Raw genomic sequence first — 57,671 nt, 5'->3', positions numbered from 1 at the left:
GGCGAGGAGGTGGTGGGCCAGGCGGCCAAACGCCAGGCCATCACCAACCCCGAGAATACGGTATATTCGGTCAAACGCTTCATGGGTCGGCGCCACGGCGAGGTCGGTTCGGAGATGAAGCTGGTGCCCTACAAGGTCATCGAAGGGCCCCACGGAGACGCCCGGGTCAAGGTCAACGAAAGCGTTTTTTCGCCGCCGGAGATAGCGGCCAAGATACTGCGCTACCTGAAGGAGGCGGCCGAGGCCTACCTGGGCGAGAAGGTCACCCAGGCGGTGATCACCGTTCCGGCCTACTTCAACGACGCCCAGCGCCAGGCCACCAAGGATGCCGGGCAGGTGGCCGGGCTGGAGGTGCTGCGGATCATCAACGAACCCACCGCGGCCGCGCTGTCCTACGGGCTGGACAAGGGCAAATCCCACAAGATCGCGGTCTACGATCTGGGCGGCGGGACCTTTGATATCTCCATCCTGGAGCTGGGCGAGGGGGTGTTCGAGGTGCGCTCCACCAACGGCGACACCCACCTGGGCGGCGACGACTTCGACCAGAAGATCATCGACTGGATGGCCGAGGAATTCCAGAAAACCAACGGCATCGACCTGCGCAAGGACAAGATGGCCCTGCAGCGCCTGAAGGAGGCGTCCGAGAAGGCCAAGTGCGAGCTGTCCTCCACCATGCAGACCAACATCAACCTGCCATTCATCACCGCCGACGCCTCCGGGGCCAAGCACCTGGATCTGACCCTGACCCGGGCCAAGATGGAACAGCTGGTGGATGACCTGGTGCAGAGGACCATCGGCCCCTGCCGCCGGGCCCTGGACGACGCCGGCCTGAAGCTTACCGAGATCGACGAAGTGGTGATGGTGGGCGGCATGACCCGGATGCCCAAGGTCCAGGAGATGGTCAAGCAGTTCTTCGGCCGGGAGCCGCACCGCGGCGTCAATCCCGACGAGGTGGTGGCCATCGGCGCCGCCATCCAGGCCGGGGTGCTGGTGGGCGAGGTCAAGGATGTCCTGTTACTGGACGTGACCCCGCTGTCGCTGGGCATCGAGACCCTGGGCGGGGTGATGACCCGTCTGATCGAGCGCAACACCACCATCCCCACCCGCAAGAGCCAGGTTTTCTCCACCGCGGCCGACAACCAGCCGGCGGTCTCCATCCACGTGATGCAGGGCGAGCGGGAGATGGCGGTGGACAACCGGACGCTGGCCAGGTTCGACCTGGTGGGCATCCCGCCGGCCCCCCGCGGCATACCGCAGATCGAGGTCACCTTCGACATAGACGCCAACGGCATCCTGCACGTTTCGGCCAAGGACCTGGGGACCGGCAAGGCCCAGAGCATCAAGATCACCGCCTCCTCCGGCCTGAGCAAGGAGGAGATCGACAAGATGGCCAAGGACGCCGAGGCCCACGCCGACGAGGACCGCAAGAAGCGCAGCGATATCGAGGTCCGGAACAATGCCGACGCCATGGTCTACCAGACCGAGAAGACCCTCAAGGAGTACGGCTCGCAGGTCTCTTCCGAGGACCGCAAGGCCATCGACGATGCCATGGGCAAGCTGAGGATAGCCCTGGGCAAGGACAACACCGAGGCCATCAAGGATGCCTCCGACGAGCTGGCGGCGGCCGCCCGGAAGATAGGCGAGGCGGTTTACGCCAAGGCCGGACAGCAGACCCAGGCCGGTCCGGAGGCGGGCGGAGGTCAACAACCCGGACAAGCCGAGGCGCCCAAACCGGAAGGCCCGGAGGAAGCCGATTATAAGGTCGTTGACGAGGATAAGAAATAAAAATTCGTGAACGGCAAAAGGGGAGAAGGTAAATACTTCTCCCCTATTTGTGCTTTTATATGGGGGTAATGGAACACGGATCCGCACGGATATTTCGGATTTCTTTGGGTCATTGCGAGATGACTGGACACACCCCTCGCTCCCCTCTTTCTTAGAGGGGATGGTGCTTGTCTCCCCTATCAAGGGGAGATACAGAGGGGTGTCAAATGATTGATGCCGATAATCAGAGGTTGTCAAATATCTAAATAAAATACCGATAAATTAACTAGTGCGATAATTCAAATCTATGACCCCTACCAAACGCGACTATTACGAAATACTGGGCGTTCCCAAGAGCGCCGACGAGAGCCAGATAAAAACGGCCTACCGGGCCCTGGCCAAGAAGCATCATCCCGACATGAACCGGGAGGATCCCAAGGCGGCCGAGGAGAAGTTCAAGGAACTGTCCGAGGCCTACGAGGTGCTGATGGACAAGCAGAAACGGGCCAACTACGACCAGTTCGGCCACGCCGGAGTGGATCCGTCCTTCGGGGCCGGCGGCTTCGACTTCCGCCGTGACTTCACCCATACCGATGACATCCAGGACATCTTCGGCTCGATGTTCGGCGGAGGCGGGGGCGGTTCCATCTTCGACATGCTGTTCGGCGGCGGGATGGGCGGGGCCACCCGCACCCGGGGCGGCCGCCAGGTGCGGCGGGGAGGCGATCTTAACATCCACCTGAGCCTGACCCTGGAGGAGATCGCCACCGGCGTGGAGAAGACCCTCCAACTGAAGAGATTCGAAAGCTGTTCCGAGTGCCACGGGGAGGGAGCCAAGTCCGGGGCCGATATCAAGGAATGCCCGGCCTGCAAGGGGGCGGGCGAGGTGCGGCAGGTGTCACGCTCCATGTTCGGGCAGTTCATCAACGTGGGGGCCTGCCCGCAGTGCGGCGGCGAGGGCAAGATCATCAGCAATCCCTGCCCCTCCTGCAAGGGCGAGGGCCGGGTCAAGAGAGAGGCCACCATCAAGGTCAAGGTTCCGGCCGGGGTGGCCAACGGCAATTACATCCCCCTGCGGAACCAGGGGAACATCGGCCCCAAGCTGGGCCCGGCCGGGGACATTCTGGTCTACATCGAAGAAAAGGAGCATCCCCTGTTCCACCGCCACGGCGACGACCTGGTGCTGGCCCTGCCCATCTCCTACGCCCAGGCCGCCCTGGGGGCCAAGGTGACGGTGCCGATGCTGTCCGGCAGGGCCGAGCTGTCCATTCCCTCGGGCACCAGATCCGGCAAGATATTCCGGATGCGGGGCAAGGGCCTGCCGCGATTGAATTCCAGCGGCAGCGGCGACCAGCTGATCCGGGTGGAGATATACATTCCCAATAAGCTTTCCTCCGAGGAGAAGAAATTGCTGAAGCAGCTGGGCGAGGTGCAGAACGGCAGGGTGCCCAGCCCCCACAAGGTGGACCTGAGCCAGTTCGAGGAATAATTATTATTCATTAAATGAGTATATGGAAGGATAAGAATATGATAAGGAATAAACAGTTTTTATTTTTAGCATCTATAGCAACATTTATTTTAGTTGGATGCATAGCTAAAAAACCAAAAACTATCAATTCTCCATTAATGGGATATAAGGATATACAATGGGGAGAGTCGCAAAAAGAAGTTATAAGTAAATTTAAAAATGTTGAAGATGTAATATTCAAAAGTAAAGATAGCAACAGTGTGTACTTTACTGGTGGTGAATATTGCGGGAAAATGGTTACATTTTATAATTTTGAGTTTGTGGGTGATAAATTTTATAATCTATTTATAAGTGTTATTGGTGGGAAGTCTGATTATAAGGAGATAAAAGAACTCATACAAACAAAGTGGGGACTTCCGAGTTACTCTTTTGATGAAGAAAGTATAGTATCTGCAACATGGCAATTTTCTGACTCAAGCTACATTTGGTGTAGTCCTGCACATGATGGAACTGTTTCAATAATGTATGTAAATAATAAACTAAAGAAAATAGCTGACGATAATAAAAAAATAAATGACGAGAAAGAAAAAGAGAAGCGCCTAAAATCTTTATAATCATACAATGTTTGAATTCTTCTACGTTCCGCCCTCCTCCATCGAAGCCCGGCAGATAGTGATCTCCGGCGAGGAGGCCCGGCATATCTCCAAAGCCCTGCGCCACAAGAAGGGCGACCAGATCACCGTGGTGGACGGCCAGGGCGGGGAATACGAATGCACCATTGCGGCCATCTCGGACGGCGCGGTGACCGCCAATATCTTCAATCGGCGGCGCAAGACCAACGAGACCATCAAGCAGGTAAGCCTGGCCCAGGCGGTGCCCAAAGGCCAGCGGATGGACTTCGTTATCGAGAAGGGCACCGAGATAGGCCTGCACGCCATCATCCCGCTGATCACCGAGAACTCGGTGGTCAAGCCGGCCGACGACAAGCCGGGCTTCAGCCTGCCGCAGTTGGACGATGACTCCGGGGGCGGCAAGGCCGCCCGCTGGCAGAGGATCGCCATCGCCGCCATGAAGCAGTCCCTGCGCTCGGTGCTGCCGGCCATCGGCGAGCCGACGGATTTTGCCAAGCTGTCGGAAAGCTTTGTCAATTACGACCTGCTATTGATGGCCGATGAGACAGAGAAGAAGATAAACCTGGCCGACGTATTCGCCAAGCTGCCGGAGAACAAGGAGGTCCGCAAGGTGCTGTGCCTGGTGGGGCCGGAGGGCGGGTTTTCCCAAAGAGAGAAAGAGATCATCGCCGAGGCAAGAGGGCACATCATAACTTTGGGCTCAAGACGCCTGCGGGCGGAGACCGCCGGGCTGGTACTGTCCACCGTGGTGTTGGATAGGCTGGGGGAACTGGGGTAAAAATTAAAAAATATGGTGAGAATATGAAAATAAATATATTTTGTCTTTTATTTATAATTAGTCAAATTGTTTATGGACAAACGAAAGTAATTGAGCTAAAACCTATTATTGGGGAAACCCCTGATTTTAGCATCAAAGCTCAAAGAGAATTTGCCATAAAAGATTCTTTGATACGAAAGCTTGAAGAAACAAGGGAATATGAAAAACTAACAAAAAAAGAAAAAGAAATACTTGGTAAATATGAGGCATTTGATAGTATATGGGATATTTTAGGTAATGGGTGTAGCTGGTATTGTGGCGGGGGGCCATACAAAATAATTTCATCTTCTTTTCATAAACCCGAGCATGATATTTTTTACGATGGAACAAATGCGCATGATTTTAGTTATAAAACATCATGGGTCGAAGGTAAACCAGGTTATGGTATCGGTGAGTATTTGGAATATAGTTTCAAGAACGATAGCCCAAGATTAACAAATATCATTATTTTCAATGGCATAATAAAATCTCATCAAACGTGGAAATATAATACACGTGTTAAACTGTTGGAGGTTTTTGTGAATGGATCTTTATACGCAATTTTACACTTACAAGATACAAGAGCTGCACAAAAATTTAAATTGCCCGAACCGCTGGGGCGAAGAAAAGATGGTCAGGACCTTGTAATGAAATTTGTTATCAAAGATATTTATAAGGGTGAAAAATACGATGACACGGCTATCACGGAATTATATTTTGACGGCATTGACGTCCACTAAATAAGCAATCGAAAGAAATCACATGAACTGGATAGACATCATCATCCTGATCCTGCTGGCCCTGGCGGTGGGGATCGGCTTCAAGAAGGGCCTGGTGCAGGAGATCGTGGGCATCATCGCCCTGGTCATCGCCTTCTTCCTGGCGCTTAAAATGCACCTGATCGCGGCGGCCATGTTGACCAGGATGATCTCCGGTTTGCCCAAACACATCGCGCCGATGGTGGGTTTCGTGGCGGTATTTCTGATCGTGTTCCTGGCCATCACCATCGTCGGTTGGATATTATCAAAAATCATCAAAGCCACCCCGCTGGATCTGGCCGACAAGATCGGCGGCATGGTCATCGGGCTGGTAAAGGGCGCGCTGATAATATCGGTGATATTGTTGCTGCTGGCGCTGGCGCCGCTGCCCAGGGAATTCAATAGCAAGCTGGACCGCTCGGGCATGATCCGCTCCATCCGCAAGGTGGCCCCGCTGGTCTATGAGAAATCCAAAGGGCTGTGGCCCAAGGCCCAGAAGTTATACCAGGAATTCGAGAAAGCGCCAACGCCCAAGAAGGTGGAGCAGATAATTTAAAATCAAAGGGCCCCTCCCCTGCCCCTCCCCCGAAGGGAGAGGGAAATATTTGTAGGGGCATTTCATGAAATGCCCAAATGATAATTGTATTAAATTAATGAACACCCATAGTTTAAAAATATTAGAATTCAATTTCGTCCTGGAGGCTCTGGCCCGCAAGACCGGCACGCCCTATGGCCGGGCCGAGGCGCTGGCGATTGTTCCGTCCACCTCCCCGGCGGTGATCGCCGAACAGCAGGCCGTCACCGCCGAGGCCAGGAAGCTGCTGGAGGCCGGCATCGGGCTGGATTTCGGGAACGTTCAGGACATCCGCCCGGCCCTGGGGGCCCTGGCGGCCGAGGGGGCCATCATCGAGCCGCTGGAGCTGCTGCAGCTGGGACGCCATCTGGAGGCGGCCCGCCGGATAAAGTCCACCATCAGCCTGCGCAAGGATGATTACCCGCTTTTAGACGCTCTGGCCTCAGGCTTCCGGGCCTACAAGGTGCTGGAGGACCGGATCGCCAGATCCATCGAGCCGGACGGGCGGGTGGCCGACCGGGCCAGCGACACCCTGTACCACCTGCGGCGCGACCAGGAGGCCCTGCGGGCAAGGATCTACGACAAGCTGGAAAGCATCATGAACGCCTCCTCCGGCTCCATCCAGGAATCGGTGGTCACCATTCGGGAGGGGCGCTATGTGATCCCGGTCAAATCCGACGCCAAGTCGCAGGTCAAGGGCATCGTCCACGACACCTCCTCCTCCGGTGCCACGGTGTTCGTGGAGCCGTTGGTATCCGTTGAACTGAACAACAAGATGCGGCAAGTGATCCTGGCCGAGAAGCGCGAGGTGGAGCGGATCCTGCAGGAATTCTCCAAGGAAATACTGGACGAGATCGAGCCCATCCAGCAGAACCTGGAGCTGATATCGCAGTTCGACCTGCTGGTGGCCAAGGCCCGCCTGGCCTCCGAATGGCATTGCTCCCAGGCCCTGCGTTCCCAGGGAAACTACCTGAAGGTGGCGGCCGCCCGGCATCCGGCCCTGGAAAGTCCGGTGCCGCTGGACATGGAGCTGGGCGACGGCAAGCTGACCATGGTGATCACCGGGCCCAACACCGGCGGCAAGACGGTGGTGCTGAAAACCGTCGGCCTGCTGGTGCTGATGAACCAGTCCGGCCTGCAGATCCCGGCCGGAGAGGGCAGCGCCCTGCCGGTATTCGGCGAGGTGTTCGCAGACATCGGCGACGAGCAGTCCATCTCCCAGTCGCTGTCCACCTTCTCCTCGCACATGCGGCAGATAGGCAACATCGTCCGGGAGGCCGGAGAGCGATCGCTGGTATTGCTGGACGAGATCGGGGCCGGCACCGAGCCCTCCGAGGGATCTTCGCTGGCCATCGCCATCCTGTCGGACCTGACCGACAAGGGCTGCCTGACCCTCTCCACCACCCATTACGGGGCGCTGAAGAGCTTCGTCCAGAGCCGGGAGGGGATGATCAACGCCGCCATGGAATTCGACCGCCAGGCATTGAAGCCCACCTACCGCCTGATGATGGGCCTGCCCGGCGCCAGCTACGGGCTGGAGATAGCTTCGCGGCTGGGCCTGCCGGAGAGCATCGTGGCCGAGGCTCGGACCAGGCTGGACTCCAAGTCCATCAAACTGGAAGAGCTGATCTCCGACATCGAGGATACCAAGCGTCGGATGGAACAGCGGGAGCGGGAGGCGGCCGACGAACTGGACGCCGCCAGGAAAATGTCACAGGAATACGAATCTAAATTGAAGGGGCTCAAGGACGAGCTCAAGGAGCTTAAACAGCAGGCCAAGCAGGAGGCCAAGGATATTCTGGCCCAGGCCCGCAGCGCCTCGGAGATGGCGGTGGCCGGCATCAAGAAAGAACAGGCCTCCAAGGACAGCATCAAGCAGGCCCGGAACATCCTGGCTGAGACCGAATCCAAACTGGATCTGGGGTCCTCCGCCGAGGCCAGGGGAGAGGACGATCATCTGGCGATAAAGGAGCCCTTGAAGATGGGCCAGGCGGTATATGTGCCCTCTGTTCAAAAAGAGGGCGAAGTGGTGGCCCTGCCCGATTCCGGGGGCAAGGTCAAGGTCCAGGTGGGCGGCATCCGGATGACCCTGAAGAGCGGCCAGCTGAGGTCCCTGCAAAGGGGCAGGGAGGAAAAAGCGGGATCGGTAAAAATGTCGCTGGAAGAAGAGAGGCATTTCAACTCCGAGCTGCACCTGCTGGGAATGCGGGCCGAGGAATCGCTGGAACTGGTGGACCGCTATCTGGACGAGGCGGTGATGCTGGGGATAAATTCGGTCAGGATCGTGCACGGCAAGGGCGCCGGGGTGCTGCGCCAGGTGGTCAAGGAGGCGCTGACCAAGGATCCCCGGGTGAGATCCTTCCGTTTGGGTGAATGGAACGAGGGCCAGGACGGGGTGACGGTGGTGGAACTTAAATGAAAAACAGATGTTGTGAAGCTGAGAATCTAGGCGGAAATAAAAAGTTGTCTTAGATCCGTGTTTATCCGTGTCTAAAAATATTAAATCATCCGCATTTATCACGATAGTTAAATACCAAGATAGAAAACCTAATCGAAGGCAGCTATGCCGGTACAGATAAAAGAGGTCGCAACCAAGGCGGACCTGAAAAAATTCATAGAATTTCCCTTCTCCATCTACCAAGGCAACCGGAACTGGATTCCCCCCCTGCTGATGGACGAGTATCACACCCTCCGCCAGGAGAAGAATCCCGCCTTCGAATATTGCGACGCCAAATTCTGGCTGGCCTACAAGGACGGACAACTGGCCGGGCGGATCGCCGGGATAGTCAACCACCGCTACATCGAAAAATGGGGCAACAAGTATGCCCGTTTCGGCTGGGTGGATTTTATCGATGACGCTGAGGTGGTCCGGGCTCTTTTCAGCACCGCCGAGCAGTGGGCCAAAGAACAGGGAATGGCCGGCATCCACGGACCGCTGGGCTTCACCGACATGGACCACGAGGGCATGCTGGTGGAGGGTTTCGACGAGCTGGGCACTCTGGCGGCCATCTACAACCACCCCTATTATCCCCAGCAGCTGGAAAAACTGGGATACGTCAAGGACGTGGATTGGGTGGAGTTCGAGGTCAAGGTTCCCAAAGAGATACCCGAGAAGGCCGACCGCATAGCCAAGATCGTGATGCAGAAAGCCGGGGTCAAAGTTTTAAACGCTAAAAAAGCCAAGGATCTGCTGCCCTATGCCCATGAGATGTTCGAGGTATTGAACAGCGCCTTTGCCCCCATCTATGCCTTCGTTCCCCTGAACGAGAAACAGATCGCCATGTACATCAAGCAGTATTTTTCGTTTATCATGCCGGATTACACCAAGATCCTGCTTGATTCAAACAATAAAGTAGCCGGATTCGTGATCGGCATGCCATCATTGTCAAAAGCCCTGCAAAAGGCCAAGGGACGGCTGTTCCCCTTCGGGTTCATCCATCTGCTCAAAGCGGTCAGCAAAAAGAACAAACAGATCGATCTTTATCTGGGCGCCATAAGGCCCGATCTGCAGGGCAAGGGGGCCGACGCCCTGCTGATGACCGAGATGAGCCGCTCGGCCATCAAGAACGGGGTGGTCTCGGCCGAGACCAACATCGAGCTGGAGGAGAACATCAAGGTGCAGAGCCACTGGAAATACTTCGAATCGCGCCAGCACAAGCGGAGAAGGTGCTATATCAAGAAACTTTTCTAAAAAACGCAAGTGACATTAGATGAAAGATCCGGCAATAAAAAAACTTCAAACCATTCCCGGGGTGGGGCCCAGCATCGCCCGGGACCTGTACCAGCTGGGGATCCGCAAAGTCTCCGACCTCAGGGGCCGGGACCCGGAGAAGCTGTACCTGCAGTCCTGCCACCAGGCCGGAAAACAGATCGACCGCTGCCTGCTCTACGTGTATCGTTGTGCGGTCTATTACGCCTCAGCCGGGAAACACGATCCGAAATTTTTAAAATGGTGGAATTGGAAAGATGGGATTATCGATAATAAAAAAAGAGGATAGCCCGGCCATCATCCGCACCTCCGATCCCGGCTGGCTGGACAGGGCTTTAAAATCCTACCGCGACCGGCTGCCCTTTCATTTCACCGACGATGCCAACCTGGGGATAACCGAAAGCGACCTGGTGTCGGCGGTATCCCTTATCCGACGGGCCGGGCGGACCGGGAAGGTGAGCTGGAAGGAGATCTCCCAGATATTGACCGGGATGGGCCTGTCCGGAGTGGGGATCTGGCTGATAGCCGCTTCCATTGCCTCTCCCGAGCCCACCAGCAAGCTGTGGATATTGCTGGCCGGCGGGGTGGTGCTGATAACCACCGGGGGCCTCAGCATTCTGAAAGCCCTGGGACAGAAATGGCAGGTGCACGCTAAGTACGGCAAGCAGGAGATAATGGTCAGTCCGGGGGATGATAATTGAAATTATAACCAAACATAATTTATGAATTTAGCATTATGTCTTATGGGGATGTAAACCAATCACAATCACTATATATTGAGGAGAGACGATGAATTTATTTGCAGGAAACCTGGCCAAGGAAATGACCGAGGCCGAACTGAAGGAGGTCTTTGAGAAGTTCGGCCAGGTGACATCGGTGGCCTTTGTGATGGACCGATACAGCGGCCAGCCCCGCGGCTTTGCCTTTGTGGAGATGCCGGTGAAATCGGAGGCCCTGGCGGCCATAGACAACCTGAACGGCCGGGTGGCCCTCAAGGGCAAGGCCATATTCGTCAAAGAGGCCCGCCCCCAGGAGAAGGGCCACGGAGGCCATCGTCCCTCGAACCGCAATAAAAGAAGATAACCAGATAATATAAATATTGCAGGTTGATATGAAAACCCTAGTGATCTATTACTCCCGCACCGGCATCACCAAAAAGATCGGCCAGGCCATCGCCGCAAAGATCCCGGCCGACACCGAGGAGATCGTAGACCTCAAGGACCGCAAGGGTCCCTGGGAATACCTCAAGGCCGGGCGCGATGCCATGAAAAGGATCCCGGCCCAGATCGCCGTCGTCAAGAATAATCCCGAATATTACGACCTGGTGGTCATCGGCACCCCGGTGTGGGCCGGCAACATGGCCTGCGCCATCCGAACCTATATCGGCCAGAACAAGGACAAGATAAAAAAGCTGGCCCTGTTCTGCACCATGGGCGGCTCCGGGGACCAGAACACATTCAAGGAGATGGAATCTCTTTCCGGCCAGACCGCCGTGGCCAAATTGACCGTAAAGACCCGCGAGGCCGGAAAGCCGGAGAGCGATGCCCGGCTGGACGAGTTCGTCAGGCAGCTTTTGCCGCAAACCAATCATTAATCTTTTCAAACCATAATGGCGCGCATCCCCGAGGAAATAATCGACGATGTCCGGCAGTCCAACGACGTGGTGGAGGTGCTGGGGCAGTACCTGTCGCTTAAGAAGACCGGCAGCACCTACAAGGCCCTGTGCCCCTTTCACCAGGAGCGAACCCCCTCCTTTGTAGTGACCCCGGCCAAGCAGATCTGGCATTGCTTCGGCTGCGGCAAGGGCGGCAACGTCATTTCGTTCCTGATGGAGCACGACAAGGTGTCGTTCATCGAGGCCTTAAGGACCCTGGCCAAGCGGGCCAACATCACTTTGCCCTCGTCGGATGACTACAAGGAAGGGGCTCACGACCTTTTATACCAGGCCAACGAGTTCGCCGCCAAGTTCTTCCAGGAGCGGCTGGCCTCCGGCATCGGAGCCGCCGCCCGGGAATATCTCAAAAACCGCGGCATCAGCGACCAGTCCGTAGAATTATTCCGGCTGGGATACGCCCCCAACGCCTGGGAGGATCTGATCAAGGCAGCCGGCAAGCAGGGCCTGAGCCTGCAGCTGCTGAAGGAGGCCGGATTGATAATCGCCCGCGACGAGAGCAACGGATACTACGACCGGTTCCGGCACCGGATAATATTTCCCGTATTCTCCCTGAGCGGCCGGGTGATCGGGTTCGGCGGGCGCAGCCTGGAGCAGAATCCCCAGGCCAAATACCTCAACTCTCCGGAGACGCCCATCTATCACAAGGGGCGGGGCTTCTACGGATTCTGCCAGGCCAAGAGTCCGGTGCAGGACGCCGGAAAGGCCATCCTGGTGGAGGGCAATTTCGACCTGATCATCCCCTACCAGCACGGCTTTAAGAACATCCTGGCCACCTCGGGGACGGCCTTAAGCAGCGACCAGGCCAAGCTGCTGTCCCGTTACGCCAGGCAGGCGGTTTTATGCTACGATCCCGATGCCGCCGGGCAGAACGCCACCGACCGGGCCATCCCCCTGCTGCTGGAGGCCGGGATAGACGTCAAGGTGGCGGTGCTGCCCCATGAGATGGACCCGGACCTGGCCGTACGCCGGGAGGGGGAACAGGCCTTCGCCGCCATCATCGAAACGGCCATCACCTTCATCGAGTTCAAGGTGATGCGGGCCCGGCTGATGTCCGACCTGTCCCAGGTGGCCGACAAGAGCGCCTTGGTGAACAATCTTTTGAACCTGCTGGCCCTGGTGTCCGACCCGGTGAAGCGGCGGCTCTATATCAAGGAACTGGCCGAGGCGGCGGGCCTGGATGAATCCTTCGTGCTGGACCTGGCCCGGAAAAAGGACGGGCTCAAACCGGAGGGTAATAACCGGGACGCTCCGCTGAACAACCTGCCGGACTGGGAGGGTGATATCCTTTCCATTCTGCTGCGCCGGCCGGAGAATATCGATACCATTCTGCCGGAGCTGTCGTCACAGGGCCTGGCCTCGCCCAGACTGATCGGACTTTTGAAAAAACTGGGGGCCATCTATCAGGATACCGGTCGCCTGGACGGCGCCGGGCTGATGATGAAATTCGAAGACCGGGAAGAACAGAGCCTGCTGTCGGGGTCACTGATTCACAAGGATATGCCGGATGATTCCCTGGATAGCGCCGACAACGATGCCCAATTGCTGTCTGATTACATGGCCAAACTGAGGAAACAGAACCTCAAACCCCGCCTGAAGGACATTCAGCATGAGATCAAGCAGGCGGAAAAGTCCGGGGACAGCATCCTGGTGGCCAAGCTGCTCCGGCAGTACCAGGAATTATCATCCGGCCATCCGGGAAATAAGGCCGAATAGCAAGAAAATAAATATATTATATAACCAATTATTAGGAGAGGCCATGGAGGACCGCAACATCAAGAAGAAGATCAAGCAGATAATCAGTTTCGGCAAGGGCCAGGGGTTTATCACCTACCAGAAGCTGAACGAAATGCTGCCCGAGGATATCGTCTCTCCTGAGGAACTGGAGAATTTCATCATGATGCTGGCCCAGACCGGTGTGGAGGTGGTCAATTCCGAGGAGGAATGGAACCAGATCAAGGAGGCGCGGGAGAAGGCCAAGGGCAAGGAGGAGGAGGCGGCGGAAGTGCCCGTCGGGCTGCGCTTCGACGATCCGGTGAGGATGTACCTGCATGAGATCGGGCGGGTCCCCCTGCTGGACCGGGAGAAGGAGATCGAGATCGCCAAGAAGATAGAGGAATGCCAGAGGCAGATCCTGAGCCTGTCCTTTTCGGCCCCGGTCAACATGAAGGAGTTCATGCGCCTTTCCAAGCAGTTCGAAAAGCACGAACTGGCCATGGAGGAACTGGTGCAGACCGACATCGACGGCTGGATGCCCCAGTATTCCTCCAGCCGCAAAAGGCAGAAGATCCTGCAATTGCTGAAGAGGATCCACCGGGATTACAAGGATGTTGAGTATCTCTCCGCCCTCAAGAACCAGGAGAAGGCCGGACCCAAGATAAGCCAGCGCCGGGAGAAGATCCTGACCAACCTCCAGGCGTTGAAGCTGAGCAACGAATTGCTTAATTCCATGGTCCACCGCCTGCTGAGCCTGTCCTTCCAGATAAAGACCCACCAGAAGGAGAGGGACCGCGCCCTGGGCCATTGTAAAATGAACGTCCAGGAGCTGGACAAGATGGCCCGGATCCTGAAATCGGGCAAGAAGCTGAATAAAGAGGAAAAGGCCCGGCTGAAGATCCCCAAGGAAAAACTGCTCTGCTACTGGCAGGAGGTCCACGCCGCCCAGAAGCAAATGACCGTCCTGGCCAAGGATGCCAGGACCACCCCGGAACAGGTGATGGAGCTGGCCGACAGCGTCAGAAAGATGCAGTTTCAGCGGGACTACGCCAAAAAGGAGATGGTGGAGGCCAACGTCAGGCTGGTGATCTCCACCGCCAAACGCTACATCAACCGGGGCCTGGAGTTCCTGGACCTGATCCAGGAGGGCAACTCCGGGCTGATGCGGGCGGTGGAGAAGTTCGACTACCACAAGGGCTACAAGTTCTCCACCTACGCCACCTGGTGGATCCGGCAGGCCATCACCCGGGCCATCGCCGACCAGGCCCGCACCATCCGGGTTCCGGTGCACATGATCGAGGCCATCAACAAGGTCTCCAAGGCCTCCCGCAAGCTGGTCCAGGAGTACGGACGGGAGCCCACCAGCCATGAGATCGCCGAGCACATGGAACTGCCGTTCGACAAGGTGCGCTCCATCATCAAAGTGGCCCAGGAGCCGATCTCCCTGGACAAGCCCATCGGGGACGACGAGGACACCGTCTTCGGCGATTTCATCGAGGACGCCTCGGCCAAGTCCCCGGCCCGCACCGCCAACTTTCTGATGCTGCGGGACCAGATCGAGAAGGTGCTGGCCACCCTCTCCAAGCGGGAGGAATCCATCATCCGCCTGAGGTTCGGCCTCAACGACGGCTGCCCAAGGACCCTGGAGGAGGTGGGGGCCATCTTCAACGTCACCCGGGAGAGGGTGCGCCAGATAGAGGTCAAGGCCCTGCGCAAGCTGCGCCATCCCTCCCGCAGCAAGCGTCTGGAGGGCTTCTCCGACGTGATCTAGCCCGAAAATATTTAATACAATCTTAATTGACAGGGGCAGGGTTTTGTGTTATAAATAGGCGGTAGCCAGCGTGGCTGCCGCCTAAAATTTGATCCAATGAATAAGGCAAAATGAAGAAATTACTCATGGCCATAACTGTAATATCAGCAGTCGTCAGTTCCCTGTCAGCGGTCGAGCTTTTTCCCGGAGTGGCCGGAAAGCCGCTGGTAGACTCATTGCGGAAATATTACAAGACGGTCACGGTGCTGAGCTACGACGGCGCCCGGGACAAGATGTACGGCGAGATCGACATCCAGGGCGACAGCCTGACCTGCGTCTATTCGGGCTGGACCATCAGCGGAGGGCCCACCGCCGACCCCACCGCCTGGGCCACCGCCGGCGACATCAACTGCGAGCACACCTGGCCCCAGAGCCTGCTGGACTCCACCAAGACCGAGTCCGACATGCACCATCTGATGCCAACCGAGATGCAGGTCAACAATGACCGCGGCAGCTCTCCCTTTGGCGAGGTTGATGATAACAATTCCTCGGTGTGGTGGAACCGAAATAATGTCAGAACCCAGACCAAGCCGATCTCCAATATAGACGAATGGGCCGAGGCATTGCTGGCCGTGGAGTTCGAACCCCGGGAGGTCCAGCAGGGCAACACCGCCAGGGCCATGTTCTATGTGCTGACCATGTACCAGTTGGGAGATACCTCTGATGCCTGGTGGACCGGACAGAAGTACGACCTGCGGAGCTGGCACGCCGGCGATCCCTCCGACTCCCTCGAGAAGAGCCGTACCTGGAAGATCGCCGCCTACCAGCAGAACAAGCCCAACCCCTTCGTGATCGACAGCTCCCTGGTGGACCGCTGTTACTTCCCGGAATATCTGAACACCAGGGTCTTCTTCGCTTCCGCCTCCGTCACCAAGACCGAGGGCGACGCCCCCTTCAACATAGCGGTCTCCATCACCGCGCCCAGCGCCGGCAGCGCCACCTCGGTGCAGGTCGTCCTGACCGGCGGATCCGGAACCGCGGCCGACATCAACAACTATACCACCCAGACCCTAAGCTTTCCGGCGGGATCTTCGGCCAATCAGAATGCCGCCATTGCCATCACCGATGATGCCCTGGAGGAAGGCACCGAGACCCTGATCTTCAAGCTGCGCAACGTTTCCGGCGGGAGCAGCGCCGCCATCGGGGCCGACAGCGTCTTTACCCTGACCCTGGGCGATAACGACGATGCCACGGCGCCAACCATCACCTCCGGCCCCACTGTCAACGGCATCACCTCCTCCTCGGCCACGGTTAATTGGACCACCAACGAAGCCTCCAATTCCTGGGTCTACTACGGCCCGACCACCACGTACTCCGACACGGCAAAGAACGAGAGCGATGTCACCAGCCATTCGGTGGAACTTTCCGGCCTTGCGGCTTCAACCACCTATCATTACAAAATATCCTCCACCGATCCCATGAACAACGGCCCCACCTATTCCGGGGACAATACCTTTGCCACCACGGCGGCCGGTGGTTATACGGTAGTGATCAGCGAGGTCAATGAACAGCGTTCCTCGTTGCCGTTATATTATAATGAATATGTTGAGTTGTATAATAACACCGCCGCCCCGATCAGCCTAAGCGGTTGGCAATTAAAACAGGACAACACAGCCTATGTGACCACATTAGGATCGGGAGATACCATCCATGCCGGAGGGTATTTTGTAATAGTCCGGTCCTCTGCCGGAAGCTGGTCTAGTTTTTACAGCCTGCCATACGATGTTGTGGGATCTCTGGTACTCAACGGCAGTGAAACATTCAGTCTGCGGGATGCCGGCAATAATCTGATTGATTCCACCATCACTTTTGGGGCATCCTATTGGTGCCAGTACCGTAGCCGTCCGTTTTCCAGCGGGACCCTGTCCGCCAGCTGGTACGGAGACGCCGCCAACGGCACCACTGCCACCTACGGCACTCCCGGCGGGGCCAACCCCAACGATCCTTTGGGCGTGGAGCTGGCCTATTTCACCGCCCTGGGCGAGCCGGGCCAGATCACCCTTAAGTGGGTCACCGCCAGCGAGATCAACAGCTACCAATGGCAGGTCTGGCGGTCGCTGGATTCTTTGAATTATTACCAACTGATGGTTTCCCTGCCGACGGCCGGCAACAGCAACGAGGCACACAACTACGATTGGACCGACAGGAACGTGCTGGCGGGGGTCGATTATTACTACCGTCTGCTGGAGAAGGATGTCAACGGGGACACAGCCGTTTACGGTCCGGTGAGGGCCGCGGCCACTCCGGGTATTTTCGGAAATGATCCGGGCCGATGGGTGAACTGCAGTCCCAATCCCTTTAAAAGCAATATAACTTTCCGATATAATTTGCCTCAGTCCGGCCCGGCAAAACTGGACATCTATAATATATCCGGACAGAGGGTAATGGCTTTCTCTGAAAACAATGGACCGGCCGGACAGAATTATTTCAACTGGAACGGCCGGGGAGAGGACGGGAAGGCCTGTCCGGCAGGAGTGTATTTCTTCCGGCTGGCGGCCGGCGGCAGCGAACAGCACGGCAGGGTCATACTGATAAAATGATAAATGCAATAACTGGGAGGGTTTACCTATGAATAGAAAAAGGTCAATACTTTTCTTTGTGGCTGTATTCCTATGGTGTAGTGCTGCCATGGCGCAGATAGCGCTTCAGTCAGGAAACACTTTTAACGAAAGTTTCAGCATAGGAACTTCAGCTACTGCTAGCTTGCCATCCTATTGGAAAGTTGATACAGTCACGTCCTCCGTTCGTACTGTCAAAACATATTCAGGCGCCCTTGCGGCCACTGTTCGCAGTGCCGGGAACAATATGAGCTCCAGTGCAGCCAACGGCATCTATAACTATGCTGCTGGTGATCCAGCTACCGTAACCGAAAGGGCCGTGGGTTGGTTATCTTCCAGCTCGGCCAGCAAGAGCGGCAATCTTTATGCCTTTTTTACCAACAGTGGCAGCGATTCCATCAAAAGCTTAACGATTACTTACAACGTCGAAAAATACCGCAACGGCTTAAACGCAGCCGGTTTCAGTATCCAGATGTATCACTCTGCCGATGGTAGCAGTTGGACCAGCGCCGGAAGTGATTTTCTGACCAGCTTTACGGCTGATGCCGACAATCAAGGTTATTCAAGCGCTCCCGGCACCATAGTGACGGTTGATAACAAGACCCTGACATTGTCTGTGGCACCGGGCTCTAACCTGTATCTGGCTTGGAATTATTCCGTCACATCCGGCACAACCACATCGAATGCCCAGGCGCTGGGGATAGATAGCGTGTACATCACTCCCAGCGGAAGCGGCGTAGTTACTGCATCCGACGTCAGCATCGGAGCCGGCGCCGAGCCGGCCTCCATCTCCGCTCTCATGGACAGCGACGCCGAAAAGGGGCTTAATTTCGATTTCCGGGTCAAGGATGATTCCACCGGGGATGACGGAATAAATACCCTGATAGACAAGATCGTCATTACCGAAGGGACCGGGAACGATATGGCGGATTGGTCGGGCGTGATTGACGGGGCCAAGTTATTTGACGGCTCGGCCGACTCGGCCTCGGGCACCGTCTATGCCGACAGCATCGTCTTCTCCGGCATCGACCATTCATCAGGCAAGCTGGGCGAAGTGACAGATAACGGCAGCAAGACATATCAATTGAAGCTTTGGCTTAAGAGCGACCTGGGCGCGCTCAAGGCCACCATCGACAACAGCAACCTGGCCTTCAAGGTGGACCGGACCAGCTTCACGGTAGATGCCGCCGGGACGCCATTTGCTTCCGGAAGTGGCACCGCCGTTGAATCCGGCGCGTCCAACAATGCCGTCAGCGTTACTGCCACTATACTCAATATTTATTCCCAGCCGCCGGCTTCAGTTGACGTCAGCGTCGACTTTGGCTTATCGGTTGAGGCCGCCGACGGCAACGGCAACCGCGATCTGGATGCCACCAATAGCACCACTCTGACCCTGTTGGGCGGGACCGGAAATCTGACCTCGGCGGCCGGCCTGACCCAGAACCTGGCCTCGGGCTTAAGGGCCTGGAGCGACCTGCAGTACGATCTGGCCGAGTCCGGCCTGGCCATCGAGGCCTCGGCCTCCGGTTTGGTTCCGGACACCACCATCAGCTTTGGCGCCATTGGCGGGGCGCCCAGCGTTCAGGCCAGCAATATCGTCTTCAGCGAGGTCTCCGAGAACCAGTTGATCATCAGCTGGACCAACGGCAACGGCAGCGCCCGGATAGTCCTGATCCAGCAGGGCAGCCCGGTGGACGCCGATCCGGTGGACGGCAACAGCTATTTTCCCAGTTCCACATATCTGATGGGGCAGGAGGTCGGCACCGGCAACTATACCGTTTACTCCGGCAGCGGGAACTGCGACACCATCCTGGGATTGGCTCCCAACACCACCTATCATTTCGCGGTATACGAATACAACGGTTCGGGCGGTACCGAAAATTACCTGACCGTAAGCCCGGCGGTCGACAGCCAGCTGACCACCGAGCATTTCGATGCCGGGGATTACCGGTCGCTGAAGACCGGGACCTGGACGGACCTTTTGTCATGGGAGACTTACAACGGTACCGTCTGGGGAGCCGCCAGCCAGCCGCCCTGCTCCACCAATAACATAATCATCCGGAGCAGCGACACCATCACCGTCGATGCCGATGGCTCCTGCAAAAACGCCACTTTTCTGGGGGCCAATTACGGGACCAGGCTGGATATCGATAATTACACCCTGGCGGTCCATGGAATGCTCAACGCCGACGGAGTGACCCTGAACGATTATCTGATCCGCTGCAACTCGGGGCGGCTCAAATTCGTGGGCTCAGCCCGGGCCCTGTTCGGCGACAACTGGGGAGCCTACGGCACTAGGTGGCGGATGGAGGTGGCCCTGGCCTCCGGTGACACCGGGACGTCCTCCAAGAACATCAAGGCTGCCGATATCATCATATCATCGGGCGTTTTCAGGGGGGGGGACGTCCGGGCCGACTCGGGCCTGGTTTCCACCGGAACCCTCTCGGTGGCGGCAGGGGCCTCGCTGATAGCCCGGAACATCTCCCGCACCTCGTCCGGCTCGGCCACCTGCCGCAGAATAGCAGTGGGCGGCATATTGGAACTTTACGGATCGAGCATCGCCGGGGACAGCATACTGGTCAACAACGGAGCGGTTTTCAGGAGCAGCTATTATCTGGGGCACGGCGTGGCCGGTGTTCTGCAGTATGCCAACGGGGCCACTCTGGAATATGCCGGGACATCCGCCCAGCATACCCGCCAGGAGCTGCTGGCAGTGATGCCCAACATCAGAATCAACAACTCGAACAACGTTACCATGGATACCACTACTACGGTCGAAAGTTCATTGACTTTGAATAACGGCAACCTGAACACCGGGATCGACTCGCTGATCCTGGGCTCCAGCGCCACCCTGAGCGGGGAGCAGGCCGGCCGCTATGTGATAGGAAAACTGCTGACCTCTAGGCCGGTGGGCACCGGGAGCTCCAGCTTAGGCGGGATCGGGGTGTCGCTCAATTCGGGCGCTGATGATCTGGGGGCGGTCAATGTCCGCCGTATAACCGGACCGGCCGGAGTGGTGGTGGCCAGCATCACCGGTGCTAATGCCGATACAGGTATCACCCGCCGGTGGGATCTGACCTCCGACAATCCGCCCTCCGCCGGCAGAAGCCTGACGCTGTCCTGGGTATCGGACGACGACAACGGACGGGACCTGACCGCCGCCCAGCTGTGGAAGAGCCTGGACGGCGGGAGCACCTGGACGGTGGCTTTTTCTCCGCACGACGTCTCATCCAGCCGGTCCATCACCGAAAGCGTGACCTCGTTCTCGGCCTGGACGGTCAGCGACGCCGCCAATCCCCTGCCGGTCCAGCTGGCTTCATTCACCGGTGCAGTGGAGAACGGGAAGGTGCTTCTTAAATGGATCACATCATATGAATCCGCCACCGATAGCTGGAGGATAGAGAGATCGACCCTCTCGGCAGGCCCCTATCGTTTATCTGGCGAGATCGAATCCTACGGCCAGCCCCACCAGTATCAATGGATCGATAACAGCGCCGGATACAATACTCAATATTATTACCGCCTGGCCCAGATCGATAACGACGGAAAGATCGTTTATTACGGGCCGGTGATGGTGTCCAGCGGAGGCCCCGCTTCTTTGCTATCCAGGCTTATCTCCTGCGGCCCCAGTCCGTTCAGCTCCTCTGCCAGAATATCCTATCAGGTGGGCCCAGGTCCTGCCGAGGTCAATCTGACTGTCTACAATATCGTCGGGCAGGCCGTCCATACCAGAAGACTTGGCCTCAAGAGCTCCGGCTCCCATGAGGCCAGCTGGGACGGGTCCGATGACCATGGCCGCAAACTGCCCACCGGGGTATATTTTGTCAACCTAAAGATCGGCCAGACCGATTTCATGAAGCGACTGACCCTGCTCAGGTGATTTTTATTAAAACCAAAAAGGGACAGGCCTGGGCCTGTCCCTTTTTATTATTGGTTTGCTAAAAATAAATTCTGTATGAGGCGAAATAAATATCGGAATACGAACCAAACTCCGACCTAATCACGCTGCCTCCGCCGAGGATGATCTCCGGAACTTGGCCCAAACCCGTATAAAATCCGCATGACAAGTAGCTGTTCTGGGTAAGGTTATAGTCGAATTGCTGGCTTAAAACAACGGATCTATCGTCAATATTCATGATCGGCTGGGTGCCGGAATTCAGCAGGGGAGTCAGCTGATAATTCAAGCCGACCGTAAAATAATTTTTAGCCATCAGATAGACAACATTCTCGGAGTAAGCCTGTTTTGCGCAATTCTTGATATAGGATGAGGCCTCCAGTTCCCCGAAACCATTGAAATGATATTCCCCGAAGGCATAGATCCTATCGCTTAACCGGTAATCGGCGCCGGCCGATAATCTTAAAGCATCTTCGGAAGCCTCTTCAAAATCGATATACCCGGCCTCCAGCCACAATCCGGCGCCCCCCAGGGACCTGGAGATATCGATCCCGTAGAGCCGGTGCTTTTTGAATTCCATCAGGGTAAAGGCCAGGTCGGTCTTCAATAAATAAACTTTCGGTCGGAGATAGGTGGCGCTGTTTTGCGGCTTAAAATCCTTGCCTGATATATAACCCAGCCCGACCTCTGATAACTGCCCCAATGGGTAATTTATCCTTACGGCATCCACTCCGATCCGATCTTCAGTGTCCAATTCCTGGAAACCATAAGGGGCGATAACGTCGGTGGGGTTAATAAAACGGGCGCTGCCCCAGGCGATGGGCTGGCGGCCCACAAAAATATCGGTCCATCTCAGACTTAAACGAACATAAGCCCGGTCCAGATTATGCCAAAGGGAAAGATTACCGGCCGCGCTTGGAGAATCAGGTATAAGTCTCGATTTAAGATCACTCACTCGGTATTGCCTTGAACTGTAGAATGTTTCTATGCCGGACATCGGACTTTCCCAATGCGGAGAAACAATGTAGGACAGGTTGAACGATAAGTGGTCCTGTGGGATATATGACGCCTTGAACTCCCAGGGATTGGTCAGCGTCCAGCGGTCTCTGCTGCCGCCGGGCGTATGCTGGAAGATCAGAAATGATTTGGCATAACCGCCAAATTCCAATTGCACGGCCAGGCAGGCGGCAGACATCAACAATGATATGGCCAGCATAACTGCCTGATATTTTATGCGGCGGTTCATAAGCAGTCCTATTTTACCAGATCGCTGTCTATCCGGCCGTCCTTGATGGTCACGATCCGCTCGGCCTTGTCCATCACCAGCTTGTCGTGGGTGGAGAAGATGAAGGTCATTTTGGTCTTGTGGTTCAGCTGGTGCATCATCTCCATCAGGGTCTCGGCGGTCTTGGAATCCAGGTTGGCGGTGGGCTCGTCGGCCAGGATGATTGACGGCTTGGCCGCCATGGCCCTGGCCACCGCCACCCGCTGCTGCTGTCCTCCGGAGAGCTTGGGCGGCAGGCGGTCCTGGTATCCCTCCAGCCCCACTTCCTTCAGGATATCCAGCACCCTTTGGTGCCGTTCTTCCTTGGAAACACCTTGGAGCATCATCACGTATTCGATGTTCTCCTCGACAGTCAGCACTGGTATCAGGTTATAGGCCTGGAAGATGAAACCGATGTTGTCCCGGCGGAAATCGGACAGTTCCTTGCCTGACATCTGAGAGATGTCCCGGCCGTTCAGCCGGACCTGCCCTGAGGTGGGGTTGTCCAGCCCGGAGATCAGATTCAGGAAAGTAGTTTTGCCGGAACCCGAAGGTCCCACCAGGGCCGCGAACTCGCCGGAGCATATCTCCAGATCTATGCCCCGCACCGCTTCCACCGGAAGACCGTTGTCCTGGTACGTTTTGACCAGTTCTTTGGCGGTCATTATATGTTTGCTATCATTGTAATGTTTCATATTGCATCCTTGTTTGATTTCAGGAATTGGGTATATAGTTATACCTTGTTCCTTCTTCTTTTGTGTTCTTTGCGCCTTTGTCCGAGCCTGCGGGTTTTAAAAACTTTTCCTCATGGCCCTGGCCGGCTCTATGCGGGAGGCGTGTATGGCCGGATAGATGCCGATGGCCAAAGTGAAGATGAAGACCCAGAATGGGTAAATGATGAACTGCATCACTCTAAGTTCGGGCCGGATGGACTCGTTGAAGGTCAGCCCGTAGAATTCCGCCCCGCCGTAATTGATGCCGATGGCCGCCAGGATCAGAGTGCTGGCCAGCCCCAGCAGGGCTCCCAATATGATGCTGATGACGGCCAGGGAACCGGCCTCAAACAGTATCAACTTGGAGATACCGAGGGCCCTGGTGCCCAAAGCCCGCAGCACTCCGAACTCGAACATCCGTTCGAAAATGGACATGAACAAAGTATTCAGTATCACAAAGGCCACCACACCTATCAATATCACCGCCATGATCAGGGTGCTGACCTGCGAAAGGTCTATCATGGATTTTACCTGGGGCATCAATTGCATCCAGGAAAGGGCCTGGTTGCCGTGGGACGAATACTTTTCCCAGAAAGGCAGCTGCAGGTTCTCGCTGGTCTTGGGATCCTTGAATTTGATGGCTATCTGATGAATATTGTCCCCCAGCCCCAGCATTTTCTGGGCCCGGCTCAGGCGGATGAAGGCCATGCCGGAGTTCAAGGTCCGGTCCTTCATATCGTATATGCCCGAGAGGCGGAACATCTCCTGCGAAAGATCCCCGCTGTGGGCCTGGGAAACTGTCACCACAATACGGTCCCCCAGTTCGGCCTCCAGTATCTCGGCCAGCTTGAGCCCCAGCACGATCTCCCGGTCGTCATTACCGGTAAAATAGTTCCCCTGCACCACGGCCTCGTCTATCTGGGACAGGTATTTTTCCCGGGACGGGTCCACCCCCACCAGGCTGACTCCGCTGACATTGGCCGGGGAGCTGATCATGGCCAGGCTCAAGACCCTGGGGGAGAACTTATCCACCGATTCCTCTTGAGCCAGGCCTTTGATCGCGCCGTTTTGATCGAAAACCACCTTCTGTACATCCTGGGTCCGGCGGAAATCGGCAGATTGTATCTGGGCTTCGCCCAGGAACGAGGAGGTGGCCAGCTTGACCATCACCCGGACCAAGCCTAACATCACCCCGTCGCTGAGGATAAGGGCCGCCAAACCCAAGCCGATGGCCAGGCTTGAGATCAAAGTTCTCCGCTTGTTGCGAAAAAGATTTCTCCAGGCGAGTTTTATAAAAATCATCCTGATCATCCTTTGGGGTCAATGTAAACGCATGGCCCGGGCGGGCTGGATCTTTGAGGCCATTCTGGCCGGGAACAGGCTGACCAGCAGAGCGGAAAAGAACACCAGCAGGGCCGGGGTGTAAAAGCTCTGGGCGTTGATCTCGGACCTCATGGTATCCATCACGATCCCGCCCACTTCGGTGGGAGGGATGTTGAAACCGTAGATGGAAAAGATATAATTGGCCAGAAGCCCCAACAGGCTGCCGACCACCAGGCTGATGGCCGTCATGGCCATCACCTCGATCACCACCATCCGGAAGATCTGGCCGGGTTGGGTGCCCAGGGCCTTGAGCACCCCGTACTCCCGGGTGCGCTCCAGCACCGCCATCAACACCGTGTTCAGCACCCCGATGGACACTATCAGCATGATGATGATGTGGAATACCACGTTCCCCTGTTTGTCGGCCTGCATGCTGCGGTAAAATGTCTTGGCCACCTCCTGCCAGGGCTCCACATCCAGGCCGCGCCCGGCCGACGCCTCCCGTATCCTCCTGGTTACGGCCGGCACTTTTTTGATGTTGGAAACATTGATGCTGATCTGGTGGACCCGGCCCTCCAGCACCATCAGCTCCTGCATGTCGGTTATATGCAAATAAAGAGACGTCCGGTCGCTCATCTCGTCCCCGCTGTCCATGATGCCGCAGATGGTATAGATGTCGTTGGCCATGGAGCCGTCAGCGGCCTGGGAGACTATCACCACCTGGCTGTCAATATCCGCATTCAATGTCCGGGCCAGGCCTTTGCCTATCACCGCCCAATGGCCGGCTTGGGCCGGGAACAATTTTCCTTGTTTGACCTTCTTGTCGAAATTGGTGGTGGCCGACTCTCGCTGGGGATCTATCCCGATCATCTGTACCGCGCTGCTTTTGTCGTTAAACGAAGCCAGTCCCGGGGCGAATATCTGGGGCGACCATGCTTCCACGCCTTTGACGTGCTGGATCTTTTCTCCCACTTCCTGGTATCCGTCTATGGTCTTGTAAAGAGACGGCTTGTCCAGGTAATCGCCTTGATGGACCTGGATGTGGCCGGTCTGGGTGCGGGTGAAGACGTCTATCAGGTGGTTATAGGAGCCGTCGGCGATGCCGATGCTCAGCGAGGCCAGGGTGAACCCGCCCACCATGGTCAGCACCGTGAAGACCGTGCGCCGTTTCTGGCGAAAAATATTTCTCAGGGCTAATTTAAGTATCATCAGAATACCTTACCGGCCCTTTTTAAGGTTGCGCAGGGAAAATATATCATCTTTCAGGGGGATGTCAAAATCGGTCTTCAGATAACGGATCACCGTCCGGCTGCCTTCCTTGTTTTGGGGGATCAGCTCCATCACCGTGGGAATGGTCTTGCCGCCCATGACCTTGATCTCCTTGAACTCCATCAGCCGCATCATCTTTCCCTTTTCATCGTAATACTCCTCGCGCACCGGCAGGTAGTCCTTTTCCCTTACGGTCAGGATGATCTTGCCCCAAACCACCGGAGAGTTATCGTGGGGGATCATCTCCAGGCTGAGCGTTCCCGGTTCCGGCTCCGCCGGAGCGATCATCTTGTAAGTATAGTCATCCAGCATCGAGCTTTCCCTCACCAGGTCGTCGTTGTTGAAATCAGAGCCCATCCAGGATCCCATCATCATCGAGGGGGGAACCTTGATCACCTTGGCGGTCTGGGGCAGGTAGTTCCACATCTCGTTCTTGAGGCGCAGGGTGGCGGTGCCGCTTTCCTTCTTGGGGGAGTTGATCAGGATGAAGGTCTTGTCGGTGCCCTTGCTCCAGGCCTCCAGCGAAAGGGTCCGCTGCCAGTGGGGGGTGCTGATCTCCATTTCCATCCGGGCATAGCTGCTGGCGCTGCGGTACAGCTGGTCCACCTTTTTGATGATCTCCCGGGCTCGGTCTCCGGGCTGGCCGGACAGATGGCTCAAGGCCAGTAGGATCAGGGCCAAGCTCGCGAATGTTTTGTTCATATTATTACCCCGTCGGATGTTTGGGATTCACAGACATTGTTAAAATAAACCGGAGCTATTGTTTTAATAGTATCAATAAATGAATATATTTTCAATACCGTTGACCGATCAAAATAATTATTAATTATTGACACCATTGGTGGTATAATGATATCTTTATTGGGTATCAATGCCGTCATAAATAAAATGCATATCATTCCTGGTTTAAATCAGATAAACCCTTTTATAGTGGACCGAAGATCCAAGTACGCGGTCACCTCTTTCCCAGTCCTTTCGGAGGAAGATTTCAAGGATAAACTCAAACTGCTTCTGAAGGACAAAAAGTTCCGCACCGCCGACCACAATATCGTGGCTTACCGCATAAAGGACCAGGCGGGAAAACTGTTGGAGTATAAGAACGACGGTTATAGTTCGCCGTCAAAGGAAACCGGGGCAGGGGTGATGATGCTGGAGATCATGCGGCAGAAAAAGGCCGAGAATATATGCGTCGTGGTCACCCGCTGGTATGGCGGGGTGCACCTTGGAGCAGACCGGTTCAAGCATGTCCGGGATGCCGCAATTGAAATATTAAAAATGAGCGTCAATGAACGGACCCGATAAAATAAAAATCATCGACACCCACGCCCACCTGACCAAAAGCGACTACAAGAACGACCAGGAGCAGGTGATCAAAAGAGCGCAGGATGTTGGCGTTGAGTACATCATCAACGTCGGCTACGATCTGAAGACCAGCATCAATTCGGTGGAACTGGCCGAGAAGTACGACTGTTGCTATGCCACAGTAGGCGTGCATCCCCACGATGCCAAGACCCTTGACCAGGAAGTATCTCGGGAACTGGAAAAACTGGCGAAAAATCCCAAGGTGGTGGCCATCGGCGAGATAGGACTGGATCTTCACCGGAACCTGTCACCCAAGGAGATTCAGATCGAAGCCTTTAAAAAGCAGCTGGCCTGGGCGGAAACCGTAAATCTTCCGGTGGTGGTTCACGACCGGGACGCCCATCAGGAGGTGATGGATATTTTAAAGGACCACCCCGGTCTCAAAGTGGTCCTCCATTGTTTTGCCGGGGACGCCGAGATGGCCAAAGAAGCCAAGCACCGGGGATACCTGCTGTCAGTCGGGGGGCCGGTCACCTTCAGGAACTCCAAACATCTTCCCGAAGTTCTCAAAACAGTGGAATTGGAAAGCCTGATGTTGGAAACCGATTGCCCCTACCTGGCCCCGGAGCCGCACCGCGGCCAACGCAATGAGCCAGCCTATCTGGAGATCATTGCCAGGAGAGTGGCGGTGATTCTTTCGCCACTGACTTATGATGACGTCTGCCGGGTATCCACACTGAATGCCAAAAAATTCTTTAACATCGGCAGGATTGATCCGGCCAAGATCGCCTATCAAATAAGGGACTCGCTTTATCTTAACATCACCAACCGCTGTACCAATGCCTGTGTGTTCTGCATCAGACAGAAGACCGATTTCATAAAAGGGCACAATCTACGGCTGGAGAGGGAGCCGGCTTTTCAGGAAGTGATAGATGCCATCGGTGATCCATCAAAATACCGGGAGGTGGTATTCTGCGGCTACGGTGAGCCGATGTTGCGTCTGGATCTGGTCAAACAGGTGGCCGGCTGGCTTAAAAGCAAAAAGGCCCAGGTCCGGATAAACACCAACGGGCATGGCAACCTGATCGCCGGGCGTGATATAATTCCCGAATTAAAAGGATTGATAGACGAGGTCTCCATCAGCCTTAATGCCGGGGACCAGGAGACCTACGACCGGATATGCCCCAGCCGGTTCTCCGGCAAAGCCTTTGCGGCGATGCTGGACTTTGCCAGGGGATGCCGGATGGCGGGAATAAAAACCACGATGACAGTGATGGATATGCCAGGGGTGGATATTGGACTGGCTGAAAAGACCGCCAAAAAGCTGGGAGTCGATATCCGCGTCAGACATTACGATGTGGTGGGATAGTGGGAAACGTATCATTTAACAAAAGTTTAGCTCCCCAGAAAAAATACGGCCAGAATTTTCTCATCTCGCCGGCGGTGGCCGAAAAAATCGTAAACGCTGCCGGGCTGGTATCAAACGAGACGGTGCTGGAGATCGGGCCAGGCAGGGGCGTGTTGACAGCACTGATGACCGACCGGTGCCGCAAAGTTTGGGCGGTGGAGATAGATCCCCGGCTGGTAGAAACCCTGACAACAATGTTCGGGCAAAACGAAAAAATCAAGATCGTCAATCATGATATCCTGCAATATGATCTTGATGAGATGATAAAAGAATCCGCTGGGCCATTCAGGGTAGTGGCCAACCTGCCCTATAATATAACGGTTCCCATCCTGGAAAAACTGATAGACTGCCGCCAGCATATCGCCAGCATAATTGTGATGGTTCAAAAGGAGATGGCCGACCGCCTATCAGCCAAACCCGGCAGCAAGGACTACGGCTCGCTGTCGGTATTCGTTCAATATCATCTGATGGTAGAAAAATTATTCAACGTATTGCCCGGCTCCTTTTTCCCCAAGCCCAAGATAACATCATCGGTGATAAAATTAACACCGCATAAAAATCCGCCGGTGATCATGGAGGGGGAAGCTGTCTTTTTCGATTTTGTAAGATTATGTTTTTCCCAGAGGAGAAAGATGCTGCGCTCGGTGCTTAAACAGCATGATAAATGGAAGGTGGTTGGCAAACGAATATCGGACGAGGTCGATCTTACCCGGAGAGCTGAGACGATGAACCTGAATGAATTCGTCAGGCTATATAACATTTTTAAGGCGGACCAGCGATGATAAAGAACCTTTTCATTTCAATGCGGCCCAGACAGTGGACGAAAAATCTGATAATATTCGCCGGTCTGATATTTTCCCAGAATTTAGGCCATCCGCTGCTGCTGGCAAAGACCATCGTCGCCTTTATACTGTTCTGCGCCATTTCCGGCGCGGTCTATATTATCAATGATCTTCTGGATTACAGTTCCGATCAATTGCATCCGGTAAAAAAGCGGAGGCCCATTGCCAGCGGCGCCCTGCCCCGGCCAGCCGCATTGACAGCAGCGGTGATACTGGGTTTTGCCGGCAGCGCTCTTTCCTTCCTGATAAACCCGCCGTTCGGGGCCGTGGCGCTCTCCTACCTGCTGTTGATGCTGGGCTACAGCCTCTGGCTCAAACGCCTGGTGATAATTGATGTATTTGTGATCGCGGCGGGATTCGTCCTCCGGGCGGCGGCCGGGGCCGAGGCAGTCAACGTGCCTATCTCCGACTGGCTGTTGATCTGCGTGATATTATTGTCGCTGTTCCTGGCTCTGGCCAAGAGAAGGCAGGAGATGAAAACCCTGGAAAACGGCGCTGCCGCTTACCGTCAAGCCCTTTCCGATTACAGCGATAAACTGCTGGATCAGATGATCGCGGTGGTCACTGCGGCGGTGGCCGTCAGCTACAGCCTTTACACCATGTGGCCGGAGACGGTGGAAAAATTCGGGAGCAGCAATTTGAAATACAGCATACCCATTGTGCTGTATGGTATATTCAGATATCTTTATCTTATCTACCGGAAAGATCAGGGGGAGCAGCCGGAGATGGTGCTTTTGAACGACCGCTGGCTGTTATCCAGCGTGGTGGCATATGTTCTGGCGGTATGGATGATAATCTACCTATGAAAAAGGCTCCCTGTGGTCAGGGAGCCTACGATTTCAATGATGTTTAAATTCCGATCTTGGCTTTTCTGGTTCTGGCCTTGGCTGACTTCAGTCTCTTGCGAACGCTGGGTTTCATAAAATACTCGCCTTTGCGAATATCGGCCAGTAAACCTTCCTTGATACACTTGCGCTTAAAGGTTCTTAAAGCTTTATCGAATGAATCATTGCTTTCAACGGTTACCTTCGTATTAAATCACCTCCGATTCTCAATAATGAAAGCAAGTAAGAATATATGTTGCTTTTAATTTAGACTTAAAATATACAACATTTTTCATGCTTTGTCAAGTTTTATTTTTTAGACGTAACATTAAATGGTGCAAGCGGATAGGGATATGTAGTGTTTTGAGGGGCTTTTAGAATTAGAAAACAAAATCCGAAAATCATTAATATACAATATGTATATAGCTATATCCATGATCCTTGTGGCGATTATATCATGCGGCTTGCTTTTTCTGGGATATCTGATCTGGCGGGCAAGGTTCGGCCGGCCGGCCGGTAATTATATACCCATTTTGGCCTATCATAAGGTTGATAAAAAATTCGAACTGGGCGGGACCTGGACCACGCCGGGACAGTTCCAAAAACATATGGACTATCTCAAGGCCAAGGGCATAACTCCGGTGACTCTTTCCCGGGCGGTGGAGTTGATGAAGAGCGGCGAGGGCAGGAATAAAAAACATGTCTGCCTTACCTTCGATGATGCCTATGAGGGATTGTATAATTATGCCTGGCCCATTCTGCAAAAGCATGGGTTTCGCGCCACCATTTTTGTGGTCACCGATTATGTGGGAAGGGAGAACGACTGGGATGTCAACTGGGGAGGCCGTAAATTCAGGCATCTGGGGTGGAAGCAGATCATTGAGATGTCGGAAGCCGGCATCGAATTCGGGTCCCACACCCGCACCCATCAGGACCTTCGTCGGCTTGATGATGAAGAGCTGAGGGGAGAACTGGCTGGGGCAAAAAATATTTTGGAAAAATATCTGGGGAAAAAAATCGGGACGCTGTCCTATCCCTTCGGCCGCTATGATCAACGGGTGATGGAGGCTGCTGGCGAATACGGCTATGAGGCGGCCTGCAGTCTTTCTCCCCAAATGAAAAACAACCAGATAAATTTTATGGCCCTGCGTCGCAGTGCGATATACATCACCGATGTAATGTGGAATTATCGGAATAAAATATTCCAGGAAGGACGGTTTTTTTGGCTGCAGGACCTGTGGTGTCGGATGGTAAATTTTTGTGCCGGGGGAACAATAGTTGTGCAAAACATAATAAAATTGTTTCGCTCATCCCCAAAGAAGTTTAAAGGATAAATTTCCCCAAACCCGTAAGATGCAGCATTTACAATACTTGCGAACTTATTTTAAAACTCAAAAGCGCCGAACATATTAGTATTAAAGGGTTTGGCGAACATTGAAAAAAAAATCTTATAAAAGTATGATTTTGGTATCCACAACACAATATATTGTGTTGTGGATATTCTTTTATCTATAATCAGCTATAAATAATCATAAAGCTTGTAAAGTATTGATTTTAAAGGGTTTTTCAAGTTTAGTGAGAATTCATAAAAATATAATAAAAAATAATTGAATTTTTACAAAAAATATTCTTGACAAAAATACAATATGTTGTATATTTATAAACAAATAACACAAGATTATAAAAAAGGTTTTATTATTTTGGGTGCCGATCAAAAACCGGCTCCTAAAACAAAGGAGGTGAAAATAATGGCTTGTGCAAAGAAAGCTGCTAAGAAGGTAGTCAAGAAGGCGGTAAAGAAGGTTGCTAAGAAGAAAAAATAATTGCGTGACTAGCATGAGTGCTTCAAAACCATAAATAACATTAAAGGGAGAATCAACATGCCAGTAAAGAAGAAAGCCGTCAAGAAAGCCACCAAGAAGGTCGTCAAGAAGAAGAAAAAATAACTGATTGAAAAATCAGGTGTGCTCAAGCGCCCCGGTTATGCCGGGGCGCTTTGTTGTTTTCGTTACTGCATCCGGTCCCGGGCGGATGTCCGCTTGACTTTGCAAATTGATATAACTTATAATATCAATCCATGTCTTTATCCTCAGGTCGTTATAAATGAAAGAACTGATAAAACTAAAAAAATACGTCGGCCGTCACAAATGGAAGATCATGGCCGGTCTGCTGGCCCTGATCATGGTTGACATCCTGCAGTTGTTCATTCCGCAGGTGCTGAAGCTGACCATCGATGCCCTGGCCGGCGGCACCGCCACGCTGTCATTGATAATGGCATATGGCTGGTGGGTAATTGCCATTGCCCTGGGGATGGGTGCGGGGCGCTTCTTCTGGAGATACTTCATCATCGGTTCGGCCCGCCGAATAGAGCGGGAACTGCGCCAGGATTTTTTTTCACACCTGGCGTTCCTCGATTTTTCATTCTTTGACGAACACAAGACCGGCGACCTGATGGCCCACGCCACCAATGATATCAACGCCGTTCGGATGGCCCTGGGCTTCGGAATGGTGATACTGACCGACATCGTGGTGCTGGGCATAGCCTCCCTCTATATGATGTTCCATATATCCCCGCGGCTGTCGCTGTATGCCCTGACCCCGCTTCCTTTCTTGAGCCTGGTGGTGGCCTTTTTCGGGCAGATGATCAGGAAACGTTTTGAGCAGGTACAGGCCTCCTTCTCGGAACTTACCGAAAGGGTGCGGGAAAATATCTCCGGCATCCGGGTGGTAAAGTTCTTCGTCCAGGAGGAGCCGGAGAAACAGCAGTTTCGGGAATCCAGCCGGGATTATTATGCCAAGAACATGAAACTGGTCAAAGTATGGGGCGCGTTTTTCCCGGTCATAATGTTCATCGCCTCTCTCTCCCAGGGAATAACATTCCTGGCCGGGGGGAACATGGTGATATTCGGCAGTGTCTCTCTGGGCGAGTTCGTGGCCTTCTCGGCCTATCTGGGAATACTTATCTGGCCGATGATCGCCATCGGCCAGGCCATCAACGTGTTCCAGCGCGGGGCGGCCTCGCAGGGGAGGCTCAACCGGATCTTTGCCACCAGGCCCGAGATCGCCGACCGGCCGGGATGTCAAAGGCTTGAAAGAGCCCAGGGCCGGTTGGAATTTAAGAACGTCAGCTTCTTTCACAACGGGAAGTCCCTGCCGGCCCTGAAGGAGATATCCCTGAAAATTGAGCCGCAACAATTGATAGGCATAACCGGCGCCATCGGTTCGGGAAAATCCACCATAGTTAATTTAATGCTGAGATTGTACCAGCACCAAAGCGGGAAGATATTTTTGGATGGACGGAACATCTCCGATTATTCCATGGAATCATTGCGGGGCCAGGTGGCCTTTGTTCCCCAGGACAGTTTTTTATTCTCCGACACCATCAGGGAGAACATCTCTTTCGGCCGCCCGGAGATGAAGGATTCCCCCGAGTTGGAAAAAGCGGCCCGGATCGCGGCGATTCACGAGGAGATCAGTTCCTTTCCCAGGGGCTACCAAACGGTGGTGGGCGAGCGGGGGGTGACCCTATCCGGAGGGCAGAAACAAAGGGTGGCCCTGGCCCGGGCCCTGCTGATGGACCGGCCGATATTGATATTGGACGACGCCCTGTCGGCAGTGGACGCTGATACCGAACGACGGATATTGAATCAGCTATCAGCGGAGTTCTCAAAACGAACGGCCATCGTCATCTCACATCGCATCTTTGCCATCCAGGATGCCGATCTTGTAATAGTGCTGGAACAGGGCCAGATAGCCGAGCAGGGAAATCACCAGGAGTTATTGGCCCTTAAGGGAAAATATTACGAGATGTACAAGCTTCAGCAGTTGGAACGGGAACTGGCGACGAAATAAAAAGTGCAATCATATAATTCCCACTACTATGCTGGTCACCCTGAAAGAGATCACTATAAATTCAAGGAGATATAAATGCAGAAAGAAATGCCCCGGAAGGGCGATCTGATCGCCGTCATTAAAACCAACCAGGGAGAGATGCATTGTCGCCTGTTCGATCAACTGATACCCGAGGGGGTCAAGAATTTCACCGAGCTGGCCCGGGCCGGCAGATACAAGGATGTGCCCTTTCACCGCATCATCAAGGATTTTATGATCCAGGGCGGGGATTTTACCAACAAGAACGGCACCGGCGGCCACTCTTACAGGGGCCCCGGCACCACCATCGGCGACCAGTACCATCCCGACCTGAGCCACATCCGGGGCGCCCTGTCCTATGCCAAGACCAGCCTGCCAAACAGCATCGGGTCACAGTTCTTCATCGTCCATCCGGCCAAGGGGGTTCCTTTTCTGGACCACCCAGCGGACGGAGGGCCGGCCGAAGGCTATACCGTTTTCGGCCAGATGTATCAGGGCTTTGATGTGCTGGATGCCATCGCCGGGGCCAAGACCAAGGCCAATGACAACCCGGTTGAGCCGATGACCATCACCGATATTGAGATCGGAAATTTCTAATCACTGATTTCCATTTGAAACGATCTGCTGATGTCCGACCACAACCAACATAACGAGTTTGCCGAGGAATCGGCCCTGGGGAATATCTACGACGCCAAATTGGTGAAGCGCCTTCTGTGGCTGATGCGGCCATACCGGTGGCACATTGCCCTGGCCATCGTGGTGTTGATTGTAGTGACCGCCTTCGAGCTGGTCCTGCCTTATATCACCAAAGAGGCCATTGACCGCTATATAAAGGTTTCGGGCAGAAAGATGGTGACCACCCAGGAGATACCGGGCGCCTTTCGCCTGGCCGGAGACACGGTTTTGGTGGATGTAGCCAGGCTGGGGCGGGAGCAGCAGTATCGGGCGGGGAGCTGGGAAAAGCAGGGCCGGCTTGAAAGGGCCAGCTATTATTACTTCGTGCCCGACGGCAGCGATCAGACAAAAAGGGCCGTTGAGGTAACCAAGGGCAACAGGACCTTATTCCAGCAATACGGCGATCTGTATCTTATCGAATATGACCACCTGAAAAAACTCCCCCCTGACAAGATCGCTGTTCTGCGCCAGCGGGACATCAAGGGGGTGCTTAATTTCGGGTTGTTGTTCCTGGGGCTGTTGGTGATAAGTTTCGGACTGAATTTTGTGCAGATAATACTGGTCCAGCTGGTGGGACAAAGATTCATGCACTCCCTCAGGGAGAGGATATTCGCCAAACTCCAGTCCATAGACATGTCGTTCTTCGACCGCAATCCGGTGGGCCGCCTGGTGACCCGGGCCACCAACGATGTGGATGCCATCAACGAGGCCTTCGTCTCGGTGTTCGCCCAGCTGTTCCGGGATGTCCTGCTGGTGCTGGCCCTGATGGCCATGATGCTCCTGCTGGACGTCAAACTGTCGCTGGTGGCCTACCTGACGATACCGTTGATCGCGGTGTGGACCATCTTCTTCAGGATCAAGGCCCGGGACATCTATCGCAATATCCGGGTGCGGCTGGCCCGGCTCAACGCCACCCTGCAGGAGAATCTCAGCGGGATACGGGTGATCCAGATATTCCAGAGGGAAAAAGAGAACATCCGCCGCTTCGGCGAGATCAACGACCAATATTTGCGGGCCTCTCTGCAGGAGGTGCTGGTGATGTCGTTCTTCCGCCCGATGGTTGAGATAATATCGGCGGTGGGACTGGCCCTGATAATCTATTACGGCGGAGGCAAGGTGATAGCCAGCAACCTGTCCTTGGGGACCCTGGTGGCCTTCACCACCTACTTAAGGATGTTCTTCCGGCCCATCCAGGAGCTGACCGAAAGCTACACCGTTCTGCAGTCGGCCATGGCCTCCTCGGAGAGGGTGTTTCAATTGCTGGACGAACCTTCAACGATCAGCCTGGCTGAAAAGCCGGTGGATATCGGCCGTCCCAGAGGGGAGATAGAATTCAAAGATGTGGTGTTCGAGTATGTCCCCGGGGAGCCGGTGCTGAAGAACGTCTCTTTTAAGGTATCGCCGGGGGAGAGGATAGCCTTTGTGGGCGCTACCGGTTCGGGAAAGACCACCATCATCAACCTGATCGCCAGGCTGTACGACATCAAAAGCGGGCAGATCCTTCTTGACGGGGTGGACATCCGGAAGATGGATATCCAGAAGCTGCGTTCCTCCTTGGGCGTGGTGATGCAGGATGTGTTCCTGTTCTCCGGAGACATCAAGGGCAACATCCGCCTGAACAAACCGCTGAGCGATCAAGAAGTGGTCGACATCTCCCGGCAGGTGCATGCCGACACCTTTATCGAGCGTTTTCCCGGCCAATACGGCGAGGAGGTCAAGGAGCGGGGGGTGACCCTGTCGGTGGGGGAGCGCCAGCTGCTGTCCTTTGCCCGGGCTTTGGCCTTCGATCCCCCGGTGCTGGTGCTGGATGAGGCCACCGCCAACATAGACACCCCCACCGAGAAACTGATCCAGGATGCCCTGGCCAAGCTGATGCAGGGACGCACCTCCATAGTTATCGCCCATCGACTGTCCACCATCAAGCATGTGGACCGGATCTACGTGATCCACAAGGGCGAGATCCGGGAGAGCGGGAGCCATCAGGAGCTTTTGAAGAAGCGAGGCTTGTACCACAGTCTATACCAGCTTCAGCTGGGCGGAGAATCAAATTGATGGGAGCATAAGGACATGGTCTATCAGAATAGCTTACGGCAACAGATGGTAAAATGCTGTCAACGGCTGGACCAACTGGGCTTTGTGGCGGCCACCGATGGCAATGTTTCAGCCAGGCTTGATGGTGGCGGAATAATGATCACCCCGTCGATGCTGTCCAAGGGCGAGATCAAAGGATCACAGCTTTTGATATGCAATCTCGAGGGGAAAACGCTGGCCGGGAGAGGGAGGCCCTCCTCCGAGATAAAGATGCACCTGTACGCCTACCGGATGCGCCCCGATATAAAAGCGGTGGTGCATGCCCATCCCCCGGCGGCCACCGCTTTTGCCACCGCCGGAATACCCCTGACCGATCCGGTCCTTCCGGAAGTAATATTGACCGTGGGGCCGGTGCCCCTGGCAAAATACGCCACCCCCTCCACCGACGAGGTGCCCAGATCCATCGCACCACATATCAAAAAGCACAACGCCATTCTGCTGGCCAATCACGGGGTGCTGACCCTGGGAAAGGATGTTGCCGAGGCCCTGCACCGGATGGAGAGGGTGGAGCACCTGGCCAGGGTCATGCTGGCGGCCGGACAATTGGGCGGAGCGAAAAAATTGGATAAAAAGCAGATTAAAAAGCTGCTTGACACTTTCAAAATAATCTGATATCTTATTAGCAGGGTATTAAAAGAATGATCAACCATTATAAAGGAGAAAAAATGAAGGCCCTGAAGATCTTCCTGTCCCTGTCGGCGGTATTGCTCCTGGTGATCAGCTTCGGCTGCAGCAAGGATACTCCGACCGAAATTCCGACCACCACCGCTACCACGATCCCTGCTGCACAGGAAGCCACGGTAGGCGATTTAGCGGCGACCCAAACCTTAGCCGGTGTTGAACAAGTGCAGGGCAACATGGACATGCTTAGCGGCGGCGGTTTCTCCCTGACTTCTGATGCCCAGAATGACGGCGTTAAGAACCCGCCCGACACTAGCTGGCATTATGACACTGCGACCCACTGGTGGTGGCAGACCTTCAGCGCCCAGTACCGGTGGGGCGTCCACCTGATGCCGGACCCCTGGAGCGATACCCTGGTCGTCAACCCCGACAGCCTTGAATTCAAGTACGAGTGGCTTGACGCCACCGCCTACAACTTCACCTATTACTATACCATCGGCTGGCAGACCAAGCCGAATACCGTGCACGGCCTGTGGAAGTATGACATCCCCTATTATGTGCTTGGGGTTAACTATGGCTACTACTGGCACATGAATTTCGACAACGTCGGGGTCAACGACCACAGCGGCCACTTCGTCTACTCCGGCACCTACCCCGTGGCGGTAACAACCGGATATGCTATGGCCGCCATTACCGGCGAGATCACCCTGATCGCCAACGGTTCGGGCGACGGCAAGGTGTCGGCCGGAGGGGTTGAATTCTGCCGGATGCATTTCTACGCCGACGGCGTCAGCCCGCGTGGATACTATACCCTGCTCTCGGAAAACTGGGCTATCCAGCATACCTTTGACTCAAAAAAGTAAAGGCTCGCCAAAAAACAAAAAAGGCAGGAGAAATTTCCCCTGCCTTTTTTGTTGATCTTGTAATCTGTTTAAGATTGGCCATCATTTTTATATGGCTGCGGCCAGACCTCCTGACCCGCAATGAACACCTTTTTTATTTCCACCCGGCGGGACCGGAAAATGATCCGGGATAAGATATCATCGGCGGACGAGAACCTGGCATCATCGGCTTTTAGAACCACGAAGTCGGCCTGCTTGCCCTGGGCCAGATTCCCCAGTTTATCCCCCAGCCCAAGTGTTTGGGCCGCGCCCAGGGTGGCCATGTAAAAAAGTCCGGAGGGTTTTTGGATATTGGCATAATACCCATCGCGCATCACATCCAACATGGAGAAGGACGGCCCGGCGGCGATATCTGATCCCAGCGCCAGCTTGGGGTAATGCTTCCAGTGTTCCAGCGGGAACCTGCCGGAATGCAGGAACAGGTTGGATGACGGGCAGTGGACCACCCCGCAGCCTCTTTTTCTGATCAATTCCCGTTCGGCTGGGGACAAATGGATACAGTGGGCCAGCAGGGTCTTTTCTGTCAGCAGGCCGAAGCGGTCATAGACCTCGGCATAGGTCTTGGTCTTGGGGAAGGCCTTTTTTACCGCGCTGACCTCGAAGAGGTTCTCCGAGAGGTGGGTCTGGATATATAGATCCTCCTTTTGGGCCAACTGGCCTATCATCTTAAGGTAACCCGGGGTGCAGGCCGGGGCAAACCGGGGGTTAAGGGAAAAATACAGACGTTCATTCCCGTCCTTCCTAAAGAGCCCAGACAGGGCCCGGCACTCCGCTATAATCTTTGCCGGATTTTGCTTAAGGTATCCTGGAACGGCCCGGTCCATGAGGGTATATCCGATGATGGCCCTGATGCCGGAATTTTCAGCCTGGCTCCGGGCAGCCAGCACTCCGGTTTTGAAATTGGTGTAAAGGACCGAAAGCGTCACCCCATCGGCCAAAAGGGCCTGGAAATATCTCCGGGAAGTATTTTCGGCGTTCTTTTTATCTTTCAAACAGACCTCGGCCGGATAGATGTGGTTCTTCAGCCAATCCAGCAAGGTGAAGCCGGTCTGCCCGATGACATCGAACTGCGACAGATGGCTGTGGCAGTCTATCAATCCCGGGATGATGACGCTGTTTCTGGGCGTTGAGAGGGGCTTATATTTGAGCCCCGGTATTTTTTTATTCGGCCCGCAGTATAATATTTTGCCAGCCGAACCATATACCAACAGTCCCTCCGGTATCCATTGGCAGCGGCCAGCGAAAAGCGGGTTTAAAATGGAACCTCGGAGGCCGATGAGATCTGGCACCCTCATATATTTTTTACCATCTCAGTGAATTCCTTTTCGTCTATTATTTTTATCCCCAGCTTTTGGGCCTTCTGCATCTTGGAACCGGGGTCGCTTCCGGCCACCACCAAACTGGTCTTATTTGATACCGAAGAACTGATATTGCCGCCCCGGCTGATTATCAGTTCCGCGGCCTGCTCCCGGGTGTAGCCCTCCAACCCTCCGGTCAGCACCACGGTCATCCCTGAAAATACCCCGCCGTATCCGGTGGAAGTATCTGATTTCATACTGACCCCGGCCCGTTTCAACTTTTGCAACACTTTCAGGTTCTGGGTATTGCGGAAGAAATTCTCCACGCTTTGCCCCACCGCCGGACCCAGGCCATAGATATTGGATATCTCCTGGCAACCGGCCGCGGCCAGGGAATCCATATCTTCAAACCGTTTGGCCAGCTCCCGGGCTGCCTGGGTTCCCACATGAATTATCCCCAGGGAATACACCACCCGCCAGAAGGGGTTGCCCTTGCTTTTTTCTATGGCTGTAATCAGGTTATCGGCGGATTTTTCGCCCATCCGTTCCAGCGGCAGGAGGTCGGCCTTCCTGAGGTTATAGAGATCCCCGAAATCCCCGATCAATTCTTTATTGACCAGCAACTCCACCACCGCCGGGCCCAGCCCGTCTATGTCCATGGCCCCCCGGGAGGCGAAATGCTCGATCCGGCCCTTGACCTGGGCCGGGCAGGATACATTTTCGCAGCGCCAGGCCACCTCGCCCTCCAGCCTTCTCAGGGGAGTCCGGCAGACCGGGCAATCTTGCGGCATGACGACGGGCCTGGCCTTTTTGTCCCGTTTTTCAATCAGAACCCTTACCACCTGGGGGATGATCTCTCCGGCCTTCTCGATGATCACTGTATCGCCGTAATGCAGGTCCTTTCTTTTAAGCTCATCATCATTATGCAGGGTGGCCCGGGAGACAACGCTGCCGGACAACTGCACCGGCTCCAGGTTGGCCACCGGGGTGACCACGCCGGTCCGGCCCAGGCTGAACTCCACCGAACGCAGAATGGTGGCCGCCTGACGGGCCGGGAATTTATAGGCAATGGCCCAGCGGGGGCTGTGGCTGGTGGCGCCCAACTGCCTCTGCTGGGCATAGGAGTCCACCTTGATGACCATGCCGTCTATCTCATAGTCCAGGTCATCCCGCTTCTGCTCCCATTGTTTACAGTAATCTATGACCTGTGAGATGTCTTGACACAACTCAATATTCGGATTTACCTTGAACCCCAGGTCCTTCAGGAAATTCATCGCCTGATAATGCTGATCCAAACTCTCCGGGGGGCGGCCCATGCCGTAGACAAAAATGGAAAGCTTTCGTTGGGCGACGGCCCGGGGGTCCAATTGTTTCAGCGATCCGGCGGCGGCATTGCGGGGATTGGCGAAGGGAGCTTGGCCTTCCTGCTGCTTGATGTCGTTCAACCGGACAAATTCTTTTTTGGAGAGATAGACCTCGCCCCGGACCTCCAGTTCCGGCTCCGGAGCATCAATGCTTAAGGGGATCGATCTGATGGTCTTCAAATTGGCACTGATGTCGTCGCCCATGGTGCCGTCGCCCCGGGTAGCCCCGTATTGCAACAGACCCTGATGGTAAAAAAGAGCCACCGCCACCCCGTCGATCTTCAGCTCCGCAACGTAGCGGTAACTCTGTCCGCCCAGGCCTTTGCAGACCCGCTGGTCGAACTCCCTTAAATCGTCTTCGTTATAGGTATTGTCCAGCGACAGCATCGGGGCCGGATGCTTAACCTGGGCAAAGCCCGGCAGGGGCTTCCCTGCCACCCGCTGGGTGGGCGAGTCGGGGAGCACCAGGCCGGGATGCTGTTTTTCCAAATCGATCAAACGGTGCATCAGGAGATCATATTCCCCATCGGAGATCTCCGGCCGGGCCAGTTCATAGTACAGGCGGTCGTGTTTTTTTATCTCCCGGCGGAGCCGGGCTATCTCTTTTTGGGCTGAGCTTCGGTCCATGATTTTCGCTGCTATTGGTTACATTTGCCTTGACGATATTAGGATACTACATTATAATAATCCACGTCAAGCCGTATATTATTAAAAGAAGCCGTAATGACCAAAGCCCATATCGGAAATAACCCCACGCCGGACAGGATGTTCGGCCAGCTAAAAGAGAGTTTTCAGCGTTATGATAAGGACCCGGCGGATTGGGCCGTGCTGGAGAAAGCCTACCAGATGGCCAGCGCCGCCCATGAACGGCAGGCCAGGGCCTCCGGCGAGGAGTTTATCGTCCACCCCCTGGCGGTGGCCCTGTTGCTGGCCGACATCAGGATGGATGTCTCCACCATTGCCGCGGCCCTGCTGCACGACGTTCTGGAGGATACCGAGGTGGGCTACCAGGGCATCGCTGACGATTTCGGAAAGCCGGTGGCCGATCTGGTGGAGGGGGTCACCAAGCTGGCGGCCATCAGCCTGCCCCGGGAGCAGAGCCGCGGCCTCAAGCCCGGCAGGCAGGCAGTGGATCACCAGGCGGAGAACCTGAGGAAGATATTTCTGGCCATGGCCAAGGATATCCGGGTGATCCTGATAAAACTGGCCGACCGGCTGAATAACCTGAAAACCCTGAGTTCGCTGCCCCAGGAAAAACGGGAGTTGATCGCCCGGGAGACCCTGGAGATTTTCGCCCCCATAGCCAGCCGGCTGGGAATATGGGATTTCAAATGGCAGTTGGAGGATCTGGCCCTTTCCTATCTGGAGCCCGAGGAATACCTGGAGCTCTCCCAGAAGGTGACCCAAAAGCGCCAGGAGAGGGAGAAGCAGATAGCGGAGATGAAGGCCGTCCTGAAGAACAGCCTGGCCTCGGCCGAGATGAAGGATTTCATCATCGAGGGCCGGCCCAAGCATTTTTACGGGATCTACCGCAAGATGCGCGACAAGGGCCGCAGCATCGACGATATCTACGACCTGCTGGCGGTAAGGGTGATCGTGGCCAGCGTGCCGGAGTGCTACCAGGTGCTGGGGATAATCCACAGCCTGTGGATGCCTTTTCAGGACCGGTTCAAGGATTACATCGCCATGCCCAAATCCAACAATTACCGCTCGCTGCACACCACCATCTACGGGCCGGGCAACCAGCCGGTGGAGGTCCAGATCCGGACCCTCGAGATGCACCAGATCAACGAATACGGCGTTGCTGCCCACTGGGCCTACAAGGAGAAAAAATCCGGCACCGACATCAACCTTACCGGGGAGGTCTATCCCTGGATAAGGCGGATGCTGGACTGGCAAGAGGAGTCGCGCGACGCCCGGGAGTACATCGAGAACCTGAAACTGGACCTGCTGCAGAAAGAGGTGTTCGTGTTCACCCCCAAGGGCCAGGTGATAGACCTGCCGGCCGGCTCCACCCCGCTGGATTTTGCCTACCGGATACACACCGAGGTGGGCCACCGTTTCATCGGGGCCAAGGTCAACTCCCGGATAGTTCCCCTGGAGTATAAGCTCAACAATGCCGACATTGCGGAGATACTGACCTCCAAGCAGAGCAGCCCCTCGGCCGGCTGGCTGAAGGTGGTGCGCAGCCACCACGCCAGGAACAAGATCCGGCAGTGGTTCAAAAAGGAAAAAAGGCCGGAATATGTGGCTTTGGGCCGGGAGGCGCTGCTGGCGGAGACCAGGAAAAACCGGATGGAGATCGCCCTGGATAATTCCGAGATAATCCGCTCCCTGTTGGAGCACTATAAATTCGCTTCGCCGGATGATCTTTTCGTATCGGTGGGCTATGGCGAGCTGGCCGCCGGGACGGTGGTCAAAAAGATCAAGGCCCTGATCAGCCCGGAACTGCCGGCCACGCCGGCGGCTTCCCTGCCGCCTGCCAGGAAGACCAACCAGCGTCCTTCGGGGATCGGCATGGCCGGGGTGGATAATGTGGCGGTGCGCTTTGCCCGCTGCTGTTCGCCCATCTTCGGGGACGAGGTGTTCGGCTACATCTCCCTGGGAAAGGGCATCTCGGTCCACCGACGGGACTGCCCCAACTATCGCAATCTGGCCTCCAGCCCTGACCGGGTGGTCAAGGTAAGCTGGGTGGAACAGGAACCGGGATCGTCCTATGCCGTCATTCTGAATGTCGAGGGCATGGATCGTCCGGATCTGTTGTTCGACGTGGTCAACGCCATCAACCAGGCCAAGCTGAGGATCCAGGCCACCAAGTCCTCCACCAGGAGCAGCCGGCAAAGCATCAGGGTCACGGTGGAGATAGGCTCCCGGGAACAACTGGAGAACCTGATGGCCGGGCTGTCGCGGATAAAAGACGTATATAATGTTTCCCGGATACTATCCCGGGGGAAATGATAAATCATTTTGAGCAATAAATTTATGTCTCCACAGCCAAACCGGCCCCCCTATCTCTGGCCGGTGATGCTGGCCGGCATCACCGCCATATCATTTGCCGCGGTGCTGATAAAAAGCTGCCAGGCCCCGCCCCTGGCCATCGCCCTTTACCGGCTGGGGTTCGCATCGCTGCTGCTGCTGCCGGCCTTCGCGGCAAAAGGGGGATTCAAGCATCTCCGCCGGGCCGATGTTTTATGGGCGGGGCTATCGGGGCTTTTCTTAAGCCTGCATTTCATTCTGTGGATCTATTCCCTGAACTACACCTCTGTGGCCAGTTCGGTGGTATTCGTCACCACCAATCCGCTGTTTGTCAGCCTGCTGGGCTGGCTGTTGTTCCGGGAGAGGCCCGGCATCAGGATCTTTCTGGCCATACTGCTGGTGCTGCTGGGGGGCGGGCTGATCGCCGGCCGGTCAGACCTTTCGGGCGATGCCAATTTCGGCAACCTGCTGGCTCTGGGCGGGGCGGTGATGGCCTCCTGCTATCTGCTGGTGGGGCGGTACCTGCGCAACAGGATGGGGATCCTGCCCTATATCACTTTGTGCTACGGAACCACCGCCGTCATAATTTTAGCAGCCTCGCTGGTTTTCCGGGTTCCGCTATGGGGTTTCGACGGCCGGACCTGGCTGTTCTTCGTACTGCTGGCCCTGGGACCGCAGCTGATCGGCCACAGCGCCTTCAACTGGGGGCTGAAATATTTCTCCACCCCCAAGATCGCCATGTTGATCATCACCGAGCCGGTGGGCTCGGCCCTGCTGGCCTGGGCTTTTTTAAGGCAGATGCCCACCGTCTTCGAGGCCCTCGGCGGGCTGCTGATACTGGCCGGGGTCTATCTGACGGTGGCCGAAAAACCGGTGCGGGCCACCCCCTTGTGAAAATAAAAAAGCGCCCGGGAGGTTTATCGGGCGCAGGTGGTATCTTCCGGAAACAGCTATTCTTTGGGTTTTAGCAGCAGCGAGGCCACGATCGAACCGGCCAAGATAAGGATGATCACCCCCAGCGACAGGCCGATGGGGATGTGGAAGATATCGGCCAGGATCATCTTGACCCCCACAAAGGCCAGGATCAGTGCCACGCCGTAATTAAGGAAGCGGAATTTATTGACGATGTTGGCCAGCAGGAAATACAGGGCCCGCAGGCCCAAGATGGCGAAGATATTGGAGGTGATGGCGATGAAGGGGTCCCGGGTGATGCCCAGCACCGCCGGGATGGAATCCACCGCGAAGACCAGGTCCGAGGCCTCCACCACCAGCAGGGCCACGAATAACGAGGTGGCGCAAAGTTTTCCGGCCTCCCGGACGAAGAATTTTTCCTTATTGTCGGCGCAGCTGACGGGAAACAGTTTGCGCGACAGCCTGACCATCAGGTGCTTTTCGATCTCAATGTCCTGGGCTTCGTCAAAGGCCATGCGGTAGGCGGTGAACAGCAGGATGGCCCCGAAGACGTAGATCACCCAGTGGAAGGCCTGCATCAGGGCCACCCCGAACAGGATCAGCACCACCCTCATGACCACCGCGCCCAGGATGCCCCATTTGAGCACCAGCGGCTGGCGCTCCGGCCCCAGCTTGAAGCTGGCGAAGATCATGATGAAGACGAACAGGTTGTCCACCGACAGGGATTTCTCGATGATATAGCCGGTCAGGAATTCCAGGGCCCGCAGCCGGCCCTGAAAATACCAGATGCCCAGGCAGAACAGCAGGGCGGTGCTTATCCAGACGATGCTCCACAACAGGGCCTTGCGGGTGGACATGGAGTGATGACGGTGGCTGGTGGCAAAGATATCGATAAAAAGCATTCCCGACACCATCACCGAGAATATGGACCACATTAATAATTGATGCATGGGTGGGATTATAACCGCTGGGGCATCTTTTAGTCAAGAAAAACCGGAGGGGCGTTTTAACATTTGGCTTGCCAGGAAAAGCAGATAGCTGCTATACTTGAAAATCATACGGTAAAGAATCTACAGTTATGACCAGAATAATGATCATTGCCGGGGAGACCTCCGGCGACCTGCACGGCGGGATGCTGGTGCGCGAACTCCGAAAGCTGGACCCCGGCCTGGAGATCTACGGCATCGGCGGGGAGAGCATGCAGGCGGCCGGCATGGAGCTGGTCTACCACATCAGGGAATTCTCCTTCATGGGCTTTGTGGAGGTGCTGGCCCATCTGCCGTTCATCCGTTCGGTCTTCAAAAGGCTGGAGGAGCTGCTGGTCAGCCGCCAGCCCGACCTGTTGGTGCTGATAGATTATCCCGGGTTCAATCTGCGTTTTGCCAAGATCGCCAGAAAGGCGGGCATCGAGGTGGTCTACTACATTTCCCCGCAGGTGTGGGCCTGGGGCAGGCGAAGGGTCAGGTTGATCCGGCGCCTGGTAAAGAAGATGCTGGTGATCCTGCCCTTCGAGGAGAAATTCTACCAGCGATTGAAAGTGCCGGCCAAGTATGTGGGGAACCCCCTGAGGGATACGGTCAAGCCCTCCCTGGGGAAAGAGGAATTCTGCCGGCAGTATGGATTGAACCCACAAAACCCTCTGATCGGCCTGCTGCCCGGCAGCCGCCGCCAGGAGGTGGAAAAGATCCTGCCGGCCATGCTGCAGGCCTGCCAGTTGCTGCATGATGATGATCAGAATATCCAGTTTGGGCTGGGGGTGGCCCCGCACATTGACCGCCAGTATATAAAAGAACAACTGGACCGCTGCAACATCAATGTTGCCCTGGTAGAAAACCAGGCCTACGACCTGATGGTCCACAGCCGCCTGGTGCTGGTGGCCTCGGGCACCGCCACCCTGGAGACCGGCCTGGCCGGGACCCCGATGATCATCATCTACAGGACCAATCCCCTGTCGTTCATCATCGGCAAGCTTTTGGTCAAGCTGCCGTTCATCGGGCTGGTGAACCTGGTGGCGGGCAGGAAGGTGGTCCCGGAATTCCTGCAGTGGGAGGCCCGTCCGGGGGCCATCTTCCTGATGGCCAAGATGCTATTGGAAGACGGTCCTCCGCGCCAGGCGGTCATCAACGAACTGGCCAGGATCCCGCAGTTACTGGGCGAGCCGGGAGCGGCCCGACGGGCGGCAGAGGAGATATTGGAATGTTTGACAGGTTCGAAAGGTTGAAAAGGTTTGAAGCGGTGTGACTTTAGAGGCGAAGGGCTCATCGCCCAAAACTGCATGTATGGCATAAACGAAAATAAATTAAATATGAAAAAAAACAAACTCCTTATAATCGCCCTATTGTTTAGTTCGGTCATATATACGCAAGAAGCAGCAAGTTTTGCGGTTGAGAACCCGAGGGTTAAAAGGCCTATGGGTTTAAGTTTGAATTTGGGCGGCCCGACAATACTTGTTTCGGCGTCGTTAGATTATTTTATATTGCCCATATTGAACATTGAAGCAGGCGGCGGTATTTGGGGTTATTATGCCGGACCAAAATATCATTTCAGAGGGCAAAGAAATATGAGGACCACATTATATACTGGAGTTTTGGTAACGGCAATACCCCCGTTACCAGGTAGCGATGTATTTTATAAAGCAGGGTGGAATGTTACAGAACCCAAAACCAATTATGATTTTTATATCCCAATAGGTATAAGCAATATGTCTCTGAGCGGATATACCTTTTCTTTAGAAATCGCCACCAGTCGTAGATTCATAGATTCCAAAATTCCGTTTATCTTTTCAGCTAAATTCGGGTATCATTTCAAACCGCGAAAAACTAAAAACTCAAACAATAAATCAAGATGAAGATAATAGACCTGCGTTCCGATACCGTCACCCGGCCCACCCCGTCCATGATCAAGGCCATGATGGCCGCGCCGCTGGGCGACGACGTGCTGGGCGACGACCCCACCGTCATCAAGCTGCAAAACCAGACCGCCAGACTGCTGGGCAAGGAGGCCGGGCTGTTCGTGCCCTCCGGCACCATGGGAAACCAGCTGGCCATCATGGCCCATACCCGGCCGGGGGACGAGGTGATCCTGGATTACGAATCGCACATCTTCCGCTACGAGGTGGCCGGGGCGGCGGTGATGTCCGGGGTGCAGTTCAACGCCCTGACCGGGCCGGGCGGGGTGATGTCTGCCGAGCAGATACAGGAGGCCATCAGGCCCGAGGATATCCATCAGCCCAAAACGACCCTGGTCTGCCTGGAGAACACCCACAACCGGGCGGGCGGGACGGTCTATCCGCTGGATGAGATCAAAAAGATATCGGCCATAGGCAAAAAGCAGGGGATCAAAATGCATCTGGACGGGGCCCGCCTGTGGAATGCCTCGGTGGCCAGCGGGATTGCTCTGAAAGATTACGCCAGGTATTTCGACTCGGTGATGGTCTGCTTCTCCAAGGGGATGGGCTGCCCGGTGGGCTCGGTGCTGGCCGGAGAAAAAAAATTCATTGCCGGGGCGGCCCGTAACCGCAAGATGCTGGGCGGTGGCATGCGCCAATCCGGAATTTTGGCCGGGGCGGGTCTTTATGCCCTGAAGCATAATATCAAAAGGATGGCCGATGACCACAGGAGGGCCAAGATGCTGGGCCGGATGATTTCTCAAATATCAAAGATCAAAATCGATCTGACGAGCGTGCAGACCAATATAATCGTTTTTGACATCAAACGGACCGGCATGAATTCCGAGCAGGCCATGAAGAAGCTGGCCCTAAAGGGCCTGTGGGTTATACCCTTCGGAACCACCAAGCTGCGGGCGGTGACCCACCTGGATGCAAGTGATGGGGATATTGTCCGGGCCGGCAAAATATTAAAGACCGTTTTTTAATATCACAAGTTCCAAGCCCGTCAATCAGATGGGCTTTTTTATTGTAATGCCAAATATTTCTTGCTTTTATTTCTCTTTTAAGATAACATGACAAAATGTTGATGTAATGAAATCCATTAAAAATATAAACCAATAACAATCATTATCGAAAGGAAACCCATGAAAAAATTACTGGTAGCCATCGTGGTTCTTATCGGGTTGGCTTTTGCCATGACCGCCTGGACCCAGAAAAGCCCCCAGCCCAATCTGGTAGGCACCTGGGAGGGTTCGACCGTCTCCCACCACAAAGACCGGGGGCACGTCCAGTCATCCCAATACACCTTTGTCGTCGAGGAGCAGAAGGGTCGCATGATCACCGGTTACAAGGCCTGGAACCTGCTGGGGGTGGATACCACCGAGGCCTTCTCCGGGATCATCTCCCGCGACGGCAAGAAATTCTACACCGCCGAGCACGATGACGGATACGGCTTCGGGGACATCATCTCCGGCACCCAGATCGAGGTGATATATCTGGAAAGCGGAAGCAAGCCCAAGGTGGTATTGAAGGCGCTTAAAAAGACCTCCGGCAAGCCCAAGCCGCGGACCGCCGTCAAGGCCGGCTCCAAGGACTAAGGGAAGAGTTCATCATAACGATGCCGCAGGGAAGGTTTTCTGCGGCATCAATAACTTGTCCACACAATATAATAAACGAGGAGGTCCCATGATCGAAGCTGTCAAACTGATATACCTGATCAACCTTATTTTATGCCTGGTCATCCTGGGATTCGGCATCTGGGGCTACCGGAATAAAAAGAACCGGACCGCTTTGATGGTCGGCCTGGCCTTCGGCCTGTTCGGAGGCACCCACCTGGCCACCATTTTCGACCTGCAGATCCGGATGGAGTCCCTGTTGATAGCCGTCAGGATCATCGCCTACCTGATGGTGGCGGTAGCCCTCTATCTTGAAACTTTCAAAAAATAACACCCGAACAAGGAGATGACCTTGCTTGACAGGCTCTTCAAACTGAAGGAGAACCGGACCAACGTCCGGACCGAGATCCTGGCCGGGATCACCACCTTCATGGCCATGTCCTACATCATCGCCGCCAATCCCATGATCCTGGCGGCCGCCGGGATGGACAAGGGCGCGGTGACCCTGGCCACCTGCCTGGCTTCGGGGCTGATCACCATCGCCATGGGACTGCTGTCCAACTACCCGATAGCCCTGGCCCCCGGCATGGGCATCAACGCCTACTTCGCCTACGGCATCTGCGCCGGGATGGGGATCGACTGGCGGATCGGGCTGGGTTTCTTCTTCATCGAGGGGGTGATCATCCTGCTGGTCACCATGACCAAGCTGCGCGAGATCGTGATAGACGCCATCCCCTTTTCCCTGAAATGCGCCATCAGCGCCGGGATCGGCCTGTTCCTGACCTTCATCGGCTTCGCCAACGCCGGCATCATCGCCCCGCATCCGGCCACCTTCGTCACCATCTCCCGCTTCGCCAGCCCCCAGGTCTGGCCCCAGGTGCTGCTGGCCTCGGTCGGGATCATCATCACCACCATCCTGCTGACCAGGAAGGTCAAGGGGGCCATCCTGATCGGGATCGCGGCGGGCACGCTTCTCGGCCTCATCCCCGCCTTCCGGCCCGACGGAGCCGGGCTTAGCCTGCTGGCCCCCTCGCTTAGCCCCACCTTTTTCCAGCTGGACATCCTGGGCGCCCTGCGCTGGCAGTTCGCCGCCCTGATCTTCACCCTGCTGTTCGTGGACTTCTTCGACACGGCCGGGACCATCATCGGGGTGTCGGTCAAGGCGAAGTTCCTGGACGACCAGGGCAAGATCCCCCGGGTGGGACGGGTGCTGCTGGCCGATTCCCTGGGCCCGGTCGTGGGGGCCCTGGCCGGAACCTCCACCGTGACCTCGTTCATCGAGAGCGCGGCCGGGGTGGAGGAGGGCGGAAGGACCGGGCTGACCTCAGTGGTCACCGGGCTGCTGTTTCTGGCGGCCATGGCCGCGGCTCCGCTGGTGGGCCTGGTCCCGGCGGCGGCGGTGGCCCCGGCCCTGATCATAGTGGGCATCATGATGATGGAGCCGGTGCTGAAGATAGATTTCAGCGACTACTCCGAGGCGGTGCCGGCCTTCATCACCATCGCCGCCATGCCCTTCACCTACAGCATCTCCAACGGGATCACCCTGGGCTTCCTATCCTACGTCCTGATCAAGGCCCTGACCGGCCGGGCCAGGACCATAGCCCCGGCCATGTATGTGCTGGCGGCCCTGGGCCTGCTGTTCTTCCTGATCAGCCCGGAGTTCAGGTGATGGTATGAATCGATCTCAGATCCAAGGACAAATTGATCTATCCGCCAAGGGGCCGCCCCAAAGGGGCGGCCCCTTTTATCTGGCATAATGAAATTCATCTTGCATTTAGGGTGGTTTTAAGATAACATAAATGTTCACAATGGATCATCAAAAACTGATGGCGCTTTCCCTGAAAACATAATTCACAAGGAATAGATATGAAAAAAATAATCATCCCGTTTTTAGCCTTGCTGGCAACGCTTCTGGGCGGTGCGGCGACCTGCCGGGCCGACTGGGCCACCGCCACCATAAAAGCCGGCTCCTGGCCGGTGGCCGGTGCGGTGAACCCGGTCACCAACAAGATCTACGTGGCCAACCGGTACGCCGACAGCGTCACCATAATAGACGGGGCCACCCTGTCTGCGACCAGAGTGAGGGTGGGCCAGTACCCCATAGCCCTGGCGGTCAACCCTTATACCAACAAGATCTACACGGCCAACTATGACGACAACAGCGTAACGGTGATCGACGGGGCCACCCATGCCACCGCCACCGTGGCGACCGGAACCAATCCCCGGGCCATAGCGGTGAATCCCATGACCAACAAGATCTACGTGGCAAACGAGGGCAGCGCCAACATCACGGTGATCGACGGGAGCGATAATTCCGCGGTGAATGTGACCGGAAGGGACGTGCCCTACGCCATAGCCGTCAACACAGTGACCGACATGATCTACGTGGCCAACGCCGGCAGCCATTACCTGACCGAGTTGTCCGGTATTGATAATTGGACGGAGAATATCAACATAGCTCCCAGCGGAACCTACACCTTTGCGGTGGCGGTTAACCCCTCCACCGACAAGGTCTATGCCACCAGGGGCGACGGCCGTCTGGTGATGGTGGCCGGGGACAACCATAGCGACACCAGCACCGTGTTATTGGATGGCGAAGGCCAAGCCCTGGCGGTGAATCCGGTGACCAACAAGATCTACGCGGCCAACTATAATGACAACAGCGTAACTGTCATCGACGGGGCCACCCACGCCAAGACCAGAGTGGCCCTGGGGTCGTCTCCCCAGGCCATAGCGGTGAATCCGGTCACCAACAAGATCTACACCGCCAACGACACCGGCGACAGCGTGACGGTGATCGACGGGGTCACCCATGCCATAACCAACATCTCCACCGGTAACCTTACCTGGCCCCAGGCCATCGTGGTCAACCCGGCCACCAATAAGATCTACAGCATCAATCATATGGGCGACAACATGACCGTGATAGACGGCGGCCATTACGCCACGGCCACCGTGGCCTCGGGAACCTTCCCCTCCATCCCCAATGATGCGGCGCTGAACCCGGTAACTAATAAAGTCTACGTGACCAACACCAACAGCGACAACGTCACGGTGATCGACGGGGCCACCGGCGACACCACGCTGGTGGCGGCCGGGGACACCCCCTGGGCGGTGGCGGTCAACCCGGTAAGCAACAAGGCATACGTGGCGAACTACTACGACAACAATGTCACGGTGATCGACGGAGCCAGCGGCGGAACCATCACGGTGCCCACCCGGACCACCCCCCGGGCGGTGGCGGTGAACCCGGTGACAAATAAAGTCTACGTGGCCAACGGCAACAACTCCAGCGTGACGGTGATAGACGGGGCCACCAACGACACCGCCACCGTGGCCACCGGCTCGGGCCCCTTCGCCCTGGCGGTCAATCCGGCCACCAACAAGATATATGTGGCCAACTACGGCAATGCCAACGTGACGGTGATCGACGGAGCCACCAACGGCACGGCCACCGTATGGGCGGGCGCCAATCCCCGGGCGGTGGCGGTGAACCAGATGACCAACAAGGCTTACGTGGCCAACTACAACGACTCCAGCATGACGGTGATCAGCGGTCCCGGCAACGACACCGCTACAGTGATCGTGGGCGCCAAACCCCGGGCGGTGGTGGTCAATCCGCTGACCAACAGGATCTACGTAGCCAACGAAGGCAGCGCCAGCGTCACGGTGATCGACGGGGCCACCAACGGAACCACGACGGTGGCCACCGGACCATCGCCCTATGACGTGGCGGTGAACCCGGTAAGCAACATGATCTTCGTGGCCAACGCCGGCAACGACAGCCTGACGGTGATCGACGGGGCCACCAATATGACCTGCGCCATAGCCGCCGGCCCGGCCCCCTGCGACCTGGCGGTGAACCCGGCAAGCAACAGGATCTACGTGGTGAACAACGGCGGCAGCAGCGTGACGGTGATCGATGCGGTTCGGGAGTGGGACACCGGCATAACGGCAGTCGTCGACAGCAGCACCAACCACCGCAGCTATGTCCACCGGCCATATATCACCGGCACGGCCTCGGTGAACTGGCCGCCCAACTGGATCACCCTGGACCATGTGCTGGATAAATGGATGACCGGGCAGGAGACCTGGCACCAGGCTTTGGTGAACGGATCCGGCAAGACGGTCGACTGGACCTATGCCTGGAGCAGCGATTCGCTGCTGTGGGGCCTGAATTACCTCAACATCGTTCCCTTGTCGCAAAGCGGCACCACCAACAACCTGGGACTGGGCACGGCCATGACCGGCAACCTGCTGACCTACCCCATCTATTACCTGGACAATGTTCCGCCCACCATCGCCTGGTGGGACAGCCTGCCGGATGACGCGGATTCCATCGGCGGCTACGGGCCCTACCCGGTGAAAGCGGTCCTCCGGGATTTCTCCGGCATTTCTTCGGCCTTTCTGCATTACGACGGGGACAGCGTGGCCATGAACAGGACCACGGCCGATACCTTTGCCGCCAGCATCCCGGCCCAGGTGCTGACCGCGGGAGACAGCCTGATAGTTTCTTATTCGGTCAGCGCCCGGGATCATGCTCACGATTTCAATTGGGTTCAAAGCGTGTCGAGGACGGTTTGGTTGTACAACCTGACCGGCGTGGCCGGCCGGCCGGCCGGTTCGATTCCAAAGGTTTATGCTTTGGGTCAGGCCTATCCCAATCCCTCAAGAGGACAGGCTGTATTCAAGTACCAGCTGCCGAAAGAATCCAAGGTCAGCCTGACGGTGTACAACGTGGTGGGCCAGACGGTCAAGAAATTCGACCAGGGCGCCCAGCCGGCCGGGTATCACCAGATCAGCTGGAACGACAAGGCCCTGCCCAACGGGGTATATCTCTACCAGCTTAAAGCTGGAGACTTTGTTTCCACCAGGAAGCTGATGATTGTCAGGTAAATATCTAATATCCACAAAGGGCCGCCCCTTTGGGGCGGCCCTGTTTTCTTTTAAATCCGGGCCGACAGGATGCATTAGAGTGGACGCTTCGCACCCTTGACTTAAACCCGTTTGTAAGATAAAATTACCGGACATTGATACTGCAAACAATAAAAAACCAAAATAAACCAAAACCGTAATACAACCAAGGAGCAACCGAATGAGACATCTCAGGTGGGCCACCCTCCTGGCACTGGCAGCATTGGCCGCCCAGTCGCCGGCAGTTCCGGTGCCGCCAAAACAGCCGGCCGGCCCGAAACTGGCCAACATCCCCGGTTACCAAAACCAAGCCCCGGTCATAACGCAGCAGTCCGGCAAAAGGGACAGCCACAAAAAGAATGTGCCTCCGGCCCGGTACCAAAGGCCGGAACGGCCCCAGCGGCCGGCCCGGACGGCCAAGGGCAGCCCGGCCATTGCCGCCCCGGCGGTAAAAGGCGTGGTGGCGCCGGAATTCAGGATCAACACCGACAGCCTGCCGTTCAACTATGGGCGAAACTACGGCGCGGCCGCCATGCAGGAGGACGGCACCGTAATAAGCGTCTGGGTGGATGGGCGGACCGGATACGACAATATTTATCTTCAACGTTTCAGCCGGCAGGGCCTTCCCCTGGGCCCGGCCCAAGCGGCCGATGCCTATGGTACATCCCAGGAAAGTCCAGCGATAGCCATCGGGGACAACGGCACTTTTGTCATTGTCTGGGACGATTACCGGGTGGATGACGGCTATGCCCGGATCTATTGCCGGCGGTTTGACGCCGGGGGCAGCCCCCTGGGCGGCACCTACCGGGTGGATGATAACGACGGGATCAGCGCCAAATACCGGCCGGCCATAACCGCCACCGACAGCGGGTTCGCCGTGGACTGGGAGGAGTGGCGCAACGGCCTGAACTACAACGTCCACCTGAGATTGCTGGATACCCTGGGGATCCCCCTGGGAACCGCCAGCTTTATGACAGGCAACACCAGCAACGACAAGTATCAGGTTGACATCAGCCGGACCGGGCAGGGCTTTGTGGCCGTTTGGCTGGACCGGCGCAGCGGCAATGACGACATCTACGCCAGGATCTACTCCGCCGGCGGGGATACCATCGGGCCGGAGTTCACGGTCAACGACATTTCCGCGTGGTATAGATCCGAGCCAAAGGTCTGCGGCACCGACAGCGGATTCACCGTGGTCTGGTATGATTACCGAAGCGGCAGCTATTACGACATATACCTGCAGAGATACGACACCCTGGGCGCGGCCCTGGGGGGGAATTCCCAGGTGACCAGCACCATCGCCTCCGCGCAGACCCCCTCCATAGCCCACCGCCGGGGGCAGACGGTGGTAAGCTGGCATGACGACCGCAACGGGAACGGCGATGTTTTCGCCCAGTGGTTCAAGCCCAACGGCGACACCCTGGGCGGCCAGGTGATGCTCAATGATGACGCCTCCGGCCAATGGCAGTATAACACCAAGGCGGTGGCCGGCGACAGCGGCTGGGCCCTGGTGTGGATGGACCAGCGGAATTCGAACCTCGGCAACGGGGAAAGATACGGCCAGTGCTTCGATACCACCCTGTCTGCCATCGGCGGCAACTTCTTTGCCTGCGACAGCATTTTCGGCCTGCACGACCAGTACGACCCCTCGGTGGCGGCCGGCCCGGATGGAAATTTCCTGGTGGTATGGTACGATTTCCGTTTTGACGACGGCAGCTGGAACATCTGCGATGTCTTCGGCCGGCTGTACGATCAAAACGGCAACGCCCTGACCCCGGACTTCCTGCTCTCCGACACCGCCTATAATTCCGGTTACCGTTACGCCTACGATCCCAAGGCGGCCTGCCTGGCCGACGGCTCCTATCTGGTGGCCTGGTACGACTACCGCAACGACAATGATTATGACATCTACGGGCAGCGCCTGGATGCCTCCGGGAGCCCGGTGGGCGGGAATTACCTGGTATCCGGGACGGCGGCCGGCTACAATGATTACAATTTGTCCATTGCCTCCAACGACAGCGGGTTCGGGGTGTTCTGGTATGCATACGACCCCAGCTGGAGTTATCCCAACATCTACGGCCGGCTTTTCAGGACCAATGGCGATAGCATCGGTTCAACCTGCGTTATAACCGACACCAGCGCCAGTTATCCCTATGCTTACTACCCCTGCGCAGCAGCCACCGACAGCGGGCTGGTGGTGGTCTGGGAAGAATACCTGGAGGGCAATAATAATTATTATATTTACGGCCGGAGGATGCTATGGGACGGCAGCCTGGCCGGAGGACGGATCGAGATCGGCGACAGCGTGGACGCCGATCAGTACGAACCCTCCATCGCCGGGACCAACAGCGGATTCCTGGCCACCTGGTACGATAACCGCGCCGGCAACTACGCCGTCTTCGGGCAGTACCTGGACGCGGTGGGACAGAAGGTGGACACCAATTTCCTGATCAGCACCGACCCGGCCTTCGATCAAGAAGAGCCGTCGGTGGCGGTCTCTCCCGACGGCAGCCGGTACGCGGTGACCTGGTACGGCTGCAACAGCAGCAGCAACCGATGCTGGCTGATCAGCCAGCGTTACCTGGGCGGCCTGCCGCAGGGGGGCAACGAAGTCGTGATCGACAGCCTGAACTGGAACTGGCTGTACACTTGGGGCGCCAGCAACCTGGCGGCCACCGGGGACCGGCTGTTCTTCACCTTCTACGGGAAGAACGGGAACACCGGCTCCGATGTCTTCGGCAAGGTCACCGACTGGTACTCCACCAGTGAGCCGCCTGCTGCCATTGCCAAGATCTTTCCGCCCAAGGATACCCTGCTGGGCGACAGCACGGTAAGCTTTACCTGGACCAATGCCACGGCCGGAACCTATGCCATCGGCGGCTACCAGCTGCAGGTCTCGGCCGACAGCGGCCTGTCAACCTATTGCCTGGACACCCTGGTGAGCGACACCGCTTTTATTGCGGCGCTTCCGTCGGCCGATACCATGTACTACTGGCGGGTGCGGGCGGTGGACATCTACGGGTATCAGGGGCCGGTGACCACGGTCTGGAACCTGGAGATCGACGTCACAGATCCGGCGATCCCGTCACTGGCGCTGCCGGCCGACAACTCCTGGCAGCTGTCTGACACCGTGGTCTGCAGCTGGACCGAGGTGGCCAAGAAGGCATCGCCTGCGGCCAAGGCCTCGGAGGTATCTTACGTGATCCAGCTGGATACCAACAATAGCTTCGCCTCGCCCATCATCGAAG

45 protein-coding genes and 1 pseudogene (1 of these 46 running past the window's edge) are annotated in these 57,671 nt (G+C 56.0%); 37 read left to right on the top strand and 9 right to left on the bottom strand.

Annotated features, from left to right (window positions below; genetic code table 11):
* The 16 genes from dnaK to RDU76_08145 form a co-directional block, all read left to right on the top strand.
* Window positions 1-1,785, top strand: partial view of a molecular chaperone DnaK gene (dnaK, locus tag RDU76_08220; protein MDQ7798908.1) — the 3' portion only. The gene continues 135 nt to the left of window position 1, outside the view; only the last 1,785 of its 1,920 coding nucleotides appear in the window; its start codon lies off the left edge, out of view; its stop codon occupies window positions 1,783-1,785.
* Window positions 1,786-2,071: 286 nt separating this feature from the next.
* Window positions 2,072-3,253: a molecular chaperone DnaJ gene (dnaJ, locus tag RDU76_08215; protein MDQ7798907.1), complete on the top strand. Its 1,182-nt coding sequence runs from the start codon at window positions 2,072-2,074 to the stop codon at window positions 3,251-3,253.
* 38 nt (window positions 3,254-3,291) lie between these two features.
* Complete coding sequence (locus RDU76_08210; protein MDQ7798906.1) at window positions 3,292-3,846, top strand: hypothetical protein; 555 nt, start codon at window positions 3,292-3,294, stop codon at window positions 3,844-3,846.
* Between the two features lie 7 nt (window positions 3,847-3,853).
* Window positions 3,854-4,642 (top strand): RsmE family RNA methyltransferase, encoded by a 789-nt coding sequence (locus tag RDU76_08205; protein MDQ7798905.1) that lies wholly within the window; start codon window positions 3,854-3,856, stop codon window positions 4,640-4,642.
* 23 nt (window positions 4,643-4,665) lie between these two features.
* Entirely contained in the window at window positions 4,666-5,400 is a 735-nt protein-coding gene (locus RDU76_08200) for a hypothetical protein (protein MDQ7798904.1), read from the top strand.
* Between the two features lie 22 nt (window positions 5,401-5,422).
* Complete coding sequence (locus RDU76_08195; GenBank protein ID MDQ7798903.1) at window positions 5,423-5,974, top strand: CvpA family protein; 552 nt, start codon at window positions 5,423-5,425, stop codon at window positions 5,972-5,974.
* A gap of 97 nt (window positions 5,975-6,071) precedes the next feature.
* On the top strand, window positions 6,072-8,411 hold the full coding sequence (locus RDU76_08190) for an endonuclease MutS2 (GenBank protein MDQ7798902.1): 2,340 nt from the start codon (window positions 6,072-6,074) through the stop codon (window positions 8,409-8,411).
* A gap of 144 nt (window positions 8,412-8,555) precedes the next feature.
* On the top strand, window positions 8,556-9,683 hold the full coding sequence (locus tag RDU76_08185) for a hypothetical protein (GenBank protein ID MDQ7798901.1): 1,128 nt from the start codon (window positions 8,556-8,558) through the stop codon (window positions 9,681-9,683).
* 19 nt (window positions 9,684-9,702) lie between these two features.
* The gene (locus RDU76_08180) at window positions 9,703-9,990 is read left to right on the top strand and encodes a helix-hairpin-helix domain-containing protein (GenBank protein MDQ7798900.1); all 288 of its coding nucleotides are present in this window, start codon (window positions 9,703-9,705) and stop codon (window positions 9,988-9,990) included.
* Window positions 9,959-10,402, top strand: coding sequence for a hypothetical protein (locus RDU76_08175; GenBank protein MDQ7798899.1), 444 nt, complete (start codon window positions 9,959-9,961; stop codon window positions 10,400-10,402). Before RDU76_08180 ends, RDU76_08175 begins: the two co-directional genes overlap by 32 nt.
* Window positions 10,403-10,490: 88 nt before the next feature.
* The gene (locus tag RDU76_08170) at window positions 10,491-10,784 is read left to right on the top strand and encodes an RNA-binding protein (GenBank protein MDQ7798898.1); all 294 of its coding nucleotides are present in this window, start codon (window positions 10,491-10,493) and stop codon (window positions 10,782-10,784) included.
* 28 nt (window positions 10,785-10,812) lie between these two features.
* Complete coding sequence (locus RDU76_08165; GenBank protein MDQ7798897.1) at window positions 10,813-11,295, top strand: flavodoxin; 483 nt, start codon at window positions 10,813-10,815, stop codon at window positions 11,293-11,295.
* Window positions 11,296-11,310: 15 nt separating this feature from the next.
* A complete protein-coding gene (dnaG, locus tag RDU76_08160; protein ID MDQ7798896.1) occupies window positions 11,311-13,089 on the top strand; it encodes a DNA primase in 1,779 nt (592 codons plus the stop codon).
* Between the two features lie 43 nt (window positions 13,090-13,132).
* The gene (gene rpoD / locus RDU76_08155; protein ID MDQ7798895.1) at window positions 13,133-14,860 is read left to right on the top strand and encodes an RNA polymerase sigma factor RpoD; all 1,728 of its coding nucleotides are present in this window, start codon (window positions 13,133-13,135) and stop codon (window positions 14,858-14,860) included.
* A gap of 110 nt (window positions 14,861-14,970) precedes the next feature.
* On the top strand, window positions 14,971-17,439 hold the full coding sequence (locus RDU76_08150; GenBank protein MDQ7798894.1) for an endonuclease: 2,469 nt from the start codon (window positions 14,971-14,973) through the stop codon (window positions 17,437-17,439).
* A gap of 265 nt (window positions 17,440-17,704) precedes the next feature.
* Complete coding sequence (locus tag RDU76_08145; protein MDQ7798893.1) at window positions 17,705-21,337, top strand: FlgD immunoglobulin-like domain containing protein; 3,633 nt, start codon at window positions 17,705-17,707, stop codon at window positions 21,335-21,337.
* A 58-nt stretch (window positions 21,338-21,395) separates the two neighbouring features.
* Here the strand turns inward: RDU76_08145 and RDU76_08140 are convergent, their stop codons facing one another.
* The 5 genes from RDU76_08140 to RDU76_08120 form a co-directional block, all read right to left on the bottom strand.
* The gene (locus RDU76_08140; protein ID MDQ7798892.1) at window positions 21,396-22,598 is read right to left on the bottom strand and encodes a hypothetical protein; all 1,203 of its coding nucleotides are present in this window, start codon (window positions 22,596-22,598) and stop codon (window positions 21,396-21,398) included.
* Between the two features lie 8 nt (window positions 22,599-22,606).
* A complete protein-coding gene (locus RDU76_08135; GenBank protein MDQ7798891.1) occupies window positions 22,607-23,311 on the bottom strand; it encodes an ABC transporter ATP-binding protein in 705 nt (234 codons plus the stop codon).
* Between the two features lie 96 nt (window positions 23,312-23,407).
* Window positions 23,408-24,577, bottom strand: coding sequence for an FtsX-like permease family protein (locus RDU76_08130; protein ID MDQ7798890.1), 1,170 nt, complete (start codon window positions 24,575-24,577; stop codon window positions 23,408-23,410).
* Window positions 24,578-24,649: 72 nt separating this feature from the next.
* The gene (locus RDU76_08125; protein ID MDQ7798889.1) at window positions 24,650-25,861 is read right to left on the bottom strand and encodes an FtsX-like permease family protein; all 1,212 of its coding nucleotides are present in this window, start codon (window positions 25,859-25,861) and stop codon (window positions 24,650-24,652) included.
* Window positions 25,862-25,870: 9 nt separating this feature from the next.
* Window positions 25,871-26,623, bottom strand: a complete 753-nt coding sequence (locus RDU76_08120; protein ID MDQ7798888.1) for an outer membrane lipoprotein-sorting protein — start codon at window positions 26,621-26,623, stop codon at window positions 25,871-25,873.
* Window positions 26,624-26,770: 147 nt separating this feature from the next.
* Between RDU76_08120 and RDU76_08115 the strand changes: the two genes are divergently transcribed.
* From RDU76_08115 to RDU76_08100, 4 genes are read left to right on the top strand one after another with little or no spacing between them, the layout of a single operon-like run.
* A complete protein-coding gene (locus RDU76_08115; protein MDQ7798887.1) occupies window positions 26,771-27,223 on the top strand; it encodes a YigZ family protein in 453 nt (150 codons plus the stop codon).
* Window positions 27,207-28,592: a YchF/TatD family DNA exonuclease gene (locus RDU76_08110; GenBank protein MDQ7798886.1), complete on the top strand. Its 1,386-nt coding sequence runs from the start codon at window positions 27,207-27,209 to the stop codon at window positions 28,590-28,592. The genes RDU76_08115 and RDU76_08110 overlap by 17 nt, the downstream gene beginning before the upstream one ends.
* Entirely contained in the window at window positions 28,592-29,413 is an 822-nt protein-coding gene (rsmA, locus tag RDU76_08105; GenBank protein MDQ7798885.1) for a 16S rRNA (adenine(1518)-N(6)/adenine(1519)-N(6))-dimethyltransferase RsmA, read from the top strand. The genes RDU76_08110 and rsmA overlap by 1 nt, the downstream gene beginning before the upstream one ends.
* The gene (locus tag RDU76_08100) at window positions 29,410-30,279 is read left to right on the top strand and encodes a decaprenyl-phosphate phosphoribosyltransferase (protein ID MDQ7798884.1); all 870 of its coding nucleotides are present in this window, start codon (window positions 29,410-29,412) and stop codon (window positions 30,277-30,279) included. The genes rsmA and RDU76_08100 overlap by 4 nt, the downstream gene beginning before the upstream one ends.
* Window positions 30,280-30,322: 43 nt before the next feature.
* Here RDU76_08100 and rpsU read toward each other — a convergent pair.
* A pseudogene (gene rpsU / locus RDU76_08095) lies at window positions 30,323-30,505 on the bottom strand (30S ribosomal protein S21).
* A 235-nt stretch (window positions 30,506-30,740) separates the two neighbouring features.
* Here rpsU and RDU76_08090 point away from each other — a divergent pair.
* The 7 genes from RDU76_08090 (at window position 30,741) to RDU76_08060 (ending at window position 38,417) form a co-directional block, all read left to right on the top strand.
* The gene (locus RDU76_08090) at window positions 30,741-31,631 is read left to right on the top strand and encodes a polysaccharide deacetylase family protein (protein MDQ7798883.1); all 891 of its coding nucleotides are present in this window, start codon (window positions 30,741-30,743) and stop codon (window positions 31,629-31,631) included.
* A 312-nt stretch (window positions 31,632-31,943) separates the two neighbouring features.
* On the top strand, window positions 31,944-32,120 hold the full coding sequence (locus RDU76_08085) for a hypothetical protein (protein ID MDQ7798882.1): 177 nt from the start codon (window positions 31,944-31,946) through the stop codon (window positions 32,118-32,120).
* A gap of 280 nt (window positions 32,121-32,400) precedes the next feature.
* Window positions 32,401-34,149: an ABC transporter ATP-binding protein gene (locus RDU76_08080; GenBank protein MDQ7798881.1), complete on the top strand. Its 1,749-nt coding sequence runs from the start codon at window positions 32,401-32,403 to the stop codon at window positions 34,147-34,149.
* 75 nt (window positions 34,150-34,224) lie between these two features.
* On the top strand, window positions 34,225-34,764 hold the full coding sequence (locus tag RDU76_08075; GenBank protein ID MDQ7798880.1) for a peptidylprolyl isomerase: 540 nt from the start codon (window positions 34,225-34,227) through the stop codon (window positions 34,762-34,764).
* A 30-nt stretch (window positions 34,765-34,794) separates the two neighbouring features.
* Window positions 34,795-36,894 carry an ABC transporter ATP-binding protein gene (locus RDU76_08070; GenBank protein MDQ7798879.1) on the top strand — a complete coding sequence of 700 codons (2,100 nt, stop codon included), beginning with the start codon at window positions 34,795-34,797 and terminating at the stop codon, window positions 36,892-36,894.
* A gap of 15 nt (window positions 36,895-36,909) precedes the next feature.
* The gene (locus tag RDU76_08065; protein ID MDQ7798878.1) at window positions 36,910-37,545 is read left to right on the top strand and encodes a class II aldolase/adducin family protein; all 636 of its coding nucleotides are present in this window, start codon (window positions 36,910-36,912) and stop codon (window positions 37,543-37,545) included.
* A gap of 245 nt (window positions 37,546-37,790) precedes the next feature.
* Window positions 37,791-38,417: a hypothetical protein gene (locus tag RDU76_08060; protein MDQ7798877.1), complete on the top strand. Its 627-nt coding sequence runs from the start codon at window positions 37,791-37,793 to the stop codon at window positions 38,415-38,417.
* A gap of 68 nt (window positions 38,418-38,485) precedes the next feature.
* On the opposite strand, the gene RDU76_08055 is transcribed toward RDU76_08060, so the two are convergent.
* Entirely contained in the window at window positions 38,486-39,664 is a 1,179-nt protein-coding gene (locus RDU76_08055; GenBank protein MDQ7798876.1) for an amidohydrolase family protein, read from the bottom strand.
* Window positions 39,665-39,747: 83 nt separating this feature from the next.
* A complete protein-coding gene (gene ligA / locus RDU76_08050; GenBank protein MDQ7798875.1) occupies window positions 39,748-41,745 on the bottom strand; it encodes an NAD-dependent DNA ligase LigA in 1,998 nt (665 codons plus the stop codon).
* Window positions 41,746-41,841: 96 nt separating this feature from the next.
* Here ligA and RDU76_08045 point away from each other — a divergent pair, with 96 nt between their 5' ends.
* Both RDU76_08045 and RDU76_08040 read left to right on the top strand, forming a co-directional pair.
* Window positions 41,842-44,076 (top strand): bifunctional (p)ppGpp synthetase/guanosine-3',5'-bis(diphosphate) 3'-pyrophosphohydrolase, encoded by a 2,235-nt coding sequence (locus RDU76_08045; protein ID MDQ7798874.1) that lies wholly within the window; start codon window positions 41,842-41,844, stop codon window positions 44,074-44,076.
* A 24-nt stretch (window positions 44,077-44,100) separates the two neighbouring features.
* Window positions 44,101-44,988, top strand: coding sequence for a DMT family transporter (locus RDU76_08040; protein ID MDQ7798873.1), 888 nt, complete (start codon window positions 44,101-44,103; stop codon window positions 44,986-44,988).
* Between the two features lie 56 nt (window positions 44,989-45,044).
* On the opposite strand, the gene RDU76_08035 is transcribed toward RDU76_08040, so the two are convergent.
* The gene (locus RDU76_08035; GenBank protein MDQ7798872.1) at window positions 45,045-45,956 is read right to left on the bottom strand and encodes a TerC family protein; all 912 of its coding nucleotides are present in this window, start codon (window positions 45,954-45,956) and stop codon (window positions 45,045-45,047) included.
* A 128-nt stretch (window positions 45,957-46,084) separates the two neighbouring features.
* On the opposite strand from RDU76_08035, the gene lpxB reads away from it, so the two are divergent.
* The 8 genes from lpxB to RDU76_07995 all read left to right on the top strand — a co-directional run.
* The gene (lpxB, locus tag RDU76_08030; protein ID MDQ7798871.1) at window positions 46,085-47,227 is read left to right on the top strand and encodes a lipid-A-disaccharide synthase; all 1,143 of its coding nucleotides are present in this window, start codon (window positions 46,085-46,087) and stop codon (window positions 47,225-47,227) included.
* 84 nt (window positions 47,228-47,311) lie between these two features.
* Window positions 47,312-47,854, top strand: a complete 543-nt coding sequence (locus RDU76_08025; GenBank protein ID MDQ7798870.1) for a hypothetical protein — start codon at window positions 47,312-47,314, stop codon at window positions 47,852-47,854.
* The gene (gene ltaE / locus RDU76_08020; protein MDQ7798869.1) at window positions 47,851-48,879 is read left to right on the top strand and encodes a low-specificity L-threonine aldolase; all 1,029 of its coding nucleotides are present in this window, start codon (window positions 47,851-47,853) and stop codon (window positions 48,877-48,879) included. Before RDU76_08025 ends, ltaE begins: the two co-directional genes overlap by 4 nt.
* A 159-nt stretch (window positions 48,880-49,038) precedes the next feature.
* Complete coding sequence (locus RDU76_08015) at window positions 49,039-49,491, top strand: hypothetical protein (protein ID MDQ7798868.1); 453 nt, start codon at window positions 49,039-49,041, stop codon at window positions 49,489-49,491.
* Window positions 49,492-49,579: 88 nt separating this feature from the next.
* Complete coding sequence (locus RDU76_08010; protein MDQ7798867.1) at window positions 49,580-49,840, top strand: hypothetical protein; 261 nt, start codon at window positions 49,580-49,582, stop codon at window positions 49,838-49,840.
* 15 nt (window positions 49,841-49,855) lie between these two features.
* Complete coding sequence (locus RDU76_08005) at window positions 49,856-51,178, top strand: NCS2 family permease (protein ID MDQ7798866.1); 1,323 nt, start codon at window positions 49,856-49,858, stop codon at window positions 51,176-51,178.
* Window positions 51,179-51,375: 197 nt separating this feature from the next.
* Window positions 51,376-54,405, top strand: a complete 3,030-nt coding sequence (locus RDU76_08000; protein MDQ7798865.1) for a T9SS type A sorting domain-containing protein — start codon at window positions 51,376-51,378, stop codon at window positions 54,403-54,405.
* Between the two features lie 199 nt (window positions 54,406-54,604).
* Window positions 54,605-57,671: hypothetical protein (locus tag RDU76_07995; GenBank protein ID MDQ7798864.1), on the top strand; the 3,067-nt coding region annotated here is incomplete at its 3' end.

Source organism: Candidatus Edwardsbacteria bacterium, from assembly GCA_031082425.1.
Classification (GTDB): domain Bacteria; phylum Edwardsbacteria; class AC1; order AC1; family EtOH8; genus UBA2226.
The sequence above is the reverse complement of the archived record's forward strand: the minus strand, read 5'-3'. Positions and strand labels throughout refer to the sequence as shown.

Excerpts from the sequence above, each read along its gene's own strand:
- RDU76_08110 (MDQ7798886.1), top strand. The coding sequence starts at position 27,207 with ATGAACGGACCCGATAAAATAAAAATCATCGACACCCACGCCCACCTG.
- ltaE (MDQ7798869.1), top strand. The coding sequence starts at position 47,851 with ATGAAGATAATAGACCTGCGTTCCGATACCGTCACCCGGCCCACCCCG.
- dnaG (MDQ7798896.1), top strand. The coding sequence starts at position 11,311 with ATGGCGCGCATCCCCGAGGAAATAATCGACGATGTCCGGCAGTCCAAC.
- RDU76_08010 (MDQ7798867.1), top strand. The coding sequence starts at position 49,580 with ATGATCGAAGCTGTCAAACTGATATACCTGATCAACCTTATTTTATGC.
- RDU76_08075 (MDQ7798880.1), top strand. The coding sequence starts at position 34,225 with ATGCAGAAAGAAATGCCCCGGAAGGGCGATCTGATCGCCGTCATTAAA.
- RDU76_08060 (MDQ7798877.1), top strand. The coding sequence starts at position 37,791 with ATGGACATGCTTAGCGGCGGCGGTTTCTCCCTGACTTCTGATGCCCAG.
- ligA (MDQ7798875.1), bottom strand. The coding sequence starts at position 41,745 with ATGGACCGAAGCTCAGCCCAAAAAGAGATAGCCCGGCTCCGCCGGGAG.
- RDU76_08065 (MDQ7798878.1), top strand. The coding sequence starts at position 36,910 with ATGGTCTATCAGAATAGCTTACGGCAACAGATGGTAAAATGCTGTCAA.
- RDU76_08015 (MDQ7798868.1), top strand. The coding sequence starts at position 49,039 with ATGAAAAAATTACTGGTAGCCATCGTGGTTCTTATCGGGTTGGCTTTT.
- RDU76_08175 (MDQ7798899.1), top strand. The coding sequence starts at position 9,959 with ATGGGATTATCGATAATAAAAAAAGAGGATAGCCCGGCCATCATCCGC.
- RDU76_08115 (MDQ7798887.1), top strand. The coding sequence starts at position 26,771 with ATGATATCTTTATTGGGTATCAATGCCGTCATAAATAAAATGCATATC.
- RDU76_08100 (MDQ7798884.1), top strand. The coding sequence starts at position 29,410 with ATGATAAAGAACCTTTTCATTTCAATGCGGCCCAGACAGTGGACGAAA.
- RDU76_08125 (MDQ7798889.1), bottom strand. The coding sequence starts at position 25,861 with ATGATACTTAAATTAGCCCTGAGAAATATTTTTCGCCAGAAACGGCGC.
- RDU76_08150 (MDQ7798894.1), top strand. The coding sequence starts at position 14,971 with ATGAAGAAATTACTCATGGCCATAACTGTAATATCAGCAGTCGTCAGT.
- RDU76_08070 (MDQ7798879.1), top strand. The coding sequence starts at position 34,795 with ATGTCCGACCACAACCAACATAACGAGTTTGCCGAGGAATCGGCCCTG.
- RDU76_08045 (MDQ7798874.1), top strand. The coding sequence starts at position 41,842 with ATGACCAAAGCCCATATCGGAAATAACCCCACGCCGGACAGGATGTTC.
- RDU76_08195 (MDQ7798903.1), top strand. The coding sequence starts at position 5,423 with ATGAACTGGATAGACATCATCATCCTGATCCTGCTGGCCCTGGCGGTG.
- RDU76_08000 (MDQ7798865.1), top strand. The coding sequence starts at position 51,376 with ATGAAAAAAATAATCATCCCGTTTTTAGCCTTGCTGGCAACGCTTCTG.
- RDU76_08005 (MDQ7798866.1), top strand. The coding sequence starts at position 49,856 with ATGACCTTGCTTGACAGGCTCTTCAAACTGAAGGAGAACCGGACCAAC.
- RDU76_08135 (MDQ7798891.1), bottom strand. The coding sequence starts at position 23,311 with ATGAAACATTACAATGATAGCAAACATATAATGACCGCCAAAGAACTG.
- RDU76_08205 (MDQ7798905.1), top strand. The coding sequence starts at position 3,854 with ATGTTTGAATTCTTCTACGTTCCGCCCTCCTCCATCGAAGCCCGGCAG.
- rpoD (MDQ7798895.1), top strand. The coding sequence starts at position 13,133 with ATGGAGGACCGCAACATCAAGAAGAAGATCAAGCAGATAATCAGTTTC.
- RDU76_08140 (MDQ7798892.1), bottom strand. The coding sequence starts at position 22,598 with ATGAACCGCCGCATAAAATATCAGGCAGTTATGCTGGCCATATCATTG.
- RDU76_08035 (MDQ7798872.1), bottom strand. The coding sequence starts at position 45,956 with ATGCATCAATTATTAATGTGGTCCATATTCTCGGTGATGGTGTCGGGA.
- RDU76_08210 (MDQ7798906.1), top strand. The coding sequence starts at position 3,292 with ATGATAAGGAATAAACAGTTTTTATTTTTAGCATCTATAGCAACATTT.
- RDU76_08040 (MDQ7798873.1), top strand. The coding sequence starts at position 44,101 with ATGTCTCCACAGCCAAACCGGCCCCCCTATCTCTGGCCGGTGATGCTG.
- RDU76_08145 (MDQ7798893.1), top strand. The coding sequence starts at position 17,705 with ATGAGCTCCAGTGCAGCCAACGGCATCTATAACTATGCTGCTGGTGAT.
- RDU76_08185 (MDQ7798901.1), top strand. The coding sequence starts at position 8,556 with ATGCCGGTACAGATAAAAGAGGTCGCAACCAAGGCGGACCTGAAAAAA.
- RDU76_08170 (MDQ7798898.1), top strand. The coding sequence starts at position 10,491 with ATGAATTTATTTGCAGGAAACCTGGCCAAGGAAATGACCGAGGCCGAA.
- RDU76_08025 (MDQ7798870.1), top strand. The coding sequence starts at position 47,312 with ATGAAAAAAAACAAACTCCTTATAATCGCCCTATTGTTTAGTTCGGTC.
- RDU76_08180 (MDQ7798900.1), top strand. The coding sequence starts at position 9,703 with ATGAAAGATCCGGCAATAAAAAAACTTCAAACCATTCCCGGGGTGGGG.
- RDU76_08080 (MDQ7798881.1), top strand. The coding sequence starts at position 32,401 with ATGAAAGAACTGATAAAACTAAAAAAATACGTCGGCCGTCACAAATGG.
- RDU76_08120 (MDQ7798888.1), bottom strand. The coding sequence starts at position 26,623 with ATGAACAAAACATTCGCGAGCTTGGCCCTGATCCTACTGGCCTTGAGC.
- RDU76_08165 (MDQ7798897.1), top strand. The coding sequence starts at position 10,813 with ATGAAAACCCTAGTGATCTATTACTCCCGCACCGGCATCACCAAAAAG.
- dnaJ (MDQ7798907.1), top strand. The coding sequence starts at position 2,072 with ATGACCCCTACCAAACGCGACTATTACGAAATACTGGGCGTTCCCAAG.
- lpxB (MDQ7798871.1), top strand. The coding sequence starts at position 46,085 with ATGACCAGAATAATGATCATTGCCGGGGAGACCTCCGGCGACCTGCAC.
- RDU76_08200 (MDQ7798904.1), top strand. The coding sequence starts at position 4,666 with ATGAAAATAAATATATTTTGTCTTTTATTTATAATTAGTCAAATTGTT.
- RDU76_08190 (MDQ7798902.1), top strand. The coding sequence starts at position 6,072 with ATGAACACCCATAGTTTAAAAATATTAGAATTCAATTTCGTCCTGGAG.
- RDU76_08085 (MDQ7798882.1), top strand. The coding sequence starts at position 31,944 with ATGTTGTATATTTATAAACAAATAACACAAGATTATAAAAAAGGTTTT.